We start from the raw sequence: 56266 nt of genomic DNA, 5'->3' as shown, positions 1-56266 counted from the left end.
CGCGTCCTGTACCAGGCGGGTGAAGCGCGCCAGTTCATCGGCGCTCCACGGCGCTCGGCTGGTTTCGCCATTGGCCGGATTGATCTTGACCTGATCATCGACCACCACCGACACCGACAGGCGATTCAAGCGCCCCTGTTGCTGCTTGGTGTGGCTGATGGAGCGGTCAAGCTCGAAGTTCTTGGTCGACTGCTGGCGCTTGTCCGCCGGGTACGGGGCCAGCATCGGCTGTCCGGTGGCCGGGTCCATGATCTGCTGGCCGTTGGCATCGAGCAGCGGCTGGCCGGGCTGCACCATACCGGCCGAAGCGGTCGCGCCACCGGTGGTTTGCGGCGCCGAGGCCGGTGCCGGCGGCTGATTGCTCAACGCGCCGGGAACGCCTTGCGGGCCGTTGCTGGCGGTACGTTGCTCGGACGTCGACTGCTCGCTGCGCAACGCCGGTTGATCCGGGTTGAACTGTTCGGACGTCGACTCGACCGCGCTGAAATCCACGTCGGCGGACACTTCGGCCTTGTAGCGATCATTGCCCAGCACCGGCTGCAGGATGTTATGCACACGCTGGGTGAGCATGCTTTCCATGCGACGGCTGTAGTCGAACTGTTTGCCGGCCATGGTCAGCGCGGAGTTTTCCGCCTGGTCGGAGAGCAGGTTGCCCTTCTGGTCGACCACGGTGATTTGCGATTTGCTCAACTCCGGAACACTGGTCGCCACCAGATTGACGATGGCCAGCACCTGGCCCGGCTCCAGCGAACGCCCGGCATAAAGTTCGACCAGTACCGAAGCACTGGGCTTGCGCTCGTCACGCACGAACACCGAGCTCTTCGGGATCGCCAGGTGCACGCGGGCGCCCTTGACGTTGTTCAGGCTGGAAATGGTGCGCGCCAGTTCGCCTTCAAGGCCGCGACGATAACGGGTCGCCTCCATGAACTGGCTGGTGCCCAGGCCCTGGTCCTTGTCGAGAATCTCGAAGCCGATGTTGCCGTCGGTGGGAGTGACACCCGCGGCGGCAAGTTTGAGCCGCGCTCGCGACAGATCATCGGCCTTGACCAGCAAGGCGCCGGAATTGGGTTCAACGGTGTAAGGAATGTCAGCGGTGGCCAGGGTTTCCATGACCTGCTTGGCATCCATCCCGGCCAGGCTGCCGTACAGCGGCCGATATTCGGGTTGCTGCGACCACAGCACCACGGCAAAGCCAATCGCCACGCTGGCGGCCAGGCCGACCAACAGGCCGACCTGACGCAGCATGGTCATCTCGGAGAGGTTTTCCAGGAAGGACAACCCGAAGAGCGGCGGTTTGCCGTCGGTGGGCGTGACCTTGGCCGGAACGTTATCGGCGACTGCTTCTGCCATGACTCAATCTCGTCCTTAAACCGGCATCTGCATGATGTCTTGGTATGCCTGAACCAACTTGTTACGCACCTGGGTCAGTGCCTGAAAGGAGACGCCGGCTTTTTCCTTGGCGATCATCACATCGGTCAGGTCGACACCGCTCTTGCCGATCTCGAACGCGGTGGACAACTGGGTCGATGCCTGCTGGGTTTCGTTGACCTTGTTGACGGCCTGGCCGAGCATGTCGGCGAAGCTGCTGCCAGCCAGTTCCGGCACGGCGACGCCAGCCTTGGACTGAGCCATGGCGTCCATTTGCATGGCCCGCATGTCCAGCATCAACCGGTTGAATTCAATTCCTTGACTCATGGACTACTCTCTCTGACGACCCGCAATTTTTTGACACTCACTCGGCGGATAGAGTGGTGTTAGCAACAAGGGTGCCAGCTCCATGGCGACGCTCGACAAAAGCCCTCCCCGGGCTTTTTTTGACAAAGGGTTCAGGTTGCGAACAAACACGCCTCGACGTCCATCCCGGCATCACGCATCTGCGCCAGCTTGTAGCGCAGGGTCCGCGGGCTGATGCCCAGGCGCTCGGCGGCTTCCTTGCGCCGCCCGCGCTCGCTGCGCAGGGTATCGATGATCATCTGGAACTCATGACGCCGCAGGTCGTCGCCCAGGACACCGGCCGACTCTGCCTGGGGTGTCTCGACCTCCTGCGCCCGCGACGTCACGTGAGCAGGCGCCAGGACCGGTAATGGCGCACAGGCCACCGGCCCGGACAGGCAAAAGTCCTGCGGTTGGATCAACCCGCCCTGCTGCAAGATCAGCGCTCGCTGAATGGCGTTGTCCAGCTCGCGCACATTGCCCGGCCAGGGATAACCGATCAGGCACGCCTGCGCCTCAGGCGAAAGCCTGGCGGCGGCATGCTTCATTTTACTGACGTGCCGGGCCAGCAGGCGCTCGGCCAGCGGCAGAATGTCGGCAGTGCGCTCGCGCAGCGGGCGCCAGGCCAGTGGGAAGACCGACAAGCGATAATAGAGGTCCTCACGAAAACGCCCCGCCGCCACTTCCGCCGCCAGGTCGCGGTTGGTGGTCGCCACCACACGAATGTCCAGGGCAATCGGCTTGCGCGCACCCACGCGCTCAACCTCGCGCTCCTGCAACACGCGCAGCAGCTTGGCCTGCAAGCCCAGGGGCATCTCGGAAATTTCGTCGAGCAGCAGGGTCCCGCCGTCGGCCTGCTCGAACTTGCCGACCTGAGCGGCAATCGCCCCGGTGAACGCACCTTTCTCATGCCCGAACAGCGTCGCCTCGAGCATGTTGTCCGGGATCGCCGCACAGTTGATCGCAATGAACGGCTGCTGGCCGCGTCGCGAGTGCTGATGAATGTAACGCGCCAGCACTTCCTTGCCGGTGCCGGACTCGCCCGAGATCAACACTGTCGAATCACTGCGCGCCACCCGCACCGCCAGCGCCAGCAACTGTGCGCTGGCCGGCTCGAACGCCACCGGTCCTTCGTCCTCTGCACCGCCCAGGCTGCCCAGGGCATGGCGCGCCACCAGGTCGAGCAACGCCTTGGGCTCGAACGGTTTGACCAGATAATCCGCGGCGCCCTGACGCATCGCATCCACCGCCCGCTCCACGGCGCCATGGGCGGTCATCAGCAGCACCGGCAGGTGCGGGTAACGAACCCGCAGTGCACCCAGCAACTGGTGGCCGTCCATGCCCGGCATGTTGACGTCACTGATCACCAGGTTGAAGGACTCTTCGGCCGCCACGCTCAGCGCCTCTTCGGCCGAGCCCACGGCGCTATAGTCGTGACCGGCCAGCAGCAGCGTATCGGCCAGTGCTTCGCGCAGCGCGCGGTCATCCTCGACCAGCAGAACCTTGATTGCCATTGACCTCACTCCAGTCCTTGAGCGCTGGAAAACAACGGCAGGTCGACCCGCGCACAGGTGCCGCGACCCGGCCGCGAGCGCAGCTGCAATTGTCCCTGATGAGCCCGCGCCACAGCCTTGACCACGGTCAGTCCCAAGCCAGTGCCGGTGGCCTTGGTGGTAAAAAACGGCTCGCCCAAGCGCTCAAGCACTGCGGCATCGATCCCTTCGCCGTTGTCACTGACGCACAGCCGCAGGGTATTGCCACGGCGATAGGCATGCACCTTCAAGCGCACATCGCCAGCGCTGGCCTGGATGGCGTTTTCAAGCAGGTTCAGCAGTGCGCCGACCAGTGTGTCGCGATTGCACAGCAACTCACCGGCATGGGTGTCGCACTGCCAACGGATCGGCAAGCCCTGGACATGAGTCTGGGCCGCCGCCTGCAGCGATTGCATCAACGCCTTGGGGGTCACGCGATCCGTCAGCGGCAACTCGCCACGGGCAAACACCAGCATGTCGCGCACCTGATGCTCCAGCTCGTGCAGGCGCTCTTTCAAGCGACCGGCAAAGCGCTGCTGGGTCGCCACCGGCAACGCCTGCTCGGCCAGATGGCTGGCATAGAGCAAGGCGGCAGACAGTGGCGTGCGGATTTGATGGGCCAGCGAGGCGACCATGCGCCCCAGGGATGACAAGCGCTCATGACGCGCCAGCTGGCCTTGCAGGTGGCGGGTTTCGGTCAGGTCGTTGAGCAGCACCAACTGGCCCGGCTCGGCATCCAGGGAACGGGTGGCGATCGACAGGCGCCGGCCATCCTTCAAGGAGACTTCATGACCGTCGTCGTCACGGGGGGCGAAACTGCGCGCAATCACCTGGCGCCACAACTCGCCTTCGAGGGGCAGCCCGAGCAATTCCTCGGCGGCCGGATTGGCTTCGCGCACGATACCCTGGGCGTCGATGACGATGACGCCGCCGGGCAACAGATCAAGGAGGTTTTGCAGGCGGTTGGCCAAGCGTTCTTTTTCGGCCAGCTCCTGCATGCGCTGGGCACTGACCACCGCCAGTTCGCCCTTGAGCTCAGTGACCCGGGCTTGCAGCATGCTGTAGGAGTCGGTGAGTTGGCTCGACACCTGATTGAACAGCGCGAACGCCTGCTCAAGGCCTGGCCGGCTTGCCTGCTCTACGGAGGGCGTGTCGGGGGCTGGAGACATCTGGGCGGCGTGGGGCATCGTGCTCTCTCGCTTGGCTGACCGTCAGTTAAACGGAACGTTGCGAGGGATGTAGCAATACCCGTGCCTAAAAAAAACTGCCCTTTATTCAATGGGTTGAAAAACAGGCGTCAATCCTCCGCCTGTTCTTCTCCGTCACGACGGCTCATGCCGTACTTGCGCATCTTTTCCACCAGGGTGGTGCGGCGAATGCGCAGACGCTCGGCCGCGCGCGCGACGATCCCGTTGGCATCGTCCAGCGCCTGCTGGATCAGCCCTTGCTCCAGGCCACCCAGGTAATCCTTCAGGTCCAGGCCTTCGGGCGGCAACAGGGCTGTGGCCGTGAAGTCCGGGGTATGCCCGTTGATGGCCACCCGCTCTTCCAGATCGCTGCGCAGGTTGTCGACCATTTGCTCGTCTTCATCATCGACGTAGCGAAACTTCTTCGGCAACTCGACCACGCCGATCACCCCGTACGGGTGCATGATCGCCATGCGCTCCACCAGGTTGGCCAGTTCGCGGACGTTGCCCGGCCAGCCGTGACGGCACAGCGACATGATCGCCGCCGAGTTGAAACGAATGGAACCGCGCTTCTCGTGCTCCATGCGCGAGATCAACTCGTTCATCAGCAACGGGATGTCCTCGACACGCTCGCGCAGGGGCGCCATTTCGATAGGGAACACATTCAGGCGGTAATACAGGTCTTCGCGGAAGCTGCCGACCTCTATCATGCTTTCGAGGTTCTTGTGGGTCGCGGCAATGATTCGCACATCGACGCTCTGGGTCTTGTTGCTACCCACGCGCTCGAAGGTACGCTCCTGCAACACCCGCAGCAGCTTGACCTGCATCGGCAACGGCATGTCGCCGATTTCGTCGAGGAACAGGGTGCCGCCGTTGGCCAGCTCAAAACGCCCGGCACGGCTGGTGATCGCCCCGGTAAAGGCGCCCTTCTCGTGGCCGAACAGTTCGCTTTCCAGCAACTCGGCCGGGATCGCCCCGCAGTTGACCGGTACGAACGGCGCATCGCGGCGCTTGGAGTGATAGTGCAGGTTACGCGCCACCACTTCCTTGCCCGTGCCGGACTCACCGAGGATCAGCACGCTGGCATCGGTGTCGGCGACTTGCTGCATCATCTGGCGGACGTGTTGAATCGCCCGGCTGGTGCCGACAAGGCTGCGGAAAAGATTGGGTTCACGATGACGACCGCGCTCACGGGCCTGGTCGTACATCTCGCGATAGACCTGGGCACGGTGCAGGGAGTCGAGCAACTTGCTGTAGCTGGGCGGCAGTTCCAGGGTGGAAAGCACCCGGCGGCGCTGTTCATCAGGCAGGTCAACGGAAGAATTATCGCCCATTAACAACACCGGAAGGAACTCATCCCAGGTAGCGAGTGTCTTTAACAGACTCGACAACGTACCAGGAGCACTTACCGTCCCGATGAGGACACAGATGACTTCACGACTGGATGACAACGAACCGACAGCCTGCTGCCAATCATGGCTCCCACAGGGTAAATTTTCTTCACCGAGAAAATTTAAAATCACCGCCAGGTCGCGGCGGCGGACGCTATCGTCATCAATCAGCAGAATCTTGGTTTCACGCCACATGCAATAGCAACTTCCCTGGTCAACTCATATGCCCGAACAAAGAGGGCAATCTAGACGCCTGCCGGCACATTAAGCCTGATAGACGCCTGAAAACTCGAATCAGCCACTAGTTAAGTCAAAAAACCGTGCACAGTCAAATTTATGGCGCACTAAGATCGGATTAACTGAATACTAACCGAAAAGGTGGTAAACCTTTGTCGCATTTTGCGCTTGGTTGATCTGAGTCATCTCATTGACTATTGCCTGACGCTCCCCCATTGCCACATCCAGCAATTGCTTGTAGACCGCCAGCAGACTCTCCAGATTTTCGCGCAACGCCTGTTCGTCTACCGGCGCCTCACTGAGCACGTCGTCGACACAGGCGCGACAGGCAACGTCCAACTCGCTGATGGTTTCCCAATTGCGCTCCGCCAGCGCACCAATCAGCGCCTCACGGGTTTGTTCAATCCGTTGCAGTGCAGGGCTCATGACGTTTTCCTCAGGCCTAGAGGCCTACTGGTGCAATTTCGTCCCAGCCACTTTTCAGGGTAGTCAGAAGGCGGACGACTTCGTCGATGATTTCCGGATCGCTGTTTACGTTGGCCTTGAGCAGCTGGGAGTTCATGTACTCATACAGGCTGTCCAGTTGCTGAATCGAAGCCGGGTCTTCGGCCTTCTCTTCATCCAGGCCCTGGCGCAGGCCGGTGATGATGTCGATGGCCTTGCTGATGAGCAGGCACTTTTGCGCGATATCTCCGCGGGCCATTGCCCCCTTGGCCTGGGCCAGGCGATCGAGGCCACCCTCGAACAGCATCTGGATCAGGCGATGAGGACTGGCCTCGGATATCTGCGCGTGGGAATTGACCTTCTGGTACGCACGAAGGGCTTTCATAGGGTTCATGTTGCTACCTCGTTACAGGCCACAGGCGAACAGGTTTGTTCTAACCAGTTTCTCGACTGCCACCAAAAAAACTTTAATCCGGGCCCGCAAGCCCGGAACATCGCGCCAACCGTTACGGGGCGCTGGAGCGCCCCGGCAATCAGTTCGACTTCGGATTGTTCAGCGAGTTGAGGGTGGTCATGATGCTGGAGCTGCTGGCGTTGAGCTGGGCGATCATGGTGTCCATGGCCGTGTACTTGGCGCTCAAGGATTTCTGCAAGCTCTCCATGCGCCGATCCAGCTCTGCCTGCTGGGTGGTGAGGTCGGTCAACTTGGTGTTGAGGTCCGTCACCCGGCTCGCCAGCGACCCGGTGCTGCCCACGTAGGAGTCAGTCGCCTTGGTCATGCGGGCCACCAGGCCGGTATCGCCGGTAAACATCTTGGCAATATCACCCGCGCCCTTGACCACTGCCTTGTCCCACGCCTTGTCATCCAGGCTCAGCAGGCCGGTTTTCTGGTCAGTGGTAATGCCCATCTGCGCCAGGCTGCTCATGGCGCTCGAACCCGAGCTATTGACCAGCTCGCTGCGCAGACTGTTGACCAGTTGACGCATTGATGCGTCGCCGGTCAAGGCGCCTGCGGTGGTGGTCGAGGCATCGCCGGTAGCGGTGACCTTGGTCTGGGTGTTGATGCTGGTCAGCAACGCGTTGTAGGCCGAGACGAAGGACTGGACCGAGGTCTTCAGCGTGTCGGTGTTGCTCGCCACGTTGATGGTGATCGGCTTGTCCTTGTCCTTGGCGATCAGGTCCAGGGTCACACCGCTGATGGCGGACGTGACCTTGTTGCTGGTGGACTCCATTGCGATGCCGTCGATGCTGTACTTGGCATTCTGCGCCGGCGCGCCCTTGTCATAGCCCTGGACCAGGTCCGAGTCACCGCTAAGGGTGATATCGGTATCAACGCCCGTGGTGTTCGAGCCAATCACCAAACGCCCGCCATTGGCATCGGTCAAGACGTTGGCGCTGATGCCCTGGGCCGAGAGCTGGGTATTGATCGACTCACGAACTTCCTGCAGGGTCGCACCGCCTGGCACCAATACGTCATAACTTTTACCCGACTGGGTAATGGTCAAGGTCTGGGCTTCGTCGCTGGCATTGGCCGAGCCCGACGCCCCACCCTCGAACACCTTACTGGTGACTTTCGAGGACGTCGCCAACTCGTTGACGACCACCACGTACTTGCCACTGGAGGCGCCATCGCCCAGGGTGACCTTGACGTTTTTTTCTTCGGACGAGGTAGCGGCCAGGCCGTTGAACGCGGCCACGTTGTTCAACTTGGCGATTGCCGTCCGGTAAGTTTCCAACGCACTTTTCACCGAGCCGACAGCCGACAACTTGATGGTCGTGTCTTTTTGCTGATCGGTGATCTGGGCTTGCTTGGGCGCCTTTTCAGCCCCCACCAATGCCTTGACGATGGCTTGGGTGTCGTAACCCGAACCCGGGCCGGAAATCGTTGAACTCGCCATTACTCTTCTCCTTGTCCTGTGGCTGCCGCTTTATTGGCGCACAAACACCTAGGCAGCAACCAGAAACACATTTCGTGCCAGCTCAAACCTGGGTCTGGAACAACAGGCTGCTGGCATCGCTCAGGTTCTGCGCCAGCTTCAGCGCGGTCTCCGAGGGAATCTGTCGAATCACTTCGCCACTGTCGGTGGCGATCACCTTGACCACTACCCTGCCGGTAGAGTCGTCGATGGAAAAGTTCAGGTTACGTTGGGTAGCCTGCACAAACTCACGAATATCGGTGACGGCTTTTTCCAGCGCCGCGCGTTGCAGCTCCTCGCTGGAAGCCGGGTCAGCCTCTACCGCAGGCGTTGCCTGGGCAGCAGAGGTGCCACTGGCCTGGGTGGTGCCAGCGGGGTAAGCCGGGTTCAGCTTGATGCTCATGTCCATGTCATCACCTCAAAACTGAAAAAAACGAAAGGGCACGTATACGCGCCCTTCCGTTAGTTAACCGCGACCGATATTACTGAAGCAGCTTCAGAACAGCGGATGGCAGTTGGTTGGCCTGGGACAGGATCGCGGTGGATGCCTGTTGCAGGGTTTGTTGCTTGGTCAGCTCAGCCGCTTCGGAAGCGAAGTCAGCGTCTTCTACACGGCCTTTGGCGGCAGTGGAGTTCTGCGAAATGCTCTGCAGGTTGGCCACGGTGCTGGCGAAACGGTTTTGCACCGCACCCAGCTGCGAACGCTGGCTGTCGATCTGCTGCAAGGCACCGTCCAGGGCCTGGACGGCTTGCTGCGAGGTTGCTGCGGACAGGATGTTCAGGTCGGAAACGGTGGTTTCCATGGTCACTGCAGCCTTGGTACCGGCAGCGGCAACAGTGGTCAGACCCAACGCGGCCAGACCGGTACCTGCACTGCCGTCCTTGACGGTGATGTCTTTGTCAGCGAACAGATTCAGGGTGCCGTCAGCGTTTTTGCTGGCGTTTACGCCGGTGCTGGCGCTGTTGATCGAGGCAACGATCGCGTCAGTGGTATCGCCCTTCTTGAACTTGACTTCAACGCCGTTCACGTCGACGGAGGTATCCGCAGTCAGCTTGGCCTGGGAAGTACCAGCCGACAGGCCCAACTGCGACAGCGAACCGCTGGAAGTGTTGGCCAGTTTGATGTCTTCACCGCCACCGGAGGTCACTTTTACACGACCGTCAGTGAAGGTTGCTGTAGCGCCAGTACCGGCCGCCGCTGCGATGTCACCCAGTACATCCGTAACGGTGTCGGTATCAGCCCAAGTCACAGCAGTGCCGTTGACAGTGATGGCACCGACAAGGCCCATGGCACTAGTTGCAGTAGTAGGGACTGCTGTAGTAGTACCAGGAGCGCCCAAACCAAGCTTGGCCAAACCGTCAGTAGCAGTACCGCCAGCGAGACCAAGAGTGATATCGCTCTTCGACGACAGGGTCACCACACCAGCAGCATCTGTGCTAGCGGTAACACCGGTCTGAGCTGTTTTAGCATTGATGTCTGCTACCGCAGCAGTACCACCTGCGCCAGCACCGCCAGCAACGGTCATATTGATCGTTACGCCGTTGATAGTGAACGCGTCGCCAGCAACAACAGCTGTCGCTGCAGTACCTGTTTTAGAAGCCTTGTCACCCAATACCGAACCGGTAGCAGTAGCCGCCAGGCCAGTCAGCGCAGTGCTGTTAACGCTAGCTTCGCTGAAGTCACCCTTCAGGCCAGTGGCGCTGATGTCGGTCATGCCGAACGAGATGGTTTCGTTAGCGTTGGCGCCGATCTGGAAGCCAACGTTGTTGAACGAACCGTCCAGCAGGTTACGACCACCAAACGTGGTGGTGTTGGAAATACGGGTCAGCTCGCCGACTTTAGCGGTGAACTCTTGCTGCAGGGAAACACGGTCAGCGTCGCTTTTATCACCGTTCGCAGACTGCAGGGCCAGCTCACGCAGACGTTGCAGCAGGTTGGTGGATTCTTGCATCGCGCCTTCAGCGGTCTGCGCGATCGAAACACCGTTGTTGGCGTTGGCGATGGCAACGTTCAAGCCTTTGACCTGGTTACCCAGACGGTTGGCGATCTGCATGCCAGCTGCGTCGTCTTTGGCGCTGTTGATTTTCAGGCCGGAAGACAGGCGGTTCATCGAGGTGCTCAGCGCATCGGAAGCCTTGTTCAGGTTCTTCTGGACACCCAGGGAAGTAATGTTGGTATTTACTGACAAAGCCATGACGAATTCCTCGTTGGTTGGATACTGCGGCTTCCGGCCCTGGCAACCGCCGGGTGTGGCCTAGAGAACCTTCGTAATAGTTATCGTCGTGGAAGCAGGTTGCTTGAGGGCTTTTTTCAAATTTTTTACTAGCACCGTGCCACCTCCTTGCCCTTCAAGGCTTTAGCCTGCGTGTAGCCGGCCTGCCGGAGCCAGGCCGGCCGGCAACTTCGACCCTGGGATCACCCTCGCGGGCATGCCTCGCGCCGGCCAGATCGAGGGCAACAAAAAACGCCCAGGACCTGTCGGCCATGGGCGTTTTTTTGTGTCGACGCTAGCGCATCAAGGGCGGTGGATGATGGCCGACCCCCAGGACAGGCCCACACCAAAACCACTGATCGCCACACGCTTCCAGCTGGAATCGAGCATGTGCTTTTCCAGAAGCAACGGAATGCTCGAAGACACCGTGTTACCGGTCTCGACCATGTCCTTGATGAACTTTTCCGGCTCGCCTTCGAAACGCCGCGCCACGGCATCGACAATGGCGGCGCTGCCCTGGTGAATGCAGAAGGCATCGATGTCTTCGGAATTGAGGCCAGAGTCATCCAGCAGTTCGCGCAAGTGCGCCGGCACCTTGAGCAAGGCGAAGTTGAACACCTGCCGGCCGTTCATGAAGAACACGCCGTCGCTGACCTTCAGGTGCGGCGCGCCGGAACCGTCAGTGCCGAACTTGGCCTTGCCCAGCTGCCAGGTGGCGTCTTCGCCCATCCAGGTTGCCGTGGCGGCGTCGCCGAACAACATGGTGGTGTTGCGATCTTCCGGGTCGACGATCTTCGAATACGGATCAGCGGTCACCAGCAGGCCGTTTTTCAACCCTGTCGCTTCCATGAAGCCCTTGATTGCATAGAGGCCGTACACGTAACCGGAGCAGCCCAGCGAGATATCAAACGCCGCAACACGGGTCGACAGGCCCAGTTTGTCCTGGACGATCGCGGACGTATGAGGCAAGCCCTCTTCGTCGCCGTTCTGCGTGACAACGATCAACACATCGATGGCTTGACGGTCGAGCTGCGGGTTGTTTGCGAACAACGCATTGGCAGCCTCGACGCACAGATCGGAGGTTTCCTGGCCGGCATCCATGCGCGGCAGGAATGCCGAGCCAATCTTGCCCAAAATGAACTCTTCATCCTTGGCGAATTTCGCGCCCTGAGCGTAGTTATCAAGCCCGCTCACTGGCACGTAACTGGCGATGCTTTTTATGCCAATCATTGTGGCTTCCCAAAACAGAATAACTGGAGATCACCGCTCGCAGGATCGAGAGGCACTGATAACAAAGGGGTTTAGCGCACAAAAACGCGCCAGACACGGGTGCCAAAACCATGAAAATCAACCCAGCGAACACCGGGCACCCGTCCCACTCTTTTCACACGATACAGTGAAGATGCCCTTTATGACTCATAGGTCACTCTATTTTGTGCGCTTTGGACAAAACAGCCAACAACACAAAATCGGCCGGGCAAGCGGATACCCACGCAAACGCATGCAATATGAACGGGCTGATGGCAGGAAAAACAGAGGATCAAGCATGACCGGCCCGTCACTGAGCTCAGTGACGGGCCGGCATTCAGGCGGGGATCAGAGCTTGTTGAACAGGCTCAGTTGAGAGATTTTCACGAAGGCCAGCTGCGAGGCTTCGAGCATGGCTTTCTGGAATGCCAGCTCAATGGAGGCGCCGGCCATATCCGTGTTTGCGATGGCGGCGGTGGTCGAGTCGTTGGCCAGGCCCATGCTGATATTTTCGTTCGCCTGGATATCGATTGCCTTCAAGCGCGCACCGATCGACCCCCTGGCGTTATCGATGCCCGCACTGGCGTTCTGCAGGTTGCCAATGGCCGAGTTGATCGCATTCTTCTGCTTTTGCTGGGCAACCAGGTCGCCATCGCTTGGCGTTGCCAGCGCCTGACGCAACTGGCTGATGGTATCCAGCGCACTTTGGGTCTGATGATTGTTGGCGCCGATGACAAACTGATCACCCGACTTGACCGTGCCATTGAAGTCGAATTTCACCCCGGCTGCGGTCAGGGAATCGCCGGCGGCATTCAGGCTACCCTGGCCGATGGCCTTGCTATTGGCGGTCAGCGGCTGGGCATAGAGTTCATACTCGGTGTCGCTGGTGAACTTGATCACCGCGCCATTACTCGGAAAGCTGTCGCCGTACACCTTGGCATCGGTCACGCTAGCGCCAGTCATCTGCGCGGTCGAAGAGTTGCCTGGGGTGCGTGAGGCATTGAAGCTGTCCGGCTTGGCTTCAAGGGTGAAGACGTGCCCGTTGACCGCCGCATCCCGGTCCACCGGGGCGACGTCCTGGAGGTTCAGGTTGATGTCGAACTTCACCCCTCGCAGGCTGACGCTGTGCGCGCCCTCCTTTGTCGAGTCGAATACGCCATTGCCCGGCACTTCAGAAGTCACATCGTTGCCAGAGGCATCCTTCAGGATGTACTGGGTGCTGCTGGTGAACTCCAGCGTGTACGGCTGCCCCTGAGTGAAGCTTTTGTTGTACACCTGATTGGAGGTGATCAGACCGTCCGAGACCGCGACCTTGCCGTCATTGACCGATGGCGGTTGCAGCGTGGCCTGGGTCCGACCGGTATTCAGCGCGCCCTCCATGATGCTCTTGGCCGTGTCACTTGCCGCCAGGCTAAGGGTGTCCGAGACCTTCAGATTGAGCTGCGTATCGTCACCTTGATAGGTGTAGGTGCCGTCGTTGTTGCGAACGTAGGGAGGAATGTCAGTCCTGGAGCCGGAAAACATGTAATTACCCGACTCATCCTTGCTGTTCAGCAGGCTGAACACTTGCTCTTCGATATTGCCCAGCTCGTCGGCGATAGACTTGCGATCAGCGTCGCTGATAACGCCTCCCCCCGACTGCAACGCCAACTCGCTGACCTTTTGCAAGGCGGTGTTGATGCTGTCGAGCACGCTTTCCTGATTGGTCAGCGAAGACTTGATGCTGTTCATGTTGCCGGCATACTGAAGCAACATGTCTTTTTGCTGCTGTAACTGCAGCAAACGGGCCGCTCCGACCGGATCATCCGCCGCCGTCTGAATGCGCACACCGGAGTCGATCTGCCCCTGGGTCTTGACCACCGAAGAGAAGTTGTTCTGGTACTTGGACGTACTGGTCTCAAAGAACTGGGCCGTAGAGATACGCATCGTCAATGACTTCCTTAAAGACTGTTGATCAGTGTCGAGAATGTGTCTTGCGCGACCTTGATGATCTGCGACGACGCGGTGTAGTACTGCTGAAACTTGAGCAGATCACTGGCCTCTTCATCCAGGTTGACCTGGGAAACCGAACCGCGACTGGCCTTTGCATAGGCCAGCGCGGCGCTGTTGGCCGTGCCATCGACACTGGCCTGACTGGCCTTGCCACCGACAGCGGACACTAACTGACTGTAGGATTCACCCATGCTGACGCCGGCACTACCGCCACTGACCCCCACGGTCGCCTTGGTCTGCAGGGCCAGCAGTTCGTTGGCATTACGGTTGTCCGCCTTGCCGTCTTTGTTGAACTTGATATCGAAACTGTCGCCCTTGCCCGGCGAGCCGCTGATCGTCGTGTCGAACCCAATGGTTTTGGCCGTGCCATCGGGGTTATTGACCGGATTGCCCGCGGCATCCAGCACTGGCACATTGATCGTGACCTTGTTGTCCTGGCCCGGAACAATACTGCCCTTGCCGATTTCGGCGCCCGCCTCGTTCAGCACGCGGTAGGTCTGCGTTCCGTCCTTGGCTTCATCGAAAGCGATCCGCACAGGCATCGCGCCTTCGATCTGGCTTTGCAACTGGCCAAGATCGGCTCCGCCATAGATATCCAGCATTGATGACAGGTTCGGGCCGCTCAATGCGCCCGTGCCCGTGTTTGAACTACCTTTATCAGCCACCAAAGGCCCGGCGAACGCCAACTTGTTGGGATCACTCAACTGCACCCCAATGTCGCTGGCACCATTGCGGGTCGGGCTGACCTTGAAGCTGTCGCCGGCACTCAAACCGCCACCATTGAGCTTAAGGGTGAAGCCATCAATCACGTCAGGCGGATTTTTGGTGACGTCAAACGGCCCCAGGGTGGTGCCGTCGGAACGTTTTACGGTGTAGTCCTTGTTGCTGGTAAACGTCACTTGATAGTCATACGGGGTCAGCGCGCTGCTGTCGCCGATAGTGACGTCCAGATTGCCGGAACCTGCGCTATTGCCGGTGGTGGCCAGGCTGCGCTGGCTGATGGCCTGAGGGCTGTTGATATTGTTGAACAACGAAGAACCGAACTCGCCGTTGGCATCCAGGCCCTGACCCATTTGCTTGTTGATCGCATCGGCAACCACCAGCGCGGTGCGCCCCAGATCATTGATCGCCGGGGCCAGCACGTCGTTGCGATAACGGACCAAACCGCCAATTTTGCCGCCAGTGATTACCGAGGTCACATCGATGCTGGACTGCGGGTAGTCGATCTGCAGGCTGAATTGGCTTTTATCGGTCTTGCCCGGTACCGCCGACAAGGTGTTGGAGGTATTGCCCAACACCAGCGACTGGCCGGTGCCCAACGATATATCGTAAACACCGTCGTGCTCTTGAACCTTGACCCCAACCAGCTCATTCAACGAGCGGACCGCTTCGTTACGTGCATCCAGCAGGTTGTTCGGTGTACTACCGGCAGTGCTTGCCTGAGAAATCTGCTTGTTGAGCGAGGCAATGGTGGCCGTGTGCTGGTTGACCATCGAGGTCAACGTGCTCAACTGGCTATTGATACCTGCATTCTGTTGAGTGAGCTGGGTCGAGATCGCGTTGAAACGGTTGCTCAAGGTCTGCGCATTAGTCAGCAACAATTGGCGCGCCGACATGTCACCGGGAGCGCTGGCAGCGGTTTGCAACGACGCGAAAAAGCTACCGAGCGCGGCAGAAACGCCGGTGCTTTTATCCGACAACAACTTGTCGACCGCTCCCACCTGATCGAGATAGGCCTGGGCGTCACCATTGAGCGAAGTGGTGGTCTGCAACTGAGCATCAACGTAGGAGTTATATGCCCGACGCACGTCGGCCAGGGTGGTGCCCGTACCGATAAACACACCACCGACCTGTTGCGAGCCTGCGCTACCCTGGACGATCTGTTGCCGCGAATATCCCGCGGCATTGGCGTTGGCAATGTTATTGCCGACCGTGGCCAGCGCCGCCTGGCTCGCATTCAGACCCGACATCCCGATACTGATCAAGCTCATGTTTCAAACCTTATAAATTCGTGGAGGAGCCGGCCGCAGCGTAGTGCTCGTAACTCTTCATTTGCTTGGCAATCTGCGAAATCTTGCTGGCGTAATTCGGGTCGGTGGCATACCCGGCCTTTTGCAACTCGCGTACAAACTGTTCCGGTTTATCGGCCGACTTCAGCACTTCTTGATAGCGATTGTTGCCCTGCAACAAGCTCACCAGGTCATGGAAACTGTCCTGGTAGGAGGTATAGGAACGGAACTCGGCGGTCTCCTTGACCATCTCGCCATTCCTGAACTCACTGGTGATTGCACGGGCCTGCGCACCCTGCCAGGTGCTGCCGGTCTTGATGCCGAACAGGTTGTGGCTGCTGGTGCCGTCCTGCTGGCGCATGACCGATTTGCCATAGCCGGTTTCCAGCGCCGCCTGAGCCACCAGGTACAGTGGATCGACGCCGATGCGGTCAGCGGCCTGGCGCGCCATCGGCAACATGGTGGCCACGAATTCGTCAGGTGAACTGAAGGATTTTTTCGCCGGTGCCAGCGGCGGCTGCGCCATGGCGCGGCCATAGACCTGCAAGCGACCGCGCTCCGCGGAATAGCTTTGTGCTGGCTGCCAATCCCCTTTGACCAGCGCATTGCCGGTGGTGGTAGCGCGATTAGGCAGCGTGGTATGGGCAGTGGTAGCGGCCGTCCCCGTGGCCGATGGCACCAGCCCCGCCAACAGGCGATCGGCCAGTTTGGGTGGCAAGGCCAGGCGACGCTGGTTGAGCAGCGCCATGTCATTCCCGTGGGCACCCTCGCCCACACCTTGCGGCGGGCTGACCGAGCGCGAAGCCCACAACGGACGCTGGCCGTTGAGCCGGGACAGTGGCCCGTTGGTCGCCGTGGTGCCGGCGGCAATTGGCGTCTGCACCGCCGCTTTCGCGGCTTCCTGCTTGGCTGCCGACAGCGCGGCCGCCTCGCCGGGCGTCAGCGGTTTGTTTTTCGACATCTGCCGCATCAGCACATCGGCCAGGCCAATACCACCGCCCTCGCGGGACATGGAAACCGCCAACTGCTGGTCGTACATTTCCTGGTACTGCTTGGCCGCCGCCGTGTTCAGCGGATTGTCCTGGCCCAGGGCGTCGGTGGCCGAGCGCATGGACTTGAGCATTTCATTGAGGAACAACGACTCGAACTCCTGCGCCACCTTGCGCATGTTGCCGTCGCTGTTCTTGTCGCCGACCTTGAGCTGGTTAAGCCGGTTGAGGTCCGAGTAGGAACCCGAATCGCTGCTGCTGACCAGGCCGCTCTTGTGAATATCCATACCCACTACCTCAAATCACGATCAGGTCGGCTTGCAAGGCGCCGGCCTGCTTCAAGGCTTCGAGGATCGCCATCAAGTCACCCGGTGCTGCCCCCACCTGGTTCACCGCACGCACGATCTCGTCGAGGGTGGTGCCCGGGCCGAACTTGAACATCGGCTTGGCTTCCTGCTGTGCGTTGACGTTCGAGCGCGGGACCACCGCTGTCTGGCCATTGGAGAACGCGCCTGGCTGGCTGACGATCGGGTCTTCGGTGATGGTCACGGTCAGGCTGCCGTGGGTCACGGCGGCCGGCGAAACCTTGACGTTCTGGCCGATCACGATGGTACCGGTCCGCGAATTGATGATGACCTTGGCCACCGCCTGCCCCGGATCGACTTCAAGGTTTTCCAGGATCGACAGGTAGTCGACGCGCTGGCTCGGATCGAGCGGCGCGGTGACGCGAATCGAACCGCCATCGATGGCCTGGGCGACGCCAGGGCCCAACATGTCGTTGATCTTGTCGACGATGCGCTTGGCGGTGGTGAAGTCCGAACGGTTGAGGTTCAGGGTCAGGCTGTTGCCCTGGTTGAAACCACTGGGCACTGCCCGCTCCACCGAGGCACCGCCAGGAATACGACCGGCCGACGGAACGTTGACGGTGATCTTCGAGCCATCACGCCCCTCGGCATCAAAACCGCCCACCACCAGGTTACCCTGGGCGACCGCATAGACGTTGCCGTCGATCCCCTTGAGCGGCGTCAGCAACAAGGTGCCGCCACGCAGGCTCTTGGAGTTGCCGATCGACGAGACTGTGATGTCGACCTGCTGACCCGGCTTGGCGAAGGGTGGCAGGTCGGCACTGATCGACACCGCCGCGACGTTCTTCAACTGCACGTTCCCCGAGCCCGGCGGCACCTTGATGCCGAACTGCGACAGCATGTTGTTGAAGGTCTGCAGGGTGAACGGGGTCTGCGTGGTCTGGTCGCCCGTGCCGTTGAGCCCGACCACCAGGCCATAGCCGATCAACTGGTTGGAACGCACGCCCGAAATACTGGCGATGTCCTTCAACCGCTCGGCCTGGACGCCGAGGGAAGTGGACAGCAACAACGCGGCCGCCATCAGGTGCTTGAAGTTCAGCATGGAAATAGTCATCACCTAGAAAGGGAACAGCGGGCTTAAGAAGAAACGGTCGAACCAGCCTGGCTGACTCGCATCGGCAAACGAGCCGGTACCCGAATAAGTGATGCGCGCATCGGCAATACGGGTCGAGGGCACGGTGTTGTCGGTGGCGATATCGTCCGCCCGCACCAGGCCGGCAATACGCACCAGCTCGTCGCCCGTGTTGAGGGTCATCCACTTTTCGCCGCGCACAGAGATGATGCCGTTGGGCAGGACGTCCGCCACCGTCACGGTGATCGAACCGGTCAGGCTGTTGCCCTGCCCCGCCTTGCTGTCGCCCTTGGTCGCGCGCTCACCGCTGTAGCCGGCCTCCAGGCTCAGGTCGCCACTGCCAAACGGGTTATTGGTGTTGGGCACGCTGCCGAACAACGAGGTCAGGCCGATGTCGGCCTTGCTGGTCTTGCCCACCTGGGAGTTGGCGTTTTTGCTGGCCTGGGTTTTTTCGTTCAGGGTGATGGTGATGATGTCACCGACCCGAAACGCCTTGCGGTCGCTGTACAGGTTCTGCTCGAACCCGGCCTGATAGATCGAGCCGTTGTTGGCCGCCGCCGGCAGTGGCGTGCGTGGCAACACGGGGGCGTAGTAAGGGTCATTGGGTTTCGGCGTCGGCCCGACGCAGCCCGCCAGCACGGCGATCCCACTCAGTGCGAGAACAGATACAAAGCGATTCATGACCCTAACCTCACGGTGTTGCAGGCGGCCTCACGCCGCCCCATAGACTGGATTACAGATTCTGCGTTACGAACGAGAGCATCTGGTCGGCGGTGGAGATCACCTTGGAGTTCATCTCGTAGGCGCGCTGGGTGGTGATCATGTTGACCATCTCCTCGACCGTGCTGACGTTGGAGGTTTCCAGGGTGTTCTGCAGCGTGGAACCGAAACCGTTCAGGCCCGGGGTGCCGACCTGCGGCGCACCGCTGGCGGCGGTTTCCAGGAACAGGTTGTTGCCCGTTGCCTGCAAGCCGGCCGGGTTGATGAAGTCGGCGGTTTGCAGGTTGCCGATCACCTGGGCCGCCGGGTTGCCGGCGATGGTGATCGAAACGGTGCCGTCACGGCCCACGGTGAAGGTCTGGGCTTCGTTGGGGATAACGATGGCCGGTTCCAGGGCGAACCCGGCGGAGGTCACGATCTGGCCATTGGAGTCCAGGTGGAAGGTACCGTCGCGGGTGTAGGACGTGGTGCCATCCGGTTGCAGGATCTGGAAGAAACCACGGCCGTCGATGGCCATGTCCAGCGGCTGCTCGGTGGTCTGCAGGCTACCGGCGCTGAAGTTCTTCTGGGTGCCGACGATGCGCACACCGGTACCCAGTTGCAGGCCCGACGGCAGTTCACTGTCCTGGGTCGACTGGGCGCCAGGCTGACGCTTGATCTGGTACAGCAAGTCCTGGAACTCGGCACGGTCACGCTTGAAACCCGTGGTCGAGACGTTTGCCAGGTTGTTGGAAATAGTCGTCAGGTTGGTGTCCTGGGCGGACAGGCCTGTCTTGGCAACCCATAGAGCCGGAAGCATTCGATTCTCCTCGTGCGCCTGTTTTACGGCGCGACGTTCTGATAATTAGCTGATCTGCAAGACCCGAGCCATGGCCTGGTCGTCTTCTTTGGCGGTGTTCATCATCTTGATGTGCAGCTCGAACTGCTTGGCCAATGCCAGCACCGATGTCATCTCTTCCACCGCGTTGACGTTGCTCGACTCGAGGAACCCCGACACCAGTTGCACGTTGGCATCGGCGGGCGCCGGCTGGCCGTCCTTGGTGTGGATCGAACCATCCAGTCCCTTGGTCATGTTCTTCAGGTCCGGGTTGACCAGCTTGATGCGGTCGACTTCAGCCATCACGCTCGGGCCTTCGCCCAGGGCACGGATGCTGATGGTGCCGTCCTGGCCGACTTCGATTTTCTGCTCGGGCGGCACGGCGATCGGCCCGCCATTGCCCATGACCGGCATGCCGTTGCCGGCGCGCAACACGCCCAGGGCATCGACATTCAGGCTGCCGGTGCGCACGTAGCTTTCACCGCCATCGGGGTTCTGCACCGCAATCCAGCCGTTGCCGCTGATCGCCACGTCGAGGTCACGACCGGTTTCCACCAGCGAGCCGGGGCTGAAGTCAGTGGCAGGACGTTCGCTCATGGCGAAGGCGCGCGCCGGAAAGCTGTCGCCAAACACCGGCATCGACCGCGCCTGCTCCAGGTCTTTCTGAAAGCCGTTGGTGGAGATGTTCGCCAGGTTGTTGGCATGGGCCTTCTGCGCCAGTGCGTTCTGGCTGGCGCCGGTCATTGCCACATAAAGGTACTTGTCCACAATCGTTCCTCTGCATGCCGGACGTTTGCCGCCCACTGCTGTACTGCGCAGGCTGTAGCAATTTGCAGACCAACTTGCGCGCAGAGGTTCGAAGTCCTTTAAACACAGGACATGAGGACAATCAGAGGGGAATGATGGAATGAGTCAAAGACGAAAAACCGGCGCACTTATGCCGCTTCGCGGCAATGCGTTCAAGCGCTGTTGCTGATCAGTACCAACCTTTGACCCCGCTCATGTCCGGTAGCTTGTGGGCGATGCCCTTGTGGCAGTCGATGCAGGTCGCCTGCCCCGTCGCCAGTGAAGTGGAATGCATGCTGACCGCGCGCTTGCCCTGGCGGGTGAAATCCATGAACTCGAAGTTGTGGCAATTGCGGCATTCCCTGGAGTCGTTGGCCTTGAGCCTGGCCCACTCGTGCTCCGCCAGTTCACGGCGCATACCGAGGAATTTTTCACGGGTACTGATGGTTCCGAAGACCTTGCCCCAGACCTCTTTCGACGCCTGCATCTTGCGCGCAATCTTGTGGGTCCATTCGTGTGGCACATGGCAGTCCGGACAGGTCGCACGCACGCCCGAGCGATTGGTGTAGTGAATGGTTTCCTGCAGTTCGACATAGACGTTGTCGCGCATCTCATGGCACGAGATGCAGAATTTCTCGGTATTGGTCGCTTCCAGCGCCGTGTTGAAACCGCCCCAGAAGATCACCCCGGCAATGAACCCCCCGAGTGTCAGAAAGCCCAGGCTGTAATGGACGCTGGGTCGACGCAGAATGGCCCAATAGTCTTTGAGCAGGACAAACAATGACTTCATGAGCGCTCCTCAAGGCTTCTGCGTGCTGTTGATTTCGTCTTGCAGCACCTGGTCAATATTCTTGAAGCTGTTGTTCACCAGCGGTTTCACGTCTTTCTGCGGCACGTGACACTGGTTGCAGAAATATCGACGGGGTGAAACCGCCGCCAGCGCCTGACCATCCCGGTCCATGTAATGGGTGATGCTGATCATCGGTGCCTGGGTGCGCGCACTGTTGGCCCGGCTATGACAAGACAGGCACTTGTTGCTGTTTTTATCGATGTAATAACCGCGAATGCTGTGGGGAATGGTCGGCGGTTGCTCGGGATAATTGCGCTCACGCTTGAGGTCCTTGTTTTCGTCTTCGGCAATCGGCGGCGCCGGCAACTCCTGGGTCAGGGTGCCACCCGCCCGCCGACCATCCGGCGCGGGTGCATCCAGCGGATAACCCGGCTGCGCGGCGAATGCCACCGGCAACCAGACCAGCAGCGCGGCAAGCAAGGACAGCGAACGACCATTCATCAAAGCTCTCCTTACGCTGTCTTGATCAGCTCGATCCTGACGGCGCATTTCTTGTAATCCGTCTGTTTGGAGATCGGGTCCGTCGCATCGAGCGTGACCTTGTTGATCAACCTGTTGGCATCGAAGAACGGCACGAACACCAAGCCCGGCGGCGGCTTGTTACGGCCTCGGGTTTCGATGCGCCCGCGCATTTCACCGCGGCGACTGATCACTTTGACTTCACTGCCGCGGCGGGCATTCAAGGCCTTGGCATCGTCCGGGTGCATGTACACCAACGCGTCAGGCACCGCCTTGTAGAGCTCTTCCACCCGCTGGGTCATGGACCCGGTATGCCAGTGTTCCAGGACCCGCCCGGTGCTCAGCCAGAACGGGAAGTCCGCATCCGGGGCTTCCGCCGGTGGCTCGTAGGGCAGCGCAAAGATGATCGCTTTCTTGTCGGGGTAGCCATAGAACTGCACACCGCTGCCCTTTTCCACGTAAGGGTCATAGCCTTCACGAAAACGCCAGAGGGTTTCCTTACCGTCGACAACCGGCCAGCGCAAACCCCGCTCGGTGTGATAGAGATCAAAGGGTGCAAGGTCATGGCCGTGGCCCCGGCCGAACTGGGCATATTCTTCGAACAGGCCTTTTTGCAGGTAGAAACCAAAGTCCTTGGCCTCAGAGTTTTGATAGGCGGCGTCCAGCTGCTCATTCGGAAACTGGTCGACCTGACCGTTCTTGAACAACACCTCAAACAGGGTCTTGCCCTTGTATTGCGGTGAGGTTGCCAGCAGTTCCGCGGGCCAGACTTCGTCGGTCGTGAATCGTTTGGAAAACTCGACCAGTTGCCAGAGATCAGACTTGGCGTCACCGGGCGCAGTCACCAACTGATGCCAGAACTGAGTGCGTCGCTCCGCATTGCCATAAGCGCCCTCTTTTTCGACCCACATCGCTGTCGGCAGAATCAGATCGGCCGCCTGCGCGGAAACCGTCGGGTACACGTCGGACACAATCACGAAGTTCTGGGGGTTGCGCCAGCCGGGCAGTACTTCCTGCATGATATTGGGACCGGCCTGCATGTTGTTGCTGGCCATGGTCCAGTAGACATTGATCACACTGTCCTTGAGCATGCGGCTCTGCTGCACCGCGTGGAACCCGATCTTTTCATTGACGGTACCCGGCGGCACCTTCCAGATTTTTTCCGCCTTCGCACGGTGCGCCGGGTTGGTGACCACCAGGTCCGCGGGCAGGCGATGGGAAAACGTCCCCACTTCCCGCGCCGTGCCACAGGCCGATGGCTGGCCGGTCAGGGAGAAAGGACTGTTGCCCGGCTCGCTGATCTTGCCGGTCAGCAGATGGATGTTGTAGATCAGGTTATTGGCCCACACCCCGCGCGTGTGCTGGTTGAAGCCCATGGTCCAGAATGAAACCACTTTGCGCTTCGGGTCCGCGTACAGTTGCGCCAGGGCCTCGAGGCGTTCGGCCGGCACCCCGGTTTCCCTGGCGGTGCGCTCCAGGGTGTAGGGTTTTACAAAGGCGGCGAACTGCTCGAAGTCGATATCGCTCCAGGTGTTCGCCTTGGCCGCATTCTTGGCCTTCATCTCCAGTGGATCATCGCTGCGCAGGCCGTAGCCGATGTCATCGACCCCCTTGGCGAACTTGGTGTGCTTGCTGACAAACTCCTTGTTCACCGAGCCACTTTCGATGATGTAGTTGGCGATGTAATTGAGGATCAGCAGGTCGGTCTGTGGCTTGAACACCATCGGGATGTCGGCCAGCTCAAAGCTGCGATGCTCGAAGGTGGACAATACCGCGACCTTTACGTCGGGCTGGCTCATCCGGCGATCCGTCACCCGACTCCAGAGAATCGGGTGCATCTCCGCCATGTTCGATCCCCACAGGACGAACGCATCGGTGACTTCGATATCGTCATAACAGCCCATGGGCTCGTCGATGCCGAACGTACGCATGAACCCCATGACCGCAGAGGCCATGCAATGACGCGCATTGGGATCGATGTTATTGGTGCGAAATCCCGCCTTCATGAGTTTGTTGGCGGCATAACCTTCCCAGACGGTCCACTGCCCGGAGCCGAACATCGCGATCGACTCGGCGCCCTTGTTTTTCAGCGCCTCCTTGAACTTCAACTCCATCACATCGAAGGCTTGCTCCCAGGAAACCGGCTGGAACTCGCCTTGCTTGTCATAGTGCCCGTCCGTCATGCGCAGCAGGGGCTGGGTCAGACGATCCACCCCGTACATGATCTTGGACAGAAAGTAGCCTTTGACGCAGTTCAGGCCACGGTTGACCTCGGCTTTCACATCACCGTGGGTCGCCACCACCCGGTTGTCCTTGGTCGCGACCATCACACTGCAACCGGTGCCGCAAAAGCGGCAAGGGGCCTTGCTCCAGTTCAAGGCGACCATGTCCTGTTCAGTAATCAGGTTGCTGGCCGAAGTGAACACCGGAAGCCCGGCAGCGGCCGCAGCAATCCCGGCAGCCTGGGCCTTGACGAATTCGCGCCGAGTCATAGGCATGCGTTTTCTCCCGTTACATCGAGTATCTCGTGATAGACGAGGGAGGCATTGAGCACACCCGGCAGGCGACCGATCTGCTCGATCCGCTGAAACATCTGGTGTTCGCCGTGCATTTCCAGCACGACCACCAGTTTTCCGTCAGGACTTTCCTGGTGCAGCTCAACGCCTTTGAGCAAGCGCAGGTTAGCCTTCACCGCGTCAAACAAAGCAGGACGGGCGAGCACCACCAGACTGGCGATATGGAGGGTTTCTTTCATGGCCAGCACACTCCTTGCCTTAGTACTGAACAGGACAAGCAATCAGTGAGGTGGCCCTGGGGGACCGAGCAACATCTGCAGGAACCAGACGAAAAACCCGTAGCCACCGACGATGGCGACCGATAACAGCGGAAAAAGAAAAACAATCAAGAACAGGAACAGTCGAGTTTCTTTGCGTACTCGTTGAGCGGGGTCATCTGCCGATGGCATGGTTAACGCTCCTGCCAAATAGTGCACTGAGCCTAGATGGCCTGCGGGGCAATTTCCATGATTTGGATCAGTGGCAGATCAATCAGGCTCAACAACCACCCGATCAAGATTGGCAGTGAGTAACCCTGGCCCGGCTTTGTGAGCGTAGCCCCTTGAGCACGGCATAGACATCAACGCTCGAGCTTGCCTATTTCATACTCGCGCAACTTGTTGGCAATCGTGGTGTGGGAAACACCCAGGCGCTTACCCAGCAACCGGCTGCTCGAATGCTCGGAATACAGTCGCTCCAGCACGGCTTTTTCAAAACGCCCGACGATCTCATCCAGCCCGCCCTCCAGCGAAAAATCCCCCAGCGGCTGGCGCACACCGTAATCCGGCAGGCGAATGTGTTCAGCCTTGACCGTGCCACCGTCGCACAAGGACACCGCCTGAAACAGCACGTTCTCCAGTTGCCGGACATTGCCGGGCCAGTGGTAGTGGCTGAGCCGCTCCATGGCCGCCGGCGCCAGCTTCGGCAACGGGCAGCCGATCTGCCGGCTGGCCTGATCGAGGAAGTGTTCCACCAGCGGTGTCAGCCCATCCAGGCATTCGCGCAGCGGCGGGATGTGCAGCGACAGCACATTCAAGCGATGGTAAAGGTCCTGACGGAACTCGCCCCGGGCGCACAGTTCCGACAAGTCGACCTGCGTGGCGCAGATCACACGCACGTCCAGGTACACCTCTTCATCGCTGCCGACCCTGCGGAAGCAACCGTCCTGCAAGAACCGCAGCAACTTGACCTGCAAGCGCGGGCTCATTTCGCCGACGCCGTCGAGAAACAGCGTACCGCCCGCCGTCAGCTCCAGCAGCCCGAGCTTGCCTTCGGCCCGCGCCCCTGCGAACGCGCCCGGTCCATAACCAAACAGCTCGGTCTCGGCCATCGACTCCGGCAATCCGGCGCAGTTGAGCGCCATCAGCGGCGACTGCCCGCGCGGACTGGCCAGGTGACAGGCGCGCGCCAACAGCTCCTTGCCGGTACCGGTTTCACCTTCGATCAACAGCGGCGCATCCAGGGGCGCCATGCGCCGTGCCTCACGGACCACCGCCGCCATGACCCGGGAGCTTTGGAAAATACTGTCGAAACCACGCAGCTCCTGCTTGCGCACGTTGTAGATGCGCTCGCCGACCCGGTCCGCCCGATGCAAGGTCAACACCGCACCGGCCATGGCTTCGCTGTCGTCATGCTCCGATTGCAAGGGGGCGATATCGGCCAGGAACACGTCGCCCTTGACCTTGACCCGCAAGCCATTGATCCGCGACTTGTTGGCGCGCACCAGTTCCGGCAGATCGAAGTCCTCGGCATAACGCGACAAGGGAATGCCCGGCACTTCGTCGACCCGCACACCGAGCAACTGCGCTGCCGCGCGGTTGGCCGCGACAATCGAACCGCCCATGTCGATCGACAGCACCGGAAACTCCAGGGCGCCGAGCAAGGCATTGAGCTCCATGTGCCGACGCTCGCTGGGCATCAGCCCTACGCGTTTGACGCCGAACACCCCGGCAATCGCCTCGAATTTCGGGCGCAAGGCCTGGAACTGAAGGTTGATCAGGTTCGGGCAATGCAGGTAGATCGCGTTGCCATGCTCACCGCCGACCTCGCCGCGAGCGACGTTGATCCCGTACTCCACCAGCAGGTTGAGGATGTCACGCAGAATGCCGATGCGGTTCTGGCAATGGACTTTGATACGCATATAAAGGCCCGAACGAGGAAAAATACGGCGTGCGGTGTGGATTTTTCTGCCGACGCACGAAGTTTGTCGTCAAGATTATGTGACAGGTGCACGGCTTTTCAAACCATGAAATCTCAGCAGTTACGTGACACAGGTCAATCCGTAACGAAAAGTTTACGAATTTCAGGATTTTTTCCTACGCTTACCCCTCACACCCTGCTGCAAGGTCGCGTACTTCGGGTTATCACTAGATCCATCAGCACGTCATAACAAGAATGTATCCCTTTGCAGGAGAGCAGTATGAAGCAGACGCAATACGTGGCCCGTGAGCCCGATGCGCAAGGTTTTATCCACTACACCGCTGAAGAACACGCGGTGTGGAATACGCTGATCACTCGCCAGCTGAAAGTGCTCGAAGGTCGTGCGTGCCCGGAATACATGGAAGGCATCGAGAAGCTCGGCCTGCCCCATGACCGTATCCCGCAACTCGACGAAATCAACAAAGTCCTCGGCGAAACCACCGGCTGGCAAGTGGCCCGGGTACCGGCACTGATTCCGTTCCAGACCTTTTTCGAATTACTGGCCAGCAAGCAGTTTCCGGTCGCGACCTTTATTCGTACCCGCGAAGAACTGGATTACCTGCAAGAGCCGGACATCTTCCACGAGATCTTTGGCCACTGCCCGCTGCTGACCAACCCCTGGTTTGCGGAGTTCACCCACACCTACGGCAAACTCGGCCTGCAGGCCACCAAGGAAGAGCGTGTCTACCTGGCGCGCCTGTACTGGATGACCATCGAGTTCGGCCTGGTCGAAACCCCCGAAGGCCAACGCATCTACGGCGGCGGCATTCTCTCCTCGCCGAAAGAGACCGTGTACAGCCTGTCCGGCGAGCCCGAGCATCAAGCCTTCGATCCGCTGGAAGCCATGCGCACGCCGTACCGTATCGACATCCTGCAGCCGCTGTACTTTGTCCTGCCAAACCTCAAGCGCCTGTTCGACCTGGCCCACGAAGACATCATGGGCATGGTCCATCAAGGTATGAAGCTGGGTCTGCACGCACCGAAATTCCCGCCAAAACCCAAGGCGGCCTGAGGCTCGCCGCAGTCGCGGCGAGCCCGAAAAAATAGTAACGTCTAACAAGAACCACATTCAGGAACACACCATGACCGCTCTGAACCAAGCCCATTGCGAAGCCTGCCGCGCCGATGCCCCACAAGTCAGCGACGAAGAACTGCCGGTACTGATCAAGCAGATCCCTGACTGGAACATCGAAGTTCGCGACGGCGTGATGCAGCTGGAAAAAGTCTTCCTGTTCAAAAACTTCAAATTCGCCCTGGCCTTTACCAACACCATGGGTGAAATCTCCGAGGCCGAAGGCCACCACCCTGGCCTGCTCACCGAGTGGGGCAAAGTGACCGTGACCTGGTGGAGCCACTCGATCAAAGGCCTGCACCGCAACGACTTCATCATGGCCGCGCGCACTGACGAAGTGGCCAAGGATGCCGAGGGCCGCAAGTAATGCATTTCGACGCCATCGGCCGAGTACCCGGCGACCCGATCCTCGGCCTGATGGAGGCCTATGCCCAGGACAGCAACCCATGCAAGTTCGACCTGGGCGTGGGGGTCTACAAGGATGCCCAGGGCCTGACGCCGATTCCGCAGTCGGTGAAACAGGCCGAACTGCGCCTGGTGGATCGTCAGACCACCAAGACCTACATCGGTGGCCACGGTGATGCTGCGTTCGGCAAGGTGATCAAGGAGCTGGTGCTGGGCGCCGACTCCGCGCTGATCGCCGAGCAGCGCGCCGGCGCCACCCAGACACCGGGCGGTACCGGCGCCTTGCGCTTGAGCGCTGATTTCATCGCTCAGTGCCTGCCGGGCCGCGGCATCTGGTTGAGCAACCCGACCTGGCCGATCCACGAAACCATCTACGCCACCGCCGGCCTCAAGGTCAGCCATTACCCGTACGTGGGCAGCGACAACCGGCTCGACGTCGAGGCGATGCTGGCCACCCTGAACCTGATTCCCAAGGGCGACGTGGTACTGCTGCACGCCTGCTGTCATAACCCGACCGGTTTCGACCTGTCGCAGGATGACTGGTACCGGGTGCTGGACGTGGTTCGCAGCCGCGAACTGCTGCCCTTGATCGACTTTGCCTACCAGGGCTTTGGCGATGGCCTGGAACAGGATGCCTGGGCTGTCCGGCTGTTTGCCGCCGAACTGCCTGAGTTGTTGATCACCAGTTCCTGCTCGAAGAACTTCGGCCTGTACCGCGACCGCACGGGTGCGCTGATCGTCTGCACCCGGGATGCCGAGAAGCTGGTGGATGTCCGCAGCCAATTGGCGCATATCGCCCGTAACCTGTGGTCGACACCACCGGATCACGGTGCGGCCGTGGTGGCAACCATCCTCGGCGACCCGGAGCTGAAACAACTATGGGCCGACGAAGTGGAAGCCATGCGCCTGCGCATCGCGCAGCTGCGTTCGGGTCTGGTGGAGGCACTGGAGCCGCACGGTTTGCGCGAACGCTTTGCCCATATCGGTGTGCAACGCGGGATGTTCTCCTACACCGGCCTGTCGCCGGCACAGGTGAAAGACCTGCGCGACCACCACAGCGTGTACATGGTCAGCTCCGGCCGGGCCAACGTGGCCGGCATCGACGCCACGCGCCTGGATCTGCTGGCGCAGGCCATCGCCGACGTCTGCAAGTAACCCCTCGGCAAGGCAGGTTCCCCGTGGCGAGGGAGCTTGCTCCCGCTCGAGCACGCAGCGGTCGCAAAACCAGTATCGAGCTCTCACTGAACGAACTCATTGCCTGGCTTTTGGGGCTGCTCCGCAGCCCAGCGGGAGCAAGCACCCTCGCCACAAAAGCTGTTCACAGCCTCGCCTCTGCGGCCATCTGTCGCAGAAAATCGAGATAAAAGTCTGTTTGTCATCTCCCCTGCTGTATCCTGCCGAGGCTTTTTAAAAGCGCGGTTCTACACAGCGATTTAAAAACAGACTTTGCGAGGAGCAATCACCATGCACGAGATTCCCAATCTCCCCTTCCCAAGCCTGCACGAAACTGAGCAGACAACCCCGCAACAAGCCGGCGCCCAACAGCCCGAGCGCAAAGAAGCCACTGGCAGCCGCAAGGCCGACAGCGAAGACTAAGCGTTAGACCCAGACCGTGTGGAAAGCGCTCTCTCATGCGCTTTCCACACCGCCTGAAACCCGAGACCCGCTCCATGACCGACACCTTCGACGAACACCAGGCCAGCGCACTGATCAACGCGGCGGAAAAAATGATCGACGTCTGGAGTCGCCTGACACCCGAGAAACAAGCCCTGCTACTGGCCCGCTTTGGCAGCCAGGAGAAAGCCCTCGCGGCCCTGGTCACTACCCAGATGCTGGCCCCCGCCAAACCCTGATCACCCTGCAACACCTGGCGCCCGACACGTAGCGTCAATTTCTCCCCCTTCGCGCATCCAACCACCGGTATCATAAGCAGCCTATCTATCCTGCTGTCCCGTGGACGTCCCCCCATGCCAGATACCCAGCGCCCCTTGGCGGTCACGCTGCAAGTCGTTTCAATCGTCCTGTTTACCTTCATCGGTTATCTGAACATCGGCATTCCATTGGCCGTACTGCCGGGTTATGTCCACAGCGACCTGGGCTTTGGCGCGGTGATCGCTGGCCTGGTGATCAGTGTGCAATACCTGGCCACCCTGCTCAGCCGCCCGTACGCCGGACGGATCATCGACAACAAAGGCAGCAAACTGGCGGTGATGTATGGCCTGGCCGGGTGCGGGCTGAGCGGGGTGTTCATGCTGCTGTCCGCCTGGACGCAACACCTGCCGACGCTGAGCCTGATCTGCCTGCTGGTGGGCCGCCTGGTGCTCGGCAGCGCGGAAAGCCTGGTAGGTTCAGGCTCCATCGGCTGGGGCATTGGCCGGGTCGGCGCACCGAACACCGCCAAGGTCATTTCCTGGAACGGCATCGCCAGTTATGGCGCGTTGGCGGTCGGCGCCCCGCTGGGCGTGCTGCTGGTCCAGCGGTTCGGGCTGTGGAGCATGGGCGTGAGCATTGTGTTGCTGGCAATCATTGGCCTGCTGCTGGCCTGGCCGAAGACCGCCGCGCCCATCGTTGCCGGCGAGCGCCTGCCGTTCATGCATGTACTGGGACGGGTCCTGCCCCATGGCTGCGGCCTGGCGCTGGGTTCGATCGGCTTCGGCACCATTGCCACCTTCATCACCCTGTATTACGCCACCCGACACTGGGACAACGCCGTACTGTGCCTGAGCCTGTTCGGCGCCTGCTTCATCGGCGCGCGCCTGCTGTTCGGCAACCTGATCAATCGTCTGGGGGGCTTTCGGGTGGCCATTGCCTGCCTGTCGGTCGAAAGCCTCGGCCTGTTGCTGCTCTGGCTCGCACCGGACGCCCATTGGGCGTTGGCGGGCGCGGCGTTGAGTGGGTTCGGGTTCTCGCTGGTGTTCCCGGCATTGGGCGTGGAAGCGGTGAACCTGGTGCCGGCGTCCAGCCGTGGTGCGGCCGTTGGCGCTTACTCGCTGTTCATCGACCTGTCCCTGGGGATCACCGGACCGCTGGCCGGGGCAATAGCCGCCGGCTTCGGCTTCGCCTCGATCTTCCTGTTTGCGTCCCTCGCCGCCTGCTGCGGCCTGATGCTCAGCGTCTACCTGTACCGCCAGGCACCGAAACATCGGGAACTGCGCTAGGGTCTGTTGACGCTTGGAGGCGGCCGCGACGGATGCCACCAAACGTCAATAGCCCCTAGTAGTCGACTTTACCGCGTCCGGCCTTGATCGAGCCGCGCTTGGTCTTGGACTCCAGCCGACGTTTCTTCGAGCCCAGCGTCGGCTTGGTGGGACGGCGCTTCTTTTCTACCTTGGTGGCGGCCAGGATCAGTTCGGTCAAACGCTCCAGGGCGTCGGCACGATTCTGTTCCTGGGTCCGGTATTGCTGGGCCTTGATGATGATCACCCCGTCACTGGTGATCCGGCTGTCGCGCAACGCCAACAGCCGCTCCTTGTAGAATTCGGGCAACGACGATGCCGGAATGTCGAAGCGCAGGTGCACGGCACTGGAGACCTTGTTGACGTTCTGCCCGCCCGCACCTTGCGCGCGAATCGCCGTCAATTCGATCTCGGCATCGGGCAGGTGCACATTGTTGGAAATCACCAGCATGGAAAAGCGTCCGTGTTCAGAGCGCGCAGGATACCGCATATGCGGGAGCGGGCTTGCTCGCTCCCACGGGGAAATGTGTGAACCCTGAAAACAACAAACCCGGCACAGGGCCGGGTGTGTTGTTGAAGCCAGAGGTGCTTACTTCACGGCAGGCGCCGCATTCAGCACCGGTTGCGCACTGCGCTTGTTCTTGATGCTGTAGCAGACCCACATGAACACGAGCCATACCGGAATCGCGTACACCGAGACCTGGATGCCCGGGATCATCAGCATGACGCCGAGAATGAACACCACGAACGCCAGGCAGACGTAGTTGCCATACGGGTACCACAGCGCCTTGAACAGCGGTGTTTGCTTGGTGCGATTCATGTACTGGCGGAACTTGAAGTGCGAGTAGCTGATCATCGCCCAGTTGATCACCAGGGTCGCGACCACCAGCGACATCAATAGCTCCAGCGCGTGTTGCGGGATCAGGTAGTTCAACAGCACCGCCACCAGGGTCACCGCCGCCGAGGCCAGGATCGAACGCACCGGTACGCCGCGCTTGTCGATCTTCGCCAATGCTTTCGGCGCATCGCCCTGCTCGGCCATGCCCAGCAGCATGCGGCTGTTGCAGTAGGTGCCGCTGTTGTACACCGACAACGCCGCGGTCAGAACCACGAAGTTGAGGATGTGTGCCGCGGTGTTGCTGCCCAGCATCGAGAACACCTGGACGAACGGGCTGCCGCTGTAGGCATCGCCGGACGCGTTAATGGTGTTCAGCAGGCTGTCCCACGGGGTCAGCGACAACAGAATGACCAGGGCGCCGATGTAGAAAATCAGGATCCGGTAGATCACCTGGTTGATGGCTTTCGGGATCACGGTTTTCGGCTTGTCGGCTTCTGCAGCGGTAAAACCGAGCATTTCCAGGCCGCCAAAGGAAAACATGATGATCGCCATGGCCATCACCAGGCCACTGACGCCGTTAGGGAAGAAACCACCGTGTTCCCACAGGTTGCTCACCGCGGCTTGCGGGCCGCCGTTGCCGCTGACCAGCAGGTAGCTGCCCAGGCCAATCATGCCGACGATCGCCACGACCTTGATGATCGCAAACCAGAATTCGGCTTCACCAAAGACCTTGACGTTGGCCAGGTTGATCACGTTGATCAGCACGAAGAACGCTGCCGCCGAAGCCCAGGTCGGGATTTCCGGCCACCAGTAGTGCACATACTTGCCAACGGCCGTCAGCTCCGACATGCCCACCAGGATGTACAGGATCCAGCAGTTCCAGCCCGACAGGAAGCCTGCGAAGCCGCCCCAGTACTTGTGGGCAAAGTGACTGAACGAACCGGCCACCGGCTCTTCAACGATCATTTCGCCCAGTTGGCGCATGATCATGAAAGCGATGAAGCCACAGATGGCGTAGCCGAGGATCATCGACGGGCCGGCCGACTTCAATACGCCGGCAGAGCCCAGGAACAATCCGGTACCAATCGCGCCACCGAGGGCGATCAGTTGAATATGACGATTTTTCAGGCCGCGTTTAAGCTCGCCTGAATGCGAGTTTTGTCCACTCATGAAAAGGGTCTCACGCAAGGTTTGATGATGTTCGTTAAGACGTTGCTGCTCGAATCGGGATTAAGCAGCGCCGATCAAACCCCAGCGCAGGCACCAGGAGTTCAGCGTATTTACAACAGTCATGCGTCACCTGTTTGTTCTTATCTGTGACGAAATCGAACCCGTCGCGCTCGTGACGCGGCGGAGTGAACAAGGCGGATAGCCTTGAGGTTTGCGTGGTTACGCAAGGAGGTCACAGGTAAAACGCGGCGCATTGTACACCTGTAACCCCCTGCCGCCAGACCTCGCAGGAATCAGCGTGTCGGTTGCCGGGATTGCCTGTGTCCGCCACGACAGGGTCGGGCGACTGCAAAAATGGGGTCAGACCTTTGCGGGTCAGTGACGGGGGTGACGGAAAAATCGCCCCACGAAGAGAGATGAAGATGACTCACGGCGTACATTGCGCCTCCTTCTTGTTATCCACCTGCACGACAGGCATGGGGCGCATGACACCTTGCATGAGCCCGTGAAACAAGCGGGCTAGAGCCCTGGCAAACGACCAGGAAGACAACCGGCGGCAGGATTTTCTTACAGCGTCCGAAAGATGACGATTCCACAGGCTTAAGCCGGGATTTTCGTCAGGTTTTCGTTACAGGCCGTAACATCGAATTTCCAGGCTGGAGGTCACATGGCTTGCACTCACCACGCAAATGAACGCCGAACATATACCCCGTGGCGAGCGAGCTTGCTCGCGCTGGGGCGCGAAGCGGCCCCGGCAAGACTATCGCAGTCTTGCAGACAGACCTCGGTGACCGGTCTTGGGGCTGCTGCGCAGCCCAGCGCGAGCAAGCTCGCTCGCCACGAGGACAGCGTTCAGGCTTGATTGAGCGGCTTTACTGCAGGCGCGATCTTTGTGAGCGCACCGGGCGGCGTTCCGCTTCCCCGCGAAATCAACACAAAAAAAACGCCAACCCGAGGGTTGGCGTTTTCATCCGCAGCTTATCGCTTGAAGCTTATGGCTTGAAGCTTAAGACTGCTTCACTCCGGCTTGCGACGGCCAAAGCCTGGGCGCTGACCGGAACCGGCCGGTGCGCCACGACGCTTGCCTGACGGCGCGTCACGGTCGACCAGCACGATGCCTGGGCGCTTCTTCGGCGCTGGCTTGGCCGGGCGCTTGGTGTCGACCGGACGATCTGCTACCGGCGTGCCGCGACCGGCTGGAGCACCACGGCCTTCGCCACGCTCGGTGCGACCGTTGGCCGGACGCGGCGTGCGTGGACCGCGCTCGCCATCCTGGTGTGGCGCTGGCTTGCGACCTGGACGCTCGCCTTCGATCTGCGGCTCACGCGCCGGACGCGGTACGGAAGCCGGTGCGCCAGCGGCTGGACGCAAAGTGCGCACGCGCTCGGTCTTGGCCATTGGACGCGACGACTTGCGCTGCATGCGATCAAGCTTGTCTTTGCTCTTGGCGTTCATCTGCGGCATCGCGACCGGCGTCAGGCCAACCTCGGCACTCAGAATGTCGACTTCGTACTGACTCATTTCGCGCCAGCGGCCCATCGGCAGGTCGGAGTTGAGGAACACCGGACCGAAACGCACACGCTTCAGACGGCTGACCACCAGGCCCTGGGATTCCCACAGGCGACGCACTTCGCGGTTACGGCCTTCCATCACCACGCAGTGATACCAGTGGTTGAAGCCTTCACCGCCTGGCGCTTGCTTGATGTCGGTGAACTTGGCCGGGCCGTCTTCGAGCACGACGCCCGCTTTCAGGCGCTCGATCATTTCGTCGTCGACTTCGCCACGCACACGTACCGCGTACTCGCGGTCCATTTCGTAGGAAGGATGCATCAGGCGGTTGGCCAGTTCACCGTCGGTGGTGAACATCAGCAGACCGGTGGTGTTGATGTCCAGACGACCGATGTTGATCCAGCGACCTTCTTTCGGGCGCGGCATCTTGTCGAACACGGTCGGACGGCCTTCCGGGTCGACACGGGTGCAGATCTCGCCATCGGGCTTGTTGTACATGATCACGCGGCGAACCGACTCAGCCGCTTCTTCACGCTTGATCACCTTGCCATCGATGGTAATGGCGTCGTGCATGTCGACACGCAGGCCAAGGGTGGCGTCTTTGCCGTTGACCTTGATCCGGCCGTGGCTGATCCAGGCTTCCACGTCACGGCGCGAGCCGACGCCGATACGGGCGAGGACTTTCTGCAGCTTTTCGCCTGCTGGGCCGATTTCCTGGTCGTCTTTCTGATCGTTGATACTCATCTGGGCACCTCCCGGTGTGGTCTGTTCAGGGCTGAGCCTGAAGCGTTGAAAACTGATCCTTTGACGAAGGGATCGCCAAAGGGGTGCGAATCATACGCGCATGGCGCCACTTGCGCATCAGAGACTAGCTGATAAACGGTCGGTTACTGGTTTTTCCGCCGACCGGCTGCGTCAATCATCGAGTGCGCGGCGTTCGGCCTCGATCGCTTCGGCCAGCGCCAGGGCTTCAGCCTCTTCGTCGCTCAGTTCGGGCTTAGGTGCAGGCTTTTCGAGGGCAGCCACGGCGGCGAGCAATTGCTCACGGGCCTGGGCGACGCCGAGGACGTCTTCTTCAGGCGCTTGCGGGGTTACGACTTGAGGCTCGGCTTCAGCTTCGGCTTCGGCTTCGGCTTCAGCTTCAGCTTCAGCTTCAGCTTCAGCTTCAACTTCGGTTTCCATTTCAACCGGAGTGTCGTCCGACCTCGGCCAATCCCCCTCGCTCACCTCGCCATCACGCAGCAAGTCATCGAAATCGGTCTTGATCCCCTCCTCCATCGAGTCCAGTTCCAGCAGCAAGGTATGGAAACTGGTTTCCTCCTTGGGCTCTTCCGGTTCGGCGCTGGCGTCGGCCAGGTCCTGCAGGCTCTGTGGAACGGGGGCATCGTCGAACTCGAGCATCGGCTCGGGTTCCAGTTCGCGCAGCTCGGCCAGGGGTGGCAGGTCGTCGAGGTTCTTCAGGTTGAAATGGTCGAGAAAGGCCTTGGTGGTGGCAAACATCGCCGGCCTGCCCGGTACCTCTCGGTAACCGACGACCCTGATCCACTCGCGCTCCAGCAGGGTCTTGACGATGTTGCTGTTGACCGCCACACCCCGCACATCCTCGATCTCGCCACGGGTGATCGGCTGGCGATAGGCGATCAGGGCCATGGTTTCCAGCATCGCCCGCGAATAGCGCTGGGGGCGCTCTTCCCACAGACGTCCGACCCAGGGCGCGAACTTTTCGCGAATTTGCAGGCGATAACCCGAGGCCACTTCCTTCAGTTCAAAGGCCCGGCCGTCACAGGACTTGGCAAGGATCGCCAGGGCCTTCTTGAAGACGGGCGGCTCCGGGCGCTCGCCCTCTTCAAACAGCTCGAACAGCCGCTCCATCGATTGCGGCTTTCCCGAAGCCAACAGAAAGGCTTCAAGCAATGGCGCCAGCTCGCGGGGTTCACTCAGGTTCATGGATTTTGCTCGTTATTCGGCTCGCGCCCGCACATGGATCGCCGCAAAGGGCTCATTCTGCACCAGCTCGACCAAGGATTCCTTGACCAGCTCGAGGATCGCCATAAAGGTCACGACCACACCCAGGCGTCCTTCTTCGGCGGTGAACAGCTCGACAAAGGGCACAAAACCACCGCCCTTGAGCCGCTCCAGCACATCGCTCATGCGTTCGCGGGTCGACAATGCCTCACGGCTGACCTGGTGGCTCTCGAACATATCGCCACGGCGCAACACCTCGGCCATGGACATCAGCAACTCTTCCAGACTCACGTCCGGCAGCAGCTTGCGCGCCCGGGCTTGCGGGGCGTCCAGCCTGGGCACCACCACATCGCGCCCGACCCGGCTCAGCCCATCGATGCCCTCGGCAGCCGCCTTGAAGCGTTCGTACTCCTGCAAGCGCCGAATCAGCTCGGCACGCGGGTCGTCTTCTTCCTGTTCGATTTCCACCGAACGCGGCAGCAGCATCCGCGACTTGATCTCGGCCAGCATCGCGGCCATCACCAGGTACTCGGCGGCCAGCTCCAGGCGTACCGATTGCATCAACTCGACATAGCCCATGTACTGGCGGGTGATTTCCGCCACCGGGATATCGAGGATGTTGATGTTCTGTTTGCGGATCAGGTACAGCAACAGGTCGAGCGGACCTTCGAAGGCCTCGAGAAAGACTTCCAGCGCGTCCGGCGGAATATAGAGGTCCAGCGGCATTTCCATGACCGCCTGGCCATAGACCATGGCAAACGGCAGTTCCTGCTGGGCGCCGGCCTGGCTGTCGAGGCTTTCTACCACCGACATTCAGGCCTCGACCATGAACGGCTTCGGGTCGCCGCAACCGACGCGGATCACTTCCGGCTCACCGTCGGCCAGGTTAATCACGGTGGAGGCCTTGATACCGCCAAAACCGCCGTCGATGATCAGGTCGACCTGATGCTCGAGCATCTGACGCATTTCGTAAGGGTCGCTCAACGGGTCGCTGTCACCGGGCATGATCAGGGTCACGCTCATCAGCGGCTCGCCCAGCTCCTCGAGCAGCGCCAGGGCAATCGGATGACTCGGCACCCGCAGGCCGATGGTGCGCTTTTTCGGGTGCAGCAACAGGCGCGGCACTTCGCGGGTGGCATTGAGAATGAAGGTGTAAGGCCCCGGCAGGTGCGCCTTGAGGATCCGGAACGTACCGGTGTCGATTTTGGCGAACAGCCCAAGCTGCGACAGGTCGCTGCAGATCAGCGCAAAGTTGTGCTTGTCGTCCAGTTGTCGCAGGCGACGTACGCGTTCTATGGCATTTTTGTCGCCGATCTGGCAGCCAATGGCGTAGGACGAGTCGGTGGGATAGATCACCACACCGCCATTGCGGATGATTTCGACGGCCTGCTTGATCAGGCGCACTTGTGGGTTTTCCGGATGAATCTGGAAAAATTGACTCACATTTTCTACCTGTTCAGACGACGGCAATACTGATGGCGTGAAAACTACTGCAGGCTCCGCGCGCAATTCTGCATCAAAAACCGGCTCGGAGTGCGCATTTACAGGATGTAAACTCCGCCTCCTCGCCTGTTTTTTCCTTGCCTTGCCTTCGCTCGTCACGTTTCACATCCATCAGACTAAGGATTTGAATCGACACCACAGTGGTGGCAGATCCTCCGGGACAGGACGGTACTCGCCAATCTCCGACCAGCCCCCCGGGCCATGGAAATCACTGCCGGCACTGACCAGCAGACCGAACTCACGGGCAAGTATGGCCAGGCTGCCGACCTGCTCGGCCGGCTGATGACCATTGACCACCTCAATCGCGTGGCCGCCTGCTTGAATATAGTCGGCAATCAGGCGACGGCGCTTGCTGCGGGTAAAATCGTAGTGCCACGGGTGGGCCAGGCTGACCCAGGCGCCGGCGGCACGCAGGGTTTCGACGGTTTCCTCCAGGGTCGGCCAGTGTTGCTTGACGTCGCCCAGCTTGCCGGCGCCCAGCCACTTGCGGAAGGCTTCAGCACGATCCTTGACGTAGCCGGCGCGCACCAGATAGTCGGCGAAGTGCGGACGGGCCGGCGCATTGCCGCTGTCGCCCAGTTCCTGCTGAATGGCCCGCGCGCCTTCCAGCGCCCCCGGCATACCCTTGAGTTCGAGCTTGCGGCTGATTTCTTCGGAACGCAGCCAACGCCCGTCACGCAGTTTGGCGATCGCCTCGACCAACGCCGGGGCATTAACGTCGAAACCGTAGCCCAGTACATGGATGGTCGCACCGCCCCAGGTGCAGGACAGTTCGACACCATTGACCAGTTGCATCCCCAGTGCCTGCGCGGCGCTACGGGCCTCATCGAGGCCTTCCAGAGTGTCGTGGTCGGTCAACGCCAGGACTCGCACGCCGTTTTCGAACGCACGCGCAACCAGTGCCGCGGGCGCCAGGGCGCCATCGGAGGCCGTGCTATGGCAGTGCAAATCAACATTCACAGGATGTGTAACCTCAAATCAGCTGGCGCTTTCGCGACTCAATATGTTTGTTATTATGCCGGCACATCCTGCTTCTGGCTGCCACTGTGAAACAATTCATCGACTTCATCCCGCTCCTGCTGTTTTTCATCGTCTTCAAAATCGACCCGCGGGTCGTCGACATCGCCGGCCATCAACTGACTGTAGGCGGCATTTACAGCGCCACGGCAATGCTGATCACCAGTTCCCTGGTGGTGTACGGCGCCCTGTACATCTCCCAGCGCAAGCTGGAAAAAAGCCAGTGGCTGACCCTCGTCGCCTGCCTGGTGTTCGGTAGCCTGACCCTGGCCTTCCACAGCGAGACCTTCCTCAAATGGAAGGCTCCGGTGGTCAACTGGCTGTTCGCACTGGCCTTTATCGGCAGCCATTTCGTGGGCGAACAGCTGCTGATCAAGCGCATCATGGGCCACGCGCTGACCCTGCCCGATCAAGTCTGGACACGCCTGAACATCGCCTGGATCGGCTTTTTCCTGTTCTGCGGCGCAGCCAACCTGTTCGTTGCCTTCACCTTCCAGAGCATCTGGGTCGACTTCAAAGTCTTCGGCAGCCTGGGCATGACCCTGTTGTTCCTGGTCGGCCAGGGCATCTACCTGTCCCGCCACCTGCATGACGCCGACACCACAACGCCTAAAACCGAGGACTGACATGCTTTACGCAATCATTGCCACAGACGTCGCCAACTCCCTGGAAAGCCGCCTGGCTGCACGCCCCGCTCACCTTGAGCGACTGCAACAACTCAAGGCCGAAGGTCGCGTGGTGCTGGCCGGCCCGCACCCGGCGGTGGACAGCAATGATCCGGGCGCCGCAGGCTTCACCGGCAGCCTGATCGTTGCCGAGTTCGCCTCCCTGGAAGCCGCCACGGCCTGGGCCGACGCCGATCCGTACATCGCCGCCGGCGTCTACGCCAATGTGCTGGTAAAGCCGTTCAAGCAAGTCCTGCCTTGACCCTGCCCGCGCGGTGAACCTTCGGTTCATCGCGCACTCAATTGCTCAGTATTCTCGTTCAACGGCCGACAACCTGCCCAACACTCGTTTGGAATCAGGAGTTGCAATGCGCCAAGGTCCGCTGTGTCTGCTGTTGGTCACATTATCGATCGGGGGCTTTGCCCATGCCGAGGAAGACTCGGATGCAGGCTTTTCAACGCCTCTGTCCTTGAGTGCCGGCAGCCAGATCACGCAGTTGCAGCAACGCTTGAAGGAAAGCGAGCGGCAACGAGAAGAGCTGAACAAACACCTGCAAACCGCTGACAGCGAACGCGAAAGCGCCCTGCTGGGCCGACTGCGCCAAGAGAATCAGCGCCTCAAGCTGCAACTCAAGGAAGTCCAGGCCAGCACCGTGCCGCGCCTGCTGACCGATCAGCAGCAATGGTTCGTCACCGGGGCGGGAGTCGCGCTATCGGCGCTGCTCTGCGGTATCTTCGCCAGCGGTGGACACAGGAGACGTCGACAATGGCTAAATTGAGTGAGTCATGAGCGAGCTGTTACTGATTGATGATGACCAGGAGCTGTGTGAGCTCCTCGGTAGTTGGTTGAGCCAGGAAGGCTTTGCGGTGCGTGCTTGCCACGACGGTTTGAGTGCGCGTCGCGCCCTGGCCGAATCGGCGCCTGCCGCCGTGGTACTGGATGTGATGCTGCCCGACGGCAGCGGCCTGGAACTGCTCAAGCAACTGCGCAGCGATCACCCGGACCTGCCGGTACTCATGCTCTCGGCCCGGGGCGAGCCGCTGGACCGCATCCTGGGCCTGGAACTGGGGGCCGACGATTACCTGGCGAAACCGTGCGACCCACGGGAGCTCACCGCCCGCCTGCGCGCCGTGCTGCGGCGCAGCCATCCGGCGCCGGTCTCCAGCCAGCTGGAACTGGGCGACCTGTGTTTCAGCCCGGCCCGTGGCGTGGTCAGTATCAACGAGCAGGAATACACCCTCACCGTGTCTGAAAGCCGCCTGCTCGAAGCCTTGCTCAAGCAGCCCGGCGAACCGCTGGACAAGCAGGAGCTGGCGCAGATCGCCCTTGGCCGCAAGCTCACCCTGTACGACCGCAGCCTGGACATGCACGTCAGCAACCTGCGCAAAAAGATCGGCCCGCACCCCGATGGTCGACCGCGCATCGTTGCCCTGCGCAGCCGCGGCTACTATTACAGCCTGTAAGTTTTGTCAGGGCGGTGCGAAACCATCTTTACCCAAGCTTTACGCTTCGCTGACCGCCACTGACCTTGATCTCTGTAATCTGCACACATCCGGAACACACCGGGAACGAGACAAGGAGATACACCATGCGCAAGACCCTTATCGCTTTGATGTTCGCTGCTGCCCTGCCAACGGTTGCCATGGCCATGCCAGAAGGCGAAGGTCCGATGGGCCCGATGGACGGCTCGCGACACGGCGGTCAGATGCACGGTAAAGGCCCGTACAGCCAGTTGGACCTGACCCACGAACAACGTGAACAGATCCGCAAAATCATGGGCAAGCAAATGCTTGAGCGTAAGCAACTGGTCGACAAATACCTGGAGAAACTGCCGCCAGCCGATCAGAAAGCCCTGAAAGACGAAATGGCTGCACGCCACCAGAAAACCGAAGCCGAGATTCGCGCCCTGCTCAAGCCTGACCAGCAGCAGAAATTCGACGCGATTCAGAAAAAGCAGGCTGAGCGCAAGGCCGAATGGGAGCAGTTCAAAGCCTGGAAAGCCCAACAGCCACAAAAAGCACAGTAACGCTCTAGTGCTATTCCCCAGCCCGATGGTTAACCGCCATTGGGCTTTTCTTGTTTGAGGACTTACCGTGCGTTCATTGTTCTGGCGCATCCTGGCCAGTTTCTGGCTGGCCATCACGCTGGTTGCCGGCCTGTCGATTCTGCTCGGGCACATGTTGAACCAGGACGCCTGGATTCTCAGTCGCCACCCGGGCCTGAGTGACCTGGCGCAACAGTGGACGCAGCGCTACGAAGAAAGCGGTGAAGAGGCCGCCCAGTTGCTGCTGCAGCAACGCAAACGGCTCTACCACATCAACGTCCAGGTATTGAACGAGAGCGGCGATCCGGTGGTGCGCGGTACATTCCCCCGACGCGCCGCTGCATTCGAGGCGCGACAGGGTGACGGCAATGACCGCCACCTGCCCTGGCGCCGCCTGACCGACGAGTACACCAGCCCGAAAACCGGTGAAACCTACCTGCTGATCTACCGCATCCCGCACCCGGAACTCGATGCCTGGCACCGCGAAAGCCTGCTTTGGCCGCTGAGTGCGCTGGGCATCGCCCTGGTGGTGTTGACCCTGTTCAGCTTGCTGGTGACGCTGTCGATCACGCGTCCCTTGAGCCGACTGCGGGGTGCCGTGCACGACCTGGGACAGACCACCTACCAGCAGAACAGCCTGGCGCGCCTGGCCAACCGACGTGACGAGTTCGGGGTGCTGGCCAATGACTTCAACCGCATGGGCGCGCGCCTGCAAAGCCTGATCGGCAGCCAGCGACAATTGCTGCGTGACGTTTCTCACGAACTGCGCTCACCACTGGCCCGCTTGCGCATCGCCCTGGCGCTGGCAGAGCGCGCCACCCCCGAGGAACGGGAAAAGCTCTGGCCACGCCTGACCCGCGAGTGCGATCGCCTGGAAGCCCTGATCAGTGAAATCCTGGTGCTGGCACGGGTCGATGCCGACAGCGCCAGCGCTGAGGACGTCGACCTCAACACACTGCTGGGCAGCCTGCAAAAAGACGCGCAGCTCGCGTCGCCGGAGCAGTACATCCGCATAGAAGCCGAACCGGCACTGCACCTCAAGGGGTGGCCGACCATGATCGAGCGGGCATTGGACAACCTGCTGCGTAACGCACAACGCTTCAACCCACCGGGGCAACCGATTGACCTGTCAGCCCGGCGCGAGGGTGAGCACATGGTGGTGAGCGTGCGTGACTACGGCCCCGGCGTGCAGCCTGAGCATCTGGCGCAGTTAGGCGAGCCCTTCTACCGGGCACCAGGCCAGACCGCGGCCGGTCATGGCCTGGGGCTGGCCATCGCTCGCCGGGCAGCGGAGCGTCATGGTGGCAGCCTGGTCCTGGCCAATCACCCGGAGGGCGGATTCATCGCCAGCCTGGACCTGCCGTTAGAGCCAGGAATCGTCAGCTGATTAAGATGAGAGTTCTCATACAGCGCGCAACCAAATGTGGGAGCAACGCTCTTGATCACATGGTTGCGTGCCGAACGCCTGCCCCGTGGCGAGCGAGCTTGCTCGCGCTGGGCTGCATAGCAGCCCCACACCGGTCACCTGGTTTTAGCTGAAAGTCCGCAATCGCCTTGTCAGGGCCGCTGCACGCTGGAGCGCCAGCCCGGCCCAACGGGAGCGAGCTAGCTCGCGCATTGACTTGATTGATCAATGATTCAGGTTCCCGCCGACCAGGCGCTGACGAATTCCGTCAGATCGACTTTCTCGGCTACCCGCGGTTCTTTCTGCGGAGTGCCGAGGTACAGGAACGCAATCACCTCCTCCCCTTCAGTCAACCCCAGGCCCTTGGCCACATGGGTCGAGTACGCCAGATCGCCGGTGCGCCATACCGCGCCGATCCCCTGGGCGTAGGCCGCCAGCAAAATGCCGTGGGCCGCGCAACCGGCGGCCAACAGTTGCTCGGACTTGGGCACCTTGACGTGATCCTGCAGGCGCGCCACCACAACCACTACCAACGGCGCGCGCAGCGGACCATTACGCGCCTTGTCCACCAACGCCTGCGGGGCGTCGGCGTCTTGCAACAGTGCCGCCTCGGCCAACAGCTCACCCAGTTGCTCACGCGCCGCGCCTTCAACCGTCAAAAAGCGCCATGGCTGCATATGCCCGTGATCCGGAGCCCGCAGGGCGGCGGCAAACAGCACTTCGCGCTGTTCGGCAGTCGGTGCCGGGTCAATCAAACGCGGAACGGAAACACGGTTGAGCAAAGCGTCGAGAGCCTGCATCGGCCACCTCCTGAAAAAAATGTTTGGCTATTCTAGCGGTAACTACCGTTGGGATGCCGGTTTACATGCCCTGCCTCGCAGGTAGAATGGCGCCCTTCCTAAATTACCCCGAGCGGACTTCATGGCGTTGCCGACCTTACGGATCATTGGTTTTATCATCGGCATCTTCCTGATCACGCTCGCCGTCAGCATGGTTGTGCCGATGGCGACCCTGGTGATTTACGAACGCACCAGCGACCTGCCATCGTTCCTCTGGTCCAGCATGATCACCTTTGTCGCGGGCCTGGCACTGGTCATCCCCGGACGCCCGGAACATATTCACCTGCGTCCGCGCGACATGTACCTGCTCACGGTATCGAGTTGGGTGGTGGTGTGTATCTTCGCCGCGCTGCCGTTCCTGTTGACCCAACACATCAGCTACACCGACTCGTTTTTCGAGAGCATGTCCGGCATTACGGCCACCGGCGCCACCGTATTGAGTGGCCTGGACACCATGTCGCCGGGCATCCTGATGTGGCGCTCGCTGCTGCACTGGCTGGGAGGCATCGGCTTTATCGGCATGGCGGTCGCCATTTTGCCGCTGCTACGCATCGGTGGCATGCGGCTGTTCCAGACCGAGTCCTCGGACCGCTCGGAAAAAGTCATGCCCCGCTCGCACATGGTGGCGCGACTGATCGTTGCCGCCTACGTCGGCATCACCATCCTCGGCAGCCTGGCATTCTGGTGGGCGGGCATGACCCCGTTCGATGCGATCAACCATGCGATGTCGGCGATTTCCACCGGTGGGTTCTCCACCTCCGACCAGTCCCTGGCCAAATGGACCGCACCGGCGGTGCACTGGGTCGCGGTGGTCGTGATGATTCTGGGTAGCCTGCCGTTTGCCTTGTATGTGGCAACCCTGCGTGGCAATCGCCGGGCACTGATCAAGGATCAACAGGTGCAGGGCTTGCTCGGCATGCTGGTGGTGACCTGGGTGGTGCTCGGGACCTGGTACTGGTGGACCACCGAACTGCATTGGCTGGACGCGCTGCGCCACGTCGCGCTGAACGTCACCTCGGTGGTCACGACCACCGGTTTTGCACTGGGGGACTACAGCCTGTGGGGCAACTTCTCGCTGATGCTGTTTTTCTATCTGGGTTTTGTTGGCGGCTGCTCAGGGTCGACCGCTGGCGGGATCAAGATTTTCCGCTTCCAGGTCGCCTATATCCTGCTCAAGGCCAACCTTAATCAATTGATTCACCCTCGGGCGGTGATCAAGCAGAAGTACAACGGCCACCGCCTCGACGAAGAGATCGTGCGCTCGATCCTGACCTTTTCGTTCTTCTTTGCGATCACCATCTGCGCCATTGCCCTGGCCCTGTCACTGCTGGGCGTGGACTGGATGACCGCCCTCACCGGCGCGGCCAGCACCGTCTCCGGCGTGGGCCCGGGCCTGGGTGAGACCATTGGCCCGGCCGGTAACTTCGCCACCCTTCCCGACGCGGCCAAGTGGATTCTGTCCCTGGGCATGCTGCTTGGGCGGCTGGAGATCATTACCGTGTTTGTGCTGTGTATTCCGGCGTTCTGGCGTCACTGATCATCTTGGGCGCCTCCAGAAAACGCACCCGGTACTCGCCGGGTGTGCTGTCGAACCAGCGCCTGAACGCGCGGAAAAAGTTGCTCGGATCGGCAAACCCAAGCAAGTAGGCAATTTCCAGCAAGGTCATGCTCGGCTGCGCCAGGTACTGTTCGGCCAGTTCGCGCCGGGTGTCATCGAGCAGCGTCTGAAAGCTCGTCCCCTCTTCCTGCAAGCGGCGTTGCAAGGTGCGCTGGGACAAATGCAACGCTTGCGCGACGGTATCGCGCTTGGGTTCGCCCTGGGGCAGCAGCCGACACAGCACCTGCCGCGCATTGTGGGTCACCCGACTGCCCGAAAATCGCGCCAGGTACTCACCGGCAAACCGGTCGTGCAACAGTGCCATGGCCTCATTGGCCGTGGGCAACGGCGCCTCCATGTCCGCCTGCTCGAAAATCAGCGCGTCGTAGGGTGCGTTGAACGCCAGCGGCGCATGGAAGGTCCGCGTATAAGGTCCGAGGTCCAGGGGCCGGTCGCCTTGAAACAGGACCTTGCATGGTTGCAAGGTGCGCCCGGTCAGCCAGTTGCACAAGCCTAGCGCACAGGCAAGCGAGGCCTCGGCGCTTTGCCGGGTCGGCGGCAGGTGATCGCCATGCACCGTCAGAATCAGCGCATGGCCTTCGGGTAACAGGCGAAAACTCAGGTCGGCACTTTCGGCAATGATGCGTTGAAAGCGCACCAGTCGCTGAAAGCCTTCGGCCAGGGTCCGGCTGGACATCAACGCGTAGCCGACCACATGAAAGGACGCCGGACGCACCACCTTGCCCATGTTCAAGCCAATGGCCGGGTTCCCGGACAACTCTACCGCCCGTTGCCACAGGCGCGTCATGGAGTCTTGAGGGAAACGCGCATCCGGATCATCCAGCGCCGCGTAGTCGAGCCCCAGCTGATTGAACAAGTCCCGGCAATCCAGGCCGTCCATTTCCAGTGCCTTGACAATTCCCATCGCCCAGCTTGAAGAAGTCGTTCGTTCGCTCATGGCGTTTTCTTATGTGATAGGCCGCATCTCGCGACCAACTTCAGAAGGATAGTAAAGTGGCGCCTATTGTCACTGGCTATGGCCAATGATGACTCTAGACTCAAATAAGATCCCCGCAGAACATCCGATCAACAGCATCAAAGCCACAGAGATCGCAAACATCAGACATTTCAACAGCTTCGCCGAGTTCTACCCGTATTACCTCGGCGAGCACAGCAACAGCACCTGCCGTCGGTTGCATTTTGTCGGCACCAGCCTGGTGATGCTGATCTTCGCCATCGCCATCGTCAAAGGCGCCTGGTGGTGGTTGCTGGCCTTGCCGCTGGCCGGCTACAGCTTCGCCTGGGTTGGCCACTTTTTCTTTGAGAAGAACCGTCCGGCGACCTTCCGACACCCGCTTTACAGCCTGCTCGGCGATTTCGTCATGTACCGCGACATGCTGGCGGGCAAGGTGCCGTTCTAGTGGCCTTGAGCCCGGGCTCAATCAACACAATAAGAGGATAGCCGATGAACGCACAGGCCCGTTTCACCCACATGAAGGATGGCACGCAGGAAGACTGGGCCATCATTGCAGCGGACTTCAGCGCCTACGCCAGGCAATTGCCGAAACGGATCGTGGCGCACCTGAAGTTGCTGGAGGGTGACTTTGGCGGCTTCCCGGTTGATCGCCTCACCCACTCATTGCAAACCGCTACCCGCGCCTGGCGCGATGGCCGCGATGAGGAGTACGTCGTGTGCGCGCTCTTGCATGATATTGGTGACACCCTCGGCAGTTACAACCACCCGGACATTGCCGCGGCGATTCTCAGACCTTTCGTCAGCGCCGAAAACCTGTGGATGGTGGAAAAGCACGGGATTTTCCAGGGCTACTACTTCTTCCATTACCTGGGCATGGATCGGCACCTACGTGAGCAGTTCAGCGAGCACCCGCAGTACCGGCAGACCATCGAGTTTTGCGCCAGGTACGATGCGGCGGCCTTTGACCCTGCGTACGAGACGCTCCCCCTGAGTTTCTTCGAGCCGATGATGGAGCGCCTGTTTACCCGGCCGAAAAACTCGATCTATACCGCGGTGCTGGAAGAACACGCCCCGGCCTGAAGACCGGCCGGTTGCCGGCGGTGAGACGTTTACGCCGGCTCTGCCACCTTCACCGCGCTCAGTTGTGCCTCACGCGCCTGGGCGTCCGCCAGCCGGTACAGCTCGATCGTGCCATCCCAATGCTCGATCAGCGCGGTGCAGGACTCCACCCAATCCCCGCAGTTGAGGTAGTCCACGCCACCGACCTTGCGGATTTCCGCGTGGTGAATGTGCCCGCAAACGACTCCGTGCAACCCGCGCTTGACGCACTCGTGGGCAATGGCCTCTTCGAAATCGCTGATAAAGCTGACGGCGGTTTTGACCTTGTGCTTGAGGTAAGCCGACAACGACCAGTAACCGTAGCCGTATCGAGCACGCCAGTGATTGAGCCAGCGATTGAGGGTCAACGTGAACTCGTAGGCCCAGTCCCCCAGAAACGCCAGCCAGCGGTGATAACGGGTGATCACATCGAACTGGTCGCCGTGAATCACCAACAGATGCCGGCCATCTGCGGTGACATGCACGGCCTCGTCCACCAACTGGATATTGCCCAGCATCAGCTTCGAGTAACGCCGCAGGAACTCGTCATGGTTACCGGTGACGTAAATCACCTCGGTGCCGCGCTTGCTCATGGTCAGCAGGCGACGGATCACGTTGGTGTGCGCCTGGGGCCAATACATACCGCTGCGCAGCTTCCAGCCATCGATAATGTCACCGACCAGGTACACCTTGTCGGCGTGGTAGCCCTTGAGGAACTGCGATAAATGCCCGGCCTGGCAATCCCGGGTGCCCAGGTGCACATCAGAGATCCACAAGGTGCGCACGCGTTGTTTACGGCTGGGTTTGGCGAGTTCGGCACGGGTCATGGGCAACCTCTGCGAGATTTTTTGCAAGCTTGCCCCGCAGCGATTAATAGACCATGACAAAAATGCGGCAGTCCGATGACAGCCCGTACCAGGGGGCGAGCGGTGTAAACTGCCGGTCTGCCTAGGGTCTGTTGACGTTTGGTGGCGAACCGCGTTGCTGGGCCAACGTGGGCGAGGCAAGGCGCGGGATGCCGCCAATGGTTGTTCCCTTGGCAAATCCCGCAACGCAGCCTCGCCCACGTTGGCACGCAACCCGAAGGGACGGGGCCCGCTTGGTGCAGGGCTGCGTTGCTCGGAACTTATTTGGAACAACCAAACCGCGTTCCTCGCGCCTTGCCCTGCACCAAGCGGGCATCCGTCGCGGCCGCCACCAAACGTCAACAGACCCTAAGGCCAGGCAGAGCGCCAGCTGAGCTTGCAGGGCAGGGGCCGGGTGGTTAGGGTTGCCGCAACTGGCAACCTCGATGAGACCCGTACATGCTCAATTACCTGTGGTTTTTCCTTGCCGCACTGTTTGAAATCGCCGGTTGCTTCGCCTTCTGGATGTGGCTGCGCCAGGGTAAAAGCGCCTGGTGGATCGTCCCGGCGCTGCTCAGCCTGACCCTGTTTGCCCTGCTGCTGACCAAGGTCGAGTCGACCTATGCCGGCCGTGCCTACGCGGCGTATGGCGGGATTTACATCGTCGCTTCGATTGGTTGGCTGGGCATGGTCGAGCGTATTCGTCCGCTGGGCTCGGACTGGTTGGGGGTTGCACTTTGTGTGTTGGGTGCGAGCATCATTCTGTTTGGCCCGCGCTTCACATCGCCTTGAGTCGGTCGCGTAGCGGTGCAGGGAGTGTCTGTAGGGTGATTCGTCGAGACGTGTAGGAGCGAGCTGTTTTCCTGCCTCGGCATTGAAGAGCGGTCGTCAGCCGGCCATCTTCATTGTCCGATTATCTCAAGGACTAGAGCCATGCTTGTACTCACTCGCGCTGTGGGCGAATTGATCTCCATTGGCGACACCATCTCTGTGCGCATCCTCGCCGTGAACGGCGGTACGGTGCGATTCGGCGTGGAGGCGCCCAGGGAGGTCAATGTACACCGCTGCGAAATCTACGAGCGTATGCAAGCCAAGCGTGCCCAGGACAAGCGTGACTGAGTGTCAGTCAAACAGGTGCTTGGGCACATCGTGCTTGAGCATCAATTGGCATTGCTCGCTCTCAGGGTCGAAGACAATCAGGGCCTGGCCTTTGCTGAGTGCATGACGCACCCGTAGCACACGGGTTTCCAGCGGGGTGTCGTCGCCATTGTCGGTGCCGTCACGGGTGACGAAGTCTTCGATCAGGCGGGTCAGGGTATCGACTTCAAGTTGGTCGTGGGGAATCAGCATAGGGACCTCGGGTCATCAATGGGGTAACGCTTGGGGTGGCTCAGGTACCGCGAATCAAGCGGCGCAAGGCGAAGCGGTTCGGGTGGCAGGCCTCGGCAACACTTCTTGGCAGAGGCAGCGGTTCGTTGTCCAGCCAGGCCGCGAGCAATTCACCGGACAGCGGCGCGGTGATCAACCCGCGAGAGCCGTGGCCACTGTTGACGTACAAGCCATCAAGCCATGGGCAAGGTACGTCCGGTACTTGCCGAGCATCCTTGCCCAGGGCCGCATAGGCCCGGTTAAAGGCCTGGCTGTCTGCCAGCGGGCCGACGATGGGCAGGTAGTCGGGGCTGGTGCAACGGAACGCCGCGCGGCCCTGGAGCTGCTCCGGGTCCAGTTGCTCGGCATGCAGGCGACTGACCAGGTCACTAGAGATTTCCCTGAGCATGTCCAGATTGCCCAGATGCTCGGCGGTGCTGGGTGTCAGGTCGTCACTGTTGAAGTCGAAGCTGGCGCCCAGGGTGTGTTCGCCCAGCCGCGCCGGGGCGACGTAACCTTCGGCGCACACCACCGTGGCCAGGCACTGGCTTTCAGTCGTTTGCGGCAGACGGGTGATTTGCCCGCGAATGCGTTTGAGCGGCAAGTCGGCACTTTGGGCAAAGCGCTTGATCTCTGCGGCACCGGCCAGGATCACCACCGGTGCACTGGCCAGCAGTGACGCGTTATCCCAGGCTTGCCAGCGGTCATCGACCTTGCGCAGTTCCAACGCGTCGCGGTGGGTCAGTACTTGCACATTGGGGTGAGAAGCTTGCCATCGGCACAAGGCCGGCGGATGCACCCAGCCGCCTTCGGGGTAATACAGGCCGCCGTGCTCCAGAGCGATGCCCGCTCGAGCCTGGGCGTCAGGCAAATCCAGCAGATGGACCAGGTCGGCGGGAAACGCGGCGGCCAATTGCGCCTGTCGCTCGGCTTCCTTGGCGTTGAACGCCAGTTGCAGTACGCCGCAGTCCGCCCAGTCAACGCCACGCTGCAAGTGTTCGAGCAAGCGTCGGGTATGGCCGAATCCGCTGACGATCAACTGCGAAAGGGCGGTGCCGTGAGCCGACAGCTTCAGATAGAGCACGCCCTGCGGATTGCCCGAGGCTTCCTGTGCCAGCGCTTCGTGACGCTCCAGCAGGCTGACTTGCCAGCCGCGTGCGGCGAGACTGGACGCCGTGGCACAACCGGCCAGTCCGCCGCCGATCACCAGGGCACGGCGCTCATCGACAACCTGGGTGGGGCGAGCAAACCACGGCTTGGCGGCCACCGGTGCGGGAGTGTCCCCGGGCCAGGCGACGAACGCACCGCGCAGGATTTCCCATTTGTGGCCGATGCCCGGCGTGCGGCGCATCTTGAAACCCGCGGCATTGAGCAGGCGCCGTACCCAGCCAGTGCTGGTAAAGGTGCTGATGGTCGAGTCGGGTGCGGCCAGGCGCGCCAGTTCGGCGAACAGTTCGGCGGTCCACATGTCCGGGTTTTTCGCCGGGGCAAAACCGTCGAGGAACCAGGCGTCAATCCGGGCATCGAGTTGCGGCAACTGTTCCAGTGCATCGCCGATCAACAGCGTCAGCGTGACCCGGCCGTTGTCCAGCACCAGGCGCTGAAAGCCCTGATGGATGGCAACGTATTGGGCCAACAACTGATCGGCAAAGACTTTGAGCTCCGGCCAGAGTGCCAGTGCCCGTTGCAGGTCCGCCGGACTCAGCGGGTACTTTTCGACGCTGATGAAGTGCAGGCGCGCACCGGCCACGGCCTGCTGCTCGAACAACTGCCAGGCGCAGAGAAAATTCAGCCCGGTGCCGAACCCGGTCTCGCCGATCACCAGCCGACCATCGGCCGGCAATTGGGCAAAGCGCTCGCTGAGGCGGTTTTGCTCGATGAATACGTAGCGGGTTTCATCAAGGCCCGACTGATCGGAGAAATACACGTCGTCAAACACTCGCGAACGCGGGCGACCTTGGTCGTCCCAGTCAAGCTGGGCGTGGGGCATAACAGGCTTCATGGTCGGCTCAGGGGTGGCAAGGCAGCCATTCTAGCCGATCACGGCAACGGCGATTGATCCATGGCAAGCCGGATCGCATTGCTCGCCCACGGGCACAGGCAATCCGCTAGTCTTGTGCAATCTTGCACGGGAGCAACTCAATGTTCGAATCTGCCGAAATCGGTCATGCGATCGACAAAGAAACCTTTGATGCCGAAGAGCCGGTATTGCGTGAGGCCTTGCTCGAAGCCCAGTACGAGCTCAAGCAGCAGGGCCGGTTTCCGGTAATCGTACTGATCAACGGCATCGAAGGTGCCGGCAAGGGCGAGACGGTCAAGTTGCTCAACGAGTGGATGGACCCCAGGTTGATCGAAGTGCGTACCTTCGATCAGCAAACCGACGAAGAACTGGCCCGACCGCCGGCCTGGCGCTATTGGCGGATGCTCCCGGCCAAAGGCCGGATGGGGGTGTTTTTCGGTAACTGGTACAGCCAGATGCTGCAAGGCCGGGTCCATGGCCTGTTCAAGGATGCGGTGCTGGATCAGGGGATCCATGGCGCCGAACGCCTGGAAAAAATGCTCTGCAACGAAGGCGCGTTGATCGTCAAATTCTGGTTTCATCTGTCCAAGAAACAGATGAAGGCGCGTCTCAAATCCTTGCAGGACGACCCGCTGCACAGTTGGCGGATCAGCCCGCTGGACTGGCAGCAATCGCAAACCTACGACAAGTTCGTGCAATACGGCGAGCGGGTGATTCGTCGCACCAGTCGCGACTATGCGCCGTGGCATGTGATCGAGGGGGTGGATGCCAACTACCGGAGCCTGGCGGTGGGCAAGATCTTGCTCGAAAGCCTGCAAAATGCGCTCAAACGCTCCCGGCTCAAGCCGGACAAGGTCAGCGCTGCACCACTGACCACCAGCGTCGATCAACGCAGCCTGCTCGGCAGCCTGGACATGAGCCAGCGCCTGGACAAGAAAGACTATGAAGAGCAACTGATCACCGAGCAGGCGCGCCTGGCCGGCTTGCTGCGCGACAAGCGCATGCGCAAGCACTCGCTGATCGCCGTGTTCGAGGGCAATGACGCCGCGGGCAAGGGCGGGGCGATACGTCGGGTCGCGGCGGCGCTGGACCCGCGCCAGTACAGCATCGTGCCGATTGCCGCACCCACCGAGGAAGAACGTGCGCAACCTTACCTGTGGCGGTTCTGGCGACACATACCGGCCCGGGGCAAATTCACCATATTCGACCGCTCCTGGTATGGGCGGGTGCTGGTGGAGCGCATTGAAGGCTTCTGCAGTTCGGCCGACTGGATGCGGGCCTACGGTGAGATCAACGACTTCGAAGAGCAGATCAACGATTCCCGGGTGGTCGTGGTGAAGTTCTGGCTGGCGATTGACAAGCAGACCCAGCTGGAGCGGTTCCAGGAGCGCGAGCAGATTCCCTTCAAGCGCTTCAAGATCACCGAAGATGACTGGCGCAATCGGGAGAAATGGGACGACTACCGCACCGCCGTTGGCGATATGGTCGACCGCACCAGCACCGAGGTCGCGCCCTGGACCCTGGTGGAGGCCAATGACAAGCGTTGGGCCCGGGTCAAAGTGTTGCGCACCCTCAACCGTGCCCTGGAAGACGCTTTTGAGAAAACCGAGCGGCAGGAGAAGAAATACAGGAAGGACAAGGAGTAGTCCGATGGGTTTGCATACGCGGGGTGAATGATTGTCGCAGTGGGCCGGGGCGCGGATTTATCCTCGAACCACTTTCCAACCGATAACAACAATGAGGTATGCCATGCGTGAAGTAGTGATCGTCGATAGCGTGCGGACCGGCCTGGCCAAGTCCTTTCGTGGCAAGTTCAATCAGACGCGTCCGGACGACATGGCCGCCCATTGCGTCAATGCGCTGCTCCAGCGCAATGGCATCGACCCGGCCAGTGTCGAGGATTGCATCGTCGGCGCTGGCTCCAACGAAGGCGCGCAGGGCTTCAACATCGGCCGTAACGTGGCGGTGCTGTCGCAACTGGGTGTCGGCACCAGCGGCATGACCCTCAATCGCTTCTGTTCGTCCGGCCTGCAGGCGATTGCCATTGCCGCCAACCAGATCGCTTCGGGCTGCAGCGACATCATCGTCGCCGGCGGTGTCGAGTCCATCAGCCTGACCATGAAAAGCGTCAACACCGACAACCTGATCAACCCGTTGCTCAAGGAACAGGTGCCGGGCATTTATTTTCCCATGGGCCAGACAGCGGAAATCGTCGCCCGTCGCTACAGCGTCAGCCGCGAGGAACAGGACCGCTACGCCCTGCAAAGCCAGTTGCGCACGGCCCAGGCGCAAGCCGCCGGGTTGTTCGACGATGAAATCGTTGCCATGGCGGTGAAGTACAAGGTCGAAGACAAAAACACCGGTGAGGTTCAAATCCTCGACGGTATTGTCGATCGCGATGACTGCAATCGTCCGGACACCACCTATGAAAGCCTGGCCGGGTTGAAGCCGGTGTTCGCCGAAGACGGTTCGGTCACGGCCGGCAATTCGTCGCAGCTGTCCGACGGGGCTTCGATGACATTGGTGATGAGCCTGGAAAAAGCCCTGGAGCTGGGCCTTAAGCCCAAAGCGTTCTTCCGCGGTTTCACCGTGGCCGGTTGTGAGCCGGACGAAATGGGCATCGGTCCAGTGTTTTCGGTGCCCAAGCTGCTCAAGGCCAAAGGCTTGCAGGTGGCGGATATCGATCTGTGGGAACTCAACGAAGCCTTTGCTTCGCAGTGCCTGTACAGCCGTGACCGTTTGCAGATCGACAACGAGAAATACAACGTCAACGGCGGCTCGATCTCCATCGGCCACCCGTTCGGCATGACCGGTTCACGCCAGGTCGGGCATCTGGTGCGCGAACTGCAACGGCGCAACCTGCGTTACGGCATCGTCACCATGTGCGTGGGCGGAGGCATGGGCGCGACGGGGTTGTTCGAAGCCGTACGTTAAACCAGCCAGGGCTGTGCCGGTACGACCGGTACAGTCTCGTTTGCGGCTTGTCCGCAACTGTCCCTGTGTGAGGCCGGGGTGTGCGCCTAGAATGGGGCTTTCTCGCCGCTGCCCCTGGGGTTCTCATGCACGTCTCGTCCGGTCGCTGGGTTTATGGCCTGTTTCTCGCCTTGCTGACCGCGTTCCTCTGGGGAATCCTGCCGATCAAGCTCAAACAAGTGCTGCTGGTCATGGACCCGGTCACCGTGACCTGGTATCGCCTGTTGGTGTCCGGCGGTTGCCTGTTCCTGTACCTGGCCGCGACCCGGCGCCTGCCACGCCGACAGGCACTCGGGCCCAAGGGTGGCTGGCTGGTGCTGATGGCGGTGCTGGGGCTGGTGGGCAATTACGTGTTGTACCTGATGGGGTTGAACCTGCTGAGCCCGGGTACCGCGCAACTGGTGGTGCAGATGGGGCCGATCCTGTTGCTGATCGCCAGCCTGTTCGTGTTCAAGGAGCGTTTCAGCCTGGGGCAGGGGATTGGCCTGATGGTGCTGTTGCTGGGGTTTGGCCTGTTTTTCAACCAGCGATTGAGTGAGCTGCTGACCTCCTTGAGCGATTACACCGCCGGTGTGTTGCTGGTGCTGGCGGCGTCGACGGTCTGGACCTTTTATGCGCTGGGCCAGAAGCAATTGCTCACGGTGTGGAATTCGTTGCAGGTGATGATGGTGATCTACCTGTTCTGCGCCTTGTTGCTGACGCCGTGGGTGCACCCGCTGGAGTCCCTGCAGTTGAGCCCGCTGCAGGGCTGGTTGCTGCTGGCCTGCTGCCTCAATACCCTGATTGCCTATGGTGCGTTTGCCGAGGCGCTGGCTCATTGGGAAGCCTCGCGGGTCAGTGCGACACTGGCGATCACGCCCCTGGTGACCTTCGCGGCCGTGGCGCTCGCCGCCTGGTTGTGGCCCGATTATGTGCAGGTCGAGCAGATCAATTCGCTGGCCTATGGCGGCGCGGTACTGGTGGTGCTGGGGTCGGCACTGGTGGCGTTGGGGCCGTCGCTGATCGCCGGGCTCAAGGCGCGGCGGATGCGCATGGCGGTTGATCGGTAGGCCGTGTCATCGTTCTTCGCGGGCTAGCCCGCTCCCA

General features: G+C 60.7%; 56 protein-coding genes (1 of these 56 running past the window's edge). 20 read left to right on the top strand and 36 right to left on the bottom strand.

From position 1 onward, the window contains the following. From fliF to AC3WQN_RS02080, 24 genes are all read right to left on the bottom strand, one after another. Positions 1 to 1350 carry the 5' portion of a flagellar basal-body MS-ring/collar protein FliF gene (fliF, locus tag AC3WQN_RS02195; RefSeq protein WP_103400639.1) on the bottom strand. Its footprint begins 438 nt before the window's first position, so only the first 1350 of its 1788 coding nucleotides appear in the window; the start codon lies at positions 1348 to 1350; its stop codon lies off the left edge, out of view. A 15-nt stretch (positions 1351 to 1365) separates the two neighbouring features. Continuing rightward, entirely contained in the window at positions 1366 to 1695 is a 330-nt protein-coding gene (fliE, locus tag AC3WQN_RS02190; RefSeq protein WP_103400638.1) for a flagellar hook-basal body complex protein FliE, read from the bottom strand. A gap of 131 nt (positions 1696 to 1826) precedes the next feature. Continuing rightward, positions 1827 to 3227, bottom strand: a complete 1401-nt coding sequence (locus AC3WQN_RS02185; protein WP_103400637.1) for a sigma-54-dependent transcriptional regulator — start codon at positions 3225 to 3227, stop codon at positions 1827 to 1829. 5 nt (positions 3228 to 3232) lie between these two features. After that, the gene (locus AC3WQN_RS02180; RefSeq protein ID WP_103400636.1) at positions 3233 to 4432 is read right to left on the bottom strand and encodes a sensor histidine kinase; all 1200 of its coding nucleotides are present in this window, start codon (positions 4430 to 4432) and stop codon (positions 3233 to 3235) included. Positions 4433 to 4542: 110 nt separating this feature from the next. Then, complete coding sequence (locus tag AC3WQN_RS02175; RefSeq protein WP_103400635.1) at positions 4543 to 6018, bottom strand: sigma-54 dependent transcriptional regulator; 1476 nt, start codon at positions 6016 to 6018, stop codon at positions 4543 to 4545. A 171-nt stretch (positions 6019 to 6189) separates the two neighbouring features. After that, positions 6190 to 6486, bottom strand: coding sequence for a flagellar protein FliT (fliT, locus tag AC3WQN_RS02170; RefSeq protein WP_103400634.1), 297 nt, complete (start codon positions 6484 to 6486; stop codon positions 6190 to 6192). A gap of 16 nt (positions 6487 to 6502) precedes the next feature. Beyond that, positions 6503 to 6898 carry a flagellar export chaperone FliS gene (gene fliS, locus AC3WQN_RS02165; protein ID WP_103400633.1) on the bottom strand — a complete coding sequence of 132 codons (396 nt, stop codon included), beginning with the start codon at positions 6896 to 6898 and terminating at the stop codon, positions 6503 to 6505. A 139-nt stretch (positions 6899 to 7037) separates the two neighbouring features. Next, positions 7038 to 8402: a flagellar filament capping protein FliD gene (gene fliD / locus AC3WQN_RS02160; protein ID WP_103400632.1), complete on the bottom strand. Its 1365-nt coding sequence runs from the start codon at positions 8400 to 8402 to the stop codon at positions 7038 to 7040. 82 nt (positions 8403 to 8484) lie between these two features. Continuing rightward, a complete protein-coding gene (locus AC3WQN_RS02155; RefSeq protein ID WP_103400631.1) occupies positions 8485 to 8829 on the bottom strand; it encodes a flagellar protein FlaG in 345 nt (114 codons plus the stop codon). A gap of 73 nt (positions 8830 to 8902) precedes the next feature. Next, positions 8903 to 10615 carry a flagellin N-terminal helical domain-containing protein gene (locus AC3WQN_RS02150; RefSeq protein WP_103400630.1) on the bottom strand — a complete coding sequence of 571 codons (1713 nt, stop codon included), beginning with the start codon at positions 10613 to 10615 and terminating at the stop codon, positions 8903 to 8905. A gap of 321 nt (positions 10616 to 10936) precedes the next feature. After that, positions 10937 to 11863, bottom strand: a complete 927-nt coding sequence (locus tag AC3WQN_RS02145; protein WP_103400629.1) for a ketoacyl-ACP synthase III — start codon at positions 11861 to 11863, stop codon at positions 10937 to 10939. Between the two features lie 366 nt (positions 11864 to 12229). Beyond that, a complete protein-coding gene (locus AC3WQN_RS02140) occupies positions 12230 to 13807 on the bottom strand; it encodes a flagellar hook-associated protein 3 (RefSeq protein WP_103400628.1) in 1578 nt (525 codons plus the stop codon). Positions 13808 to 13821: 14 nt separating this feature from the next. Continuing rightward, complete coding sequence (gene flgK / locus AC3WQN_RS02135; RefSeq protein ID WP_103400627.1) at positions 13822 to 15864, bottom strand: flagellar hook-associated protein FlgK; 2043 nt, start codon at positions 15862 to 15864, stop codon at positions 13822 to 13824. A 10-nt stretch (positions 15865 to 15874) separates the two neighbouring features. Then, the gene (gene flgJ / locus AC3WQN_RS02130; RefSeq protein WP_103400626.1) at positions 15875 to 17158 is read right to left on the bottom strand and encodes a flagellar assembly peptidoglycan hydrolase FlgJ; all 1284 of its coding nucleotides are present in this window, start codon (positions 17156 to 17158) and stop codon (positions 15875 to 15877) included. A 10-nt stretch (positions 17159 to 17168) separates the two neighbouring features. Further along, a complete protein-coding gene (locus AC3WQN_RS02125; RefSeq protein ID WP_095080164.1) occupies positions 17169 to 18278 on the bottom strand; it encodes a flagellar basal body P-ring protein FlgI in 1110 nt (369 codons plus the stop codon). Positions 18279 to 18293: 15 nt separating this feature from the next. Then, a complete protein-coding gene (gene flgH, locus AC3WQN_RS02120; RefSeq protein WP_095080165.1) occupies positions 18294 to 18989 on the bottom strand; it encodes a flagellar basal body L-ring protein FlgH in 696 nt (231 codons plus the stop codon). 52 nt (positions 18990 to 19041) lie between these two features. Beyond that, the gene (flgG, locus tag AC3WQN_RS02115; protein ID WP_103400625.1) at positions 19042 to 19827 is read right to left on the bottom strand and encodes a flagellar basal-body rod protein FlgG; all 786 of its coding nucleotides are present in this window, start codon (positions 19825 to 19827) and stop codon (positions 19042 to 19044) included. A 45-nt stretch (positions 19828 to 19872) separates the two neighbouring features. Then, positions 19873 to 20613: a flagellar basal body rod protein FlgF gene (locus AC3WQN_RS02110; protein ID WP_103400624.1), complete on the bottom strand. Its 741-nt coding sequence runs from the start codon at positions 20611 to 20613 to the stop codon at positions 19873 to 19875. 208 nt (positions 20614 to 20821) lie between these two features. After that, entirely contained in the window at positions 20822 to 21421 is a 600-nt protein-coding gene (locus AC3WQN_RS02105; RefSeq protein ID WP_103400623.1) for a cytochrome c3 family protein, read from the bottom strand. Positions 21422 to 21430: 9 nt separating this feature from the next. Next, positions 21431 to 21922, bottom strand: a complete 492-nt coding sequence (locus AC3WQN_RS02100; RefSeq protein WP_103400622.1) for a nitrate reductase cytochrome c-type subunit — start codon at positions 21920 to 21922, stop codon at positions 21431 to 21433. Positions 21923 to 21933: 11 nt separating this feature from the next. Further along, complete coding sequence (gene napA / locus AC3WQN_RS02095) at positions 21934 to 24438, bottom strand: nitrate reductase catalytic subunit NapA (protein ID WP_103400621.1); 2505 nt, start codon at positions 24436 to 24438, stop codon at positions 21934 to 21936. After that, the gene (locus AC3WQN_RS02090) at positions 24429 to 24695 is read right to left on the bottom strand and encodes a chaperone NapD (protein WP_095080171.1); all 267 of its coding nucleotides are present in this window, start codon (positions 24693 to 24695) and stop codon (positions 24429 to 24431) included. The genes napA and AC3WQN_RS02090 overlap by 10 nt, the downstream gene beginning before the upstream one ends. A 42-nt stretch (positions 24696 to 24737) precedes the next feature. After that, a complete protein-coding gene (locus AC3WQN_RS02085) occupies positions 24738 to 24905 on the bottom strand; it encodes a nitrate reductase (RefSeq protein ID WP_103400620.1) in 168 nt (55 codons plus the stop codon). Between the two features lie 170 nt (positions 24906 to 25075). Then, positions 25076 to 26635 (bottom strand): sigma-54-dependent transcriptional regulator, encoded by a 1560-nt coding sequence (locus AC3WQN_RS02080; RefSeq protein WP_095080173.1) that lies wholly within the window; start codon positions 26633 to 26635, stop codon positions 25076 to 25078. Between the two features lie 279 nt (positions 26636 to 26914). Here AC3WQN_RS02080 and phhA point away from each other — a divergent pair, with 279 nt between their 5' ends. The 6 genes from phhA to AC3WQN_RS02050 all read left to right on the top strand — a co-directional run bounded on the left by phhA (position 26915) and on the right by AC3WQN_RS02050 (position 31329). Beyond that, entirely contained in the window at positions 26915 to 27706 is a 792-nt protein-coding gene (gene phhA / locus AC3WQN_RS02075; RefSeq protein WP_095080174.1) for a phenylalanine 4-monooxygenase, read from the top strand. A gap of 70 nt (positions 27707 to 27776) precedes the next feature. Then, positions 27777 to 28133, top strand: coding sequence for a 4a-hydroxytetrahydrobiopterin dehydratase (locus tag AC3WQN_RS02070; RefSeq protein ID WP_095080175.1), 357 nt, complete (start codon positions 27777 to 27779; stop codon positions 28131 to 28133). Beyond that, entirely contained in the window at positions 28133 to 29326 is a 1194-nt protein-coding gene (locus AC3WQN_RS02065) for an amino acid aminotransferase (RefSeq protein ID WP_103400618.1), read from the top strand. Before AC3WQN_RS02070 ends, AC3WQN_RS02065 begins: the two co-directional genes overlap by 1 nt. A 309-nt stretch (positions 29327 to 29635) precedes the next feature. Continuing rightward, positions 29636 to 29767, top strand: a complete 132-nt coding sequence (locus tag AC3WQN_RS02060) for a hypothetical protein (protein WP_256577056.1) — start codon at positions 29636 to 29638, stop codon at positions 29765 to 29767. A gap of 74 nt (positions 29768 to 29841) precedes the next feature. Continuing rightward, positions 29842 to 30024 (top strand): hypothetical protein, encoded by a 183-nt coding sequence (locus AC3WQN_RS02055; RefSeq protein WP_095080398.1) that lies wholly within the window; start codon positions 29842 to 29844, stop codon positions 30022 to 30024. Positions 30025 to 30138: 114 nt separating this feature from the next. Further along, positions 30139 to 31329, top strand: coding sequence for an MFS transporter (locus AC3WQN_RS02050; RefSeq protein WP_103400617.1), 1191 nt, complete (start codon positions 30139 to 30141; stop codon positions 31327 to 31329). A 55-nt stretch (positions 31330 to 31384) separates the two neighbouring features. On the opposite strand, the gene arfB is transcribed toward AC3WQN_RS02050, so the two are convergent. The 7 genes from arfB to AC3WQN_RS02015 form a co-directional block, all read right to left on the bottom strand. After that, entirely contained in the window at positions 31385 to 31798 is a 414-nt protein-coding gene (gene arfB, locus AC3WQN_RS02045; RefSeq protein WP_103400616.1) for an alternative ribosome rescue aminoacyl-tRNA hydrolase ArfB, read from the bottom strand. Positions 31799 to 31936: 138 nt separating this feature from the next. Then, positions 31937 to 33355, bottom strand: a complete 1419-nt coding sequence (locus AC3WQN_RS02040) for an amino acid permease (RefSeq protein ID WP_095148586.1) — start codon at positions 33353 to 33355, stop codon at positions 31937 to 31939. 1017 nt (positions 33356 to 34372) lie between these two features. Then, entirely contained in the window at positions 34373 to 35608 is a 1236-nt protein-coding gene (gene rluB / locus AC3WQN_RS02035) for a 23S rRNA pseudouridine(2605) synthase RluB (RefSeq protein WP_103400615.1), read from the bottom strand. Positions 35609 to 35779: 171 nt separating this feature from the next. Then, entirely contained in the window at positions 35780 to 36811 is a 1032-nt protein-coding gene (scpB, locus tag AC3WQN_RS02030; RefSeq protein WP_103400614.1) for an SMC-Scp complex subunit ScpB, read from the bottom strand. A gap of 12 nt (positions 36812 to 36823) precedes the next feature. Next, positions 36824 to 37642, bottom strand: a complete 819-nt coding sequence (locus tag AC3WQN_RS02025; RefSeq protein ID WP_095145649.1) for a segregation and condensation protein A — start codon at positions 37640 to 37642, stop codon at positions 36824 to 36826. After that, the gene (locus tag AC3WQN_RS02020) at positions 37643 to 38272 is read right to left on the bottom strand and encodes an L-threonylcarbamoyladenylate synthase (RefSeq protein ID WP_103400613.1); all 630 of its coding nucleotides are present in this window, start codon (positions 38270 to 38272) and stop codon (positions 37643 to 37645) included. 171 nt (positions 38273 to 38443) lie between these two features. Beyond that, positions 38444 to 39292 (bottom strand): PHP domain-containing protein, encoded by an 849-nt coding sequence (locus AC3WQN_RS02015; RefSeq protein WP_103400612.1) that lies wholly within the window; start codon positions 39290 to 39292, stop codon positions 38444 to 38446. Positions 39293 to 39378: 86 nt separating this feature from the next. On the opposite strand from AC3WQN_RS02015, the gene AC3WQN_RS02010 reads away from it, so the two are divergent. The 6 genes from AC3WQN_RS02010 (at position 39379) to AC3WQN_RS01985 (ending at position 43446) form a co-directional block, all read left to right on the top strand. Beyond that, positions 39379 to 39975 carry a septation protein A gene (locus tag AC3WQN_RS02010; protein ID WP_095080185.1) on the top strand — a complete coding sequence of 199 codons (597 nt, stop codon included), beginning with the start codon at positions 39379 to 39381 and terminating at the stop codon, positions 39973 to 39975. A gap of 1 nt (position 39976) precedes the next feature. Next, positions 39977 to 40276, top strand: a complete 300-nt coding sequence (locus AC3WQN_RS02005) for a YciI family protein (RefSeq protein WP_095080186.1) — start codon at positions 39977 to 39979, stop codon at positions 40274 to 40276. Positions 40277 to 40382: 106 nt separating this feature from the next. Further along, positions 40383 to 40793 (top strand): SH3 domain-containing protein, encoded by a 411-nt coding sequence (locus AC3WQN_RS02000; protein ID WP_103400611.1) that lies wholly within the window; start codon positions 40383 to 40385, stop codon positions 40791 to 40793. 7 nt (positions 40794 to 40800) lie between these two features. Then, a complete protein-coding gene (locus AC3WQN_RS01995) occupies positions 40801 to 41478 on the top strand; it encodes a response regulator transcription factor (protein ID WP_103400610.1) in 678 nt (225 codons plus the stop codon). Positions 41479 to 41603: 125 nt separating this feature from the next. Further along, positions 41604 to 42041, top strand: a complete 438-nt coding sequence (locus AC3WQN_RS01990; RefSeq protein ID WP_103400609.1) for an LTXXQ domain protein — start codon at positions 41604 to 41606, stop codon at positions 42039 to 42041. Positions 42042 to 42108: 67 nt separating this feature from the next. Then, entirely contained in the window at positions 42109 to 43446 is a 1338-nt protein-coding gene (locus AC3WQN_RS01985) for a sensor histidine kinase (protein WP_103400608.1), read from the top strand. A gap of 251 nt (positions 43447 to 43697) precedes the next feature. On the opposite strand, the gene AC3WQN_RS01980 is transcribed toward AC3WQN_RS01985, so the two are convergent. Beyond that, positions 43698 to 44264, bottom strand: coding sequence for an NAD(P)H nitroreductase (locus AC3WQN_RS01980; protein WP_103400607.1), 567 nt, complete (start codon positions 44262 to 44264; stop codon positions 43698 to 43700). Positions 44265 to 44385: 121 nt separating this feature from the next. Between AC3WQN_RS01980 and AC3WQN_RS01975 the strand changes: the two genes are divergently transcribed. Continuing rightward, entirely contained in the window at positions 44386 to 45840 is a 1455-nt protein-coding gene (locus tag AC3WQN_RS01975; RefSeq protein WP_103400606.1) for a TrkH family potassium uptake protein, read from the top strand. Here the strand turns inward: AC3WQN_RS01975 and AC3WQN_RS01970 are convergent. Next, positions 45797 to 46858 (bottom strand): AraC family transcriptional regulator, encoded by a 1062-nt coding sequence (locus AC3WQN_RS01970; RefSeq protein ID WP_103400605.1) that lies wholly within the window; start codon positions 46856 to 46858, stop codon positions 45797 to 45799. The genes AC3WQN_RS01975 and AC3WQN_RS01970 overlap by 44 nt on opposite strands. Positions 46859 to 47009: 151 nt before the next feature. Here AC3WQN_RS01970 and AC3WQN_RS01965 point away from each other — a divergent pair, with 151 nt between their 5' ends. Then, positions 47010 to 47321 (top strand): Mpo1-like protein, encoded by a 312-nt coding sequence (locus tag AC3WQN_RS01965; protein WP_103400652.1) that lies wholly within the window; start codon positions 47010 to 47012, stop codon positions 47319 to 47321. 44 nt (positions 47322 to 47365) lie between these two features. Then, positions 47366 to 47956, top strand: coding sequence for an HD domain-containing protein (locus AC3WQN_RS01960; protein ID WP_095145638.1), 591 nt, complete (start codon positions 47366 to 47368; stop codon positions 47954 to 47956). A 29-nt stretch (positions 47957 to 47985) separates the two neighbouring features. Here AC3WQN_RS01960 and AC3WQN_RS01955 read toward each other — a convergent pair whose 3' ends face one another. Next, a complete protein-coding gene (locus tag AC3WQN_RS01955; RefSeq protein ID WP_095145637.1) occupies positions 47986 to 48801 on the bottom strand; it encodes a UDP-2,3-diacylglucosamine diphosphatase in 816 nt (271 codons plus the stop codon). 477 nt (positions 48802 to 49278) lie between these two features. On the opposite strand from AC3WQN_RS01955, the gene AC3WQN_RS01950 reads away from it, so the two are divergent. Together AC3WQN_RS01950 and csrA are read left to right on the top strand one after the other, a co-directional pair. After that, on the top strand, positions 49279 to 49611 hold the full coding sequence (locus AC3WQN_RS01950) for a YnfA family protein (RefSeq protein ID WP_103399153.1): 333 nt from the start codon (positions 49279 to 49281) through the stop codon (positions 49609 to 49611). A 141-nt stretch (positions 49612 to 49752) separates the two neighbouring features. Next, a complete protein-coding gene (gene csrA, locus AC3WQN_RS01945) occupies positions 49753 to 49938 on the top strand; it encodes a carbon storage regulator CsrA (protein ID WP_103399152.1) in 186 nt (61 codons plus the stop codon). A gap of 3 nt (positions 49939 to 49941) precedes the next feature. On the opposite strand, the gene AC3WQN_RS01940 is transcribed toward csrA, so the two are convergent. Together AC3WQN_RS01940 and mnmC are read right to left on the bottom strand one after the other, a co-directional pair. Continuing rightward, positions 49942 to 50169 (bottom strand): YheU family protein, encoded by a 228-nt coding sequence (locus AC3WQN_RS01940; RefSeq protein ID WP_095143937.1) that lies wholly within the window; start codon positions 50167 to 50169, stop codon positions 49942 to 49944. A 40-nt stretch (positions 50170 to 50209) separates the two neighbouring features. After that, entirely contained in the window at positions 50210 to 52189 is a 1980-nt protein-coding gene (gene mnmC / locus AC3WQN_RS01935) for a bifunctional tRNA (5-methylaminomethyl-2-thiouridine)(34)-methyltransferase MnmC2/FAD-dependent 5-carboxymethylaminomethyl-2-thiouridine(34) oxidoreductase MnmC1 (protein ID WP_103399151.1), read from the bottom strand. A 140-nt stretch (positions 52190 to 52329) separates the two neighbouring features. Between mnmC and pap the strand changes: the two genes are divergently transcribed. From pap to AC3WQN_RS01920, 3 genes are all read left to right on the top strand, one after another. Further along, positions 52330 to 53853, top strand: coding sequence for a polyphosphate:AMP phosphotransferase (pap, locus tag AC3WQN_RS01930; RefSeq protein ID WP_103399150.1), 1524 nt, complete (start codon positions 52330 to 52332; stop codon positions 53851 to 53853). A gap of 103 nt (positions 53854 to 53956) precedes the next feature. Further along, positions 53957 to 55141: a thiolase family protein gene (locus AC3WQN_RS01925; RefSeq protein ID WP_103399149.1), complete on the top strand. Its 1185-nt coding sequence runs from the start codon at positions 53957 to 53959 to the stop codon at positions 55139 to 55141. A gap of 125 nt (positions 55142 to 55266) precedes the next feature. Further along, complete coding sequence (locus tag AC3WQN_RS01920) at positions 55267 to 56229, top strand: DMT family transporter (protein ID WP_103399148.1); 963 nt, start codon at positions 55267 to 55269, stop codon at positions 56227 to 56229. Positions 56230 to 56266: the final 37 nt, after the last annotated feature.

The organism is Pseudomonas sp. FW300-N1A1 (genome assembly GCF_058789115.1).
The sequence above is the reverse complement of the archived record's forward strand: the minus strand, read 5'-3'. Positions and strand labels throughout refer to the sequence as shown.

What these genes read in the sequence shown, in the direction of transcription:
- napA (WP_103400621.1), bottom strand. Translation starts at nt 24,438, where the DNA reads ATGCCTATGACTCGGCGCGAATTCGTCAAGGCCCAGGCTGCCGGGATT.
- AC3WQN_RS02085 (WP_103400620.1), bottom strand. Translation starts at nt 24,905, where the DNA reads ATGCCATCGGCAGATGACCCCGCTCAACGAGTACGCAAAGAAACTCGA.
- fliE (WP_103400638.1), bottom strand. Translation starts at nt 1,695, where the DNA reads ATGAGTCAAGGAATTGAATTCAACCGGTTGATGCTGGACATGCGGGCC.
- flgK (WP_103400627.1), bottom strand. Translation starts at nt 15,864, where the DNA reads ATGAGCTTGATCAGTATCGGGATGTCGGGTCTGAATGCGAGCCAGGCG.
- flgH (WP_095080165.1), bottom strand. Translation starts at nt 18,989, where the DNA reads ATGAATCGCTTTGTATCTGTTCTCGCACTGAGTGGGATCGCCGTGCTG.
- AC3WQN_RS02125 (WP_095080164.1), bottom strand. Translation starts at nt 18,278, where the DNA reads ATGCTGAACTTCAAGCACCTGATGGCGGCCGCGTTGTTGCTGTCCACT.
- AC3WQN_RS02040 (WP_095148586.1), bottom strand. Translation starts at nt 33,355, where the DNA reads ATGAGTGGACAAAACTCGCATTCAGGCGAGCTTAAACGCGGCCTGAAA.
- pap (WP_103399150.1), top strand. Translation starts at nt 52,330, where the DNA reads ATGTTCGAATCTGCCGAAATCGGTCATGCGATCGACAAAGAAACCTTT.
- AC3WQN_RS02155 (WP_103400631.1), bottom strand. Translation starts at nt 8,829, where the DNA reads ATGGACATGAGCATCAAGCTGAACCCGGCTTACCCCGCTGGCACCACC.
- AC3WQN_RS01925 (WP_103399149.1), top strand. Translation starts at nt 53,957, where the DNA reads ATGCGTGAAGTAGTGATCGTCGATAGCGTGCGGACCGGCCTGGCCAAG.
- csrA (WP_103399152.1), top strand. Translation starts at nt 49,753, where the DNA reads ATGCTTGTACTCACTCGCGCTGTGGGCGAATTGATCTCCATTGGCGAC.
- AC3WQN_RS02105 (WP_103400623.1), bottom strand. Translation starts at nt 21,421, where the DNA reads ATGAAGTCATTGTTTGTCCTGCTCAAAGACTATTGGGCCATTCTGCGT.
- AC3WQN_RS02025 (WP_095145649.1), bottom strand. Translation starts at nt 37,642, where the DNA reads ATGTCGGTGGTAGAAAGCCTCGACAGCCAGGCCGGCGCCCAGCAGGAA.
- AC3WQN_RS01990 (WP_103400609.1), top strand. Translation starts at nt 41,604, where the DNA reads ATGCGCAAGACCCTTATCGCTTTGATGTTCGCTGCTGCCCTGCCAACG.
- AC3WQN_RS02080 (WP_095080173.1), bottom strand. Translation starts at nt 26,635, where the DNA reads ATGCGTATCAAAGTCCATTGCCAGAACCGCATCGGCATTCTGCGTGAC.
- fliT (WP_103400634.1), bottom strand. Translation starts at nt 6,486, where the DNA reads ATGAGCCCTGCACTGCAACGGATTGAACAAACCCGTGAGGCGCTGATT.
- AC3WQN_RS01980 (WP_103400607.1), bottom strand. Translation starts at nt 44,264, where the DNA reads ATGCAGGCTCTCGACGCTTTGCTCAACCGTGTTTCCGTTCCGCGTTTG.
- AC3WQN_RS02145 (WP_103400629.1), bottom strand. Translation starts at nt 11,863, where the DNA reads ATGATTGGCATAAAAAGCATCGCCAGTTACGTGCCAGTGAGCGGGCTT.
- flgJ (WP_103400626.1), bottom strand. Translation starts at nt 17,158, where the DNA reads ATGGATATTCACAAGAGCGGCCTGGTCAGCAGCAGCGATTCGGGTTCC.
- AC3WQN_RS01955 (WP_095145637.1), bottom strand. Translation starts at nt 48,801, where the DNA reads ATGACCCGTGCCGAACTCGCCAAACCCAGCCGTAAACAACGCGTGCGC.
- AC3WQN_RS02100 (WP_103400622.1), bottom strand. Translation starts at nt 21,922, where the DNA reads ATGAATGGTCGTTCGCTGTCCTTGCTTGCCGCGCTGCTGGTCTGGTTG.
- AC3WQN_RS01975 (WP_103400606.1), top strand. Translation starts at nt 44,386, where the DNA reads ATGGCGTTGCCGACCTTACGGATCATTGGTTTTATCATCGGCATCTTC.
- AC3WQN_RS02050 (WP_103400617.1), top strand. Translation starts at nt 30,139, where the DNA reads ATGCCAGATACCCAGCGCCCCTTGGCGGTCACGCTGCAAGTCGTTTCA.
- flgG (WP_103400625.1), bottom strand. Translation starts at nt 19,827, where the DNA reads ATGCTTCCGGCTCTATGGGTTGCCAAGACAGGCCTGTCCGCCCAGGAC.
- AC3WQN_RS01995 (WP_103400610.1), top strand. Translation starts at nt 40,801, where the DNA reads ATGAGCGAGCTGTTACTGATTGATGATGACCAGGAGCTGTGTGAGCTC.
- AC3WQN_RS02185 (WP_103400637.1), bottom strand. Translation starts at nt 3,227, where the DNA reads ATGGCAATCAAGGTTCTGCTGGTCGAGGATGACCGCGCGCTGCGCGAA.
- AC3WQN_RS01950 (WP_103399153.1), top strand. Translation starts at nt 49,279, where the DNA reads ATGCTCAATTACCTGTGGTTTTTCCTTGCCGCACTGTTTGAAATCGCC.
- fliS (WP_103400633.1), bottom strand. Translation starts at nt 6,898, where the DNA reads ATGAACCCTATGAAAGCCCTTCGTGCGTACCAGAAGGTCAATTCCCAC.
- AC3WQN_RS01920 (WP_103399148.1), top strand. Translation starts at nt 55,267, where the DNA reads ATGCACGTCTCGTCCGGTCGCTGGGTTTATGGCCTGTTTCTCGCCTTG.
- scpB (WP_103400614.1), bottom strand. Translation starts at nt 36,811, where the DNA reads ATGAACCTGAGTGAACCCCGCGAGCTGGCGCCATTGCTTGAAGCCTTT.
- AC3WQN_RS02065 (WP_103400618.1), top strand. Translation starts at nt 28,133, where the DNA reads ATGCATTTCGACGCCATCGGCCGAGTACCCGGCGACCCGATCCTCGGC.
- rluB (WP_103400615.1), bottom strand. Translation starts at nt 35,608, where the DNA reads ATGAGTATCAACGATCAGAAAGACGACCAGGAAATCGGCCCAGCAGGC.
- arfB (WP_103400616.1), bottom strand. Translation starts at nt 31,798, where the DNA reads ATGCTGGTGATTTCCAACAATGTGCACCTGCCCGATGCCGAGATCGAA.
- AC3WQN_RS02175 (WP_103400635.1), bottom strand. Translation starts at nt 6,018, where the DNA reads ATGTGGCGTGAAACCAAGATTCTGCTGATTGATGACGATAGCGTCCGC.
- AC3WQN_RS02090 (WP_095080171.1), bottom strand. Translation starts at nt 24,695, where the DNA reads ATGAAAGAAACCCTCCATATCGCCAGTCTGGTGGTGCTCGCCCGTCCT.
- mnmC (WP_103399151.1), bottom strand. Translation starts at nt 52,189, where the DNA reads ATGAAGCCTGTTATGCCCCACGCCCAGCTTGACTGGGACGACCAAGGT.
- AC3WQN_RS02000 (WP_103400611.1), top strand. Translation starts at nt 40,383, where the DNA reads ATGCGCCAAGGTCCGCTGTGTCTGCTGTTGGTCACATTATCGATCGGG.
- phhA (WP_095080174.1), top strand. Translation starts at nt 26,915, where the DNA reads ATGAAGCAGACGCAATACGTGGCCCGTGAGCCCGATGCGCAAGGTTTT.
- fliD (WP_103400632.1), bottom strand. Translation starts at nt 8,402, where the DNA reads ATGGCGAGTTCAACGATTTCCGGCCCGGGTTCGGGTTACGACACCCAA.
- AC3WQN_RS02055 (WP_095080398.1), top strand. Translation starts at nt 29,842, where the DNA reads ATGACCGACACCTTCGACGAACACCAGGCCAGCGCACTGATCAACGCG.
- AC3WQN_RS01970 (WP_103400605.1), bottom strand. Translation starts at nt 46,858, where the DNA reads ATGAGCGAACGAACGACTTCTTCAAGCTGGGCGATGGGAATTGTCAAG.
- AC3WQN_RS02060 (WP_256577056.1), top strand. Translation starts at nt 29,636, where the DNA reads ATGCACGAGATTCCCAATCTCCCCTTCCCAAGCCTGCACGAAACTGAG.
- AC3WQN_RS02070 (WP_095080175.1), top strand. Translation starts at nt 27,777, where the DNA reads ATGACCGCTCTGAACCAAGCCCATTGCGAAGCCTGCCGCGCCGATGCC.
- AC3WQN_RS02005 (WP_095080186.1), top strand. Translation starts at nt 39,977, where the DNA reads ATGCTTTACGCAATCATTGCCACAGACGTCGCCAACTCCCTGGAAAGC.
- AC3WQN_RS01960 (WP_095145638.1), top strand. Translation starts at nt 47,366, where the DNA reads ATGAACGCACAGGCCCGTTTCACCCACATGAAGGATGGCACGCAGGAA.
- AC3WQN_RS01940 (WP_095143937.1), bottom strand. Translation starts at nt 50,169, where the DNA reads ATGCTGATTCCCCACGACCAACTTGAAGTCGATACCCTGACCCGCCTG.
- AC3WQN_RS02180 (WP_103400636.1), bottom strand. Translation starts at nt 4,432, where the DNA reads ATGCCCCACGCCGCCCAGATGTCTCCAGCCCCCGACACGCCCTCCGTA.
- AC3WQN_RS02150 (WP_103400630.1), bottom strand. Translation starts at nt 10,615, where the DNA reads ATGGCTTTGTCAGTAAATACCAACATTACTTCCCTGGGTGTCCAGAAG.
- AC3WQN_RS02140 (WP_103400628.1), bottom strand. Translation starts at nt 13,807, where the DNA reads ATGCGTATCTCTACGGCCCAGTTCTTTGAGACCAGTACGTCCAAGTAC.